This window comes from Desulfosporosinus lacus DSM 15449 (genome assembly GCF_900129935.1).
Classification (GTDB): Bacteria; Bacillota; Desulfitobacteriia; order Desulfitobacteriales; family Desulfitobacteriaceae; genus Desulfosporosinus; species Desulfosporosinus lacus.
On sequence record NZ_FQXJ01000023.1, the window covers coordinates 1 to 57,671 of the forward strand.

The 57,671-nt window shown below is 43.1% G+C and carries 54 protein-coding genes (1 of these 54 running past the window's edge); 6 read left to right on the forward strand and 48 right to left on the reverse strand.

Translation table 11 applies throughout. The annotated features are described in order from the left end of the window. The 12 genes from BUB11_RS22190 to selD all read right to left on the reverse strand — a co-directional run. On the reverse strand, nt 1-341 hold a 341-nt coding region (locus BUB11_RS22190; protein ID WP_073030238.1), incomplete at its 3' end, for a complex I 24 kDa subunit family protein. A 51-nt stretch (nt 342-392) separates the two neighbouring features. Further along, nucleotides 393-1,160, reverse strand: a complete 768-nt coding sequence (locus tag BUB11_RS22195) for a hydrogenase iron-sulfur subunit (RefSeq protein WP_073032354.1) — start codon at nt 1,158-1,160, stop codon at nt 393-395. A gap of 18 nt (nt 1,161-1,178) precedes the next feature. Continuing rightward, on the reverse strand, nt 1,179-1,400 hold the full coding sequence (locus BUB11_RS27230; protein ID WP_143187695.1) for a hypothetical protein: 222 nt from the start codon (nt 1,398-1,400) through the stop codon (nt 1,179-1,181). Nucleotides 1,401-1,402: 2 nt separating this feature from the next. Next, a complete protein-coding gene (locus BUB11_RS22200) occupies nt 1,403-4,528 on the reverse strand; it encodes an FAD-dependent oxidoreductase (RefSeq protein WP_073032356.1) in 3,126 nt (1,041 codons plus the stop codon). A 123-nt stretch (nt 4,529-4,651) separates the two neighbouring features. Continuing rightward, nucleotides 4,652-5,443 carry a formate dehydrogenase accessory sulfurtransferase FdhD gene (fdhD, locus tag BUB11_RS22205; protein ID WP_073032358.1) on the reverse strand — a complete coding sequence of 264 codons (792 nt, stop codon included), beginning with the start codon at nt 5,441-5,443 and terminating at the stop codon, nt 4,652-4,654. Nucleotides 5,444-5,503: 60 nt separating this feature from the next. Continuing rightward, a complete protein-coding gene (locus BUB11_RS22210) occupies nt 5,504-6,655 on the reverse strand; it encodes a (Fe-S)-binding protein (protein WP_073032360.1) in 1,152 nt (383 codons plus the stop codon). A gap of 32 nt (nt 6,656-6,687) precedes the next feature. After that, complete coding sequence (locus tag BUB11_RS22215; protein WP_073032361.1) at nt 6,688-7,218, reverse strand: 4Fe-4S dicluster domain-containing protein; 531 nt, start codon at nt 7,216-7,218, stop codon at nt 6,688-6,690. Nucleotides 7,219-7,224: 6 nt separating this feature from the next. Further along, complete coding sequence (locus tag BUB11_RS22220; protein ID WP_084110454.1) at nt 7,225-9,315, reverse strand: aldehyde ferredoxin oxidoreductase N-terminal domain-containing protein; 2,091 nt, start codon at nt 9,313-9,315, stop codon at nt 7,225-7,227. A 340-nt stretch (nt 9,316-9,655) separates the two neighbouring features. Continuing rightward, the gene (locus tag BUB11_RS28980) at nt 9,656-10,021 is read right to left on the reverse strand and encodes a DUF3102 domain-containing protein (RefSeq protein WP_073032362.1); all 366 of its coding nucleotides are present in this window, start codon (nt 10,019-10,021) and stop codon (nt 9,656-9,658) included. 211 nt (nt 10,022-10,232) lie between these two features. After that, nucleotides 10,233-10,484 (reverse strand): putative Se/S carrier protein, encoded by a 252-nt coding sequence (locus BUB11_RS22230; RefSeq protein WP_073032363.1) that lies wholly within the window; start codon nt 10,482-10,484, stop codon nt 10,233-10,235. 10 nt (nt 10,485-10,494) lie between these two features. Then, a complete protein-coding gene (gene yedF / locus BUB11_RS22235) occupies nt 10,495-11,088 on the reverse strand; it encodes a sulfurtransferase-like selenium metabolism protein YedF (protein ID WP_073032364.1) in 594 nt (197 codons plus the stop codon). Nucleotides 11,089-11,100: 12 nt separating this feature from the next. Beyond that, nucleotides 11,101-12,123, reverse strand: a complete 1,023-nt coding sequence (gene selD, locus BUB11_RS22240) for a selenide, water dikinase SelD (RefSeq protein WP_073032365.1) — start codon at nt 12,121-12,123, stop codon at nt 11,101-11,103. 75 nt (nt 12,124-12,198) lie between these two features. Between selD and BUB11_RS22245 the strand changes: the two genes are divergently transcribed. Next, the gene (locus BUB11_RS22245) at nt 12,199-13,305 is read left to right on the forward strand and encodes an aminotransferase class V-fold PLP-dependent enzyme (protein WP_073032366.1); all 1,107 of its coding nucleotides are present in this window, start codon (nt 12,199-12,201) and stop codon (nt 13,303-13,305) included. A gap of 228 nt (nt 13,306-13,533) precedes the next feature. On the opposite strand, the gene BUB11_RS22250 is transcribed toward BUB11_RS22245, so the two are convergent. From BUB11_RS22250 to BUB11_RS22280, 7 genes are all read right to left on the reverse strand, one after another. Continuing rightward, nucleotides 13,534-13,977 carry a hypothetical protein gene (locus BUB11_RS22250; RefSeq protein ID WP_242947667.1) on the reverse strand — a complete coding sequence of 148 codons (444 nt, stop codon included), beginning with the start codon at nt 13,975-13,977 and terminating at the stop codon, nt 13,534-13,536. 267 nt (nt 13,978-14,244) lie between these two features. After that, the gene (locus tag BUB11_RS22255; RefSeq protein WP_073032367.1) at nt 14,245-14,718 is read right to left on the reverse strand and encodes a C-GCAxxG-C-C family protein; all 474 of its coding nucleotides are present in this window, start codon (nt 14,716-14,718) and stop codon (nt 14,245-14,247) included. 90 nt (nt 14,719-14,808) lie between these two features. Beyond that, complete coding sequence (locus BUB11_RS22260) at nt 14,809-15,549, reverse strand: acyl-CoA dehydratase activase (protein WP_073032368.1); 741 nt, start codon at nt 15,547-15,549, stop codon at nt 14,809-14,811. Then, the gene (locus BUB11_RS22265) at nt 15,546-16,814 is read right to left on the reverse strand and encodes a double-cubane-cluster-containing anaerobic reductase (RefSeq protein WP_073032369.1); all 1,269 of its coding nucleotides are present in this window, start codon (nt 16,812-16,814) and stop codon (nt 15,546-15,548) included. Before BUB11_RS22265 ends, BUB11_RS22260 begins: the two co-directional genes overlap by 4 nt. A 575-nt stretch (nt 16,815-17,389) precedes the next feature. Continuing rightward, nucleotides 17,390-19,768: a xanthine dehydrogenase family protein molybdopterin-binding subunit gene (locus tag BUB11_RS22270; RefSeq protein WP_084110456.1), complete on the reverse strand. Its 2,379-nt coding sequence runs from the start codon at nt 19,766-19,768 to the stop codon at nt 17,390-17,392. Next, a complete protein-coding gene (locus BUB11_RS22275) occupies nt 19,768-20,253 on the reverse strand; it encodes a (2Fe-2S)-binding protein (RefSeq protein WP_073032371.1) in 486 nt (161 codons plus the stop codon). Before BUB11_RS22275 ends, BUB11_RS22270 begins: the two co-directional genes overlap by 1 nt. A 3-nt stretch (nt 20,254-20,256) precedes the next feature. Continuing rightward, entirely contained in the window at nt 20,257-21,138 is an 882-nt protein-coding gene (locus tag BUB11_RS22280) for an FAD binding domain-containing protein (protein WP_073032373.1), read from the reverse strand. Between the two features lie 544 nt (nt 21,139-21,682). Between BUB11_RS22280 and BUB11_RS22285 the strand changes: the two genes are divergently transcribed. After that, on the forward strand, nt 21,683-23,140 hold the full coding sequence (locus BUB11_RS22285; protein ID WP_084110458.1) for a sigma-54 interaction domain-containing protein: 1,458 nt from the start codon (nt 21,683-21,685) through the stop codon (nt 23,138-23,140). 218 nt (nt 23,141-23,358) lie between these two features. Here BUB11_RS22285 and BUB11_RS22290 read toward each other — a convergent pair whose 3' ends face one another. The 12 genes from BUB11_RS22290 to BUB11_RS22340 form a co-directional block, all read right to left on the reverse strand. Next, nucleotides 23,359-23,547 (reverse strand): aspartyl-phosphate phosphatase Spo0E family protein, encoded by a 189-nt coding sequence (locus tag BUB11_RS22290; protein WP_073032375.1) that lies wholly within the window; start codon nt 23,545-23,547, stop codon nt 23,359-23,361. Nucleotides 23,548-23,824: 277 nt separating this feature from the next. Beyond that, on the reverse strand, nt 23,825-25,231 hold the full coding sequence (gene radA / locus BUB11_RS22295) for a DNA repair protein RadA (RefSeq protein WP_073032377.1): 1,407 nt from the start codon (nt 25,229-25,231) through the stop codon (nt 23,825-23,827). A 148-nt stretch (nt 25,232-25,379) separates the two neighbouring features. Next, nucleotides 25,380-27,821: an ATP-dependent Clp protease ATP-binding subunit gene (locus tag BUB11_RS22300; protein ID WP_073032379.1), complete on the reverse strand. Its 2,442-nt coding sequence runs from the start codon at nt 27,819-27,821 to the stop codon at nt 25,380-25,382. A gap of 98 nt (nt 27,822-27,919) precedes the next feature. Then, nucleotides 27,920-28,960 carry a protein arginine kinase gene (locus tag BUB11_RS22305; protein ID WP_073032381.1) on the reverse strand — a complete coding sequence of 347 codons (1,041 nt, stop codon included), beginning with the start codon at nt 28,958-28,960 and terminating at the stop codon, nt 27,920-27,922. Then, complete coding sequence (locus BUB11_RS22310; protein WP_073032383.1) at nt 28,950-29,465, reverse strand: UvrB/UvrC motif-containing protein; 516 nt, start codon at nt 29,463-29,465, stop codon at nt 28,950-28,952. Before BUB11_RS22310 ends, BUB11_RS22305 begins: the two co-directional genes overlap by 11 nt. 13 nt (nt 29,466-29,478) lie before the next feature. Further along, nucleotides 29,479-29,949: a CtsR family transcriptional regulator gene (locus tag BUB11_RS22315; RefSeq protein ID WP_073032385.1), complete on the reverse strand. Its 471-nt coding sequence runs from the start codon at nt 29,947-29,949 to the stop codon at nt 29,479-29,481. A gap of 182 nt (nt 29,950-30,131) precedes the next feature. Then, entirely contained in the window at nt 30,132-30,431 is a 300-nt protein-coding gene (locus BUB11_RS22320) for a hypothetical protein (RefSeq protein ID WP_073032387.1), read from the reverse strand. 301 nt (nt 30,432-30,732) lie between these two features. Beyond that, on the reverse strand, nt 30,733-30,867 hold the full coding sequence (locus tag BUB11_RS27235) for a hypothetical protein (protein WP_242947670.1): 135 nt from the start codon (nt 30,865-30,867) through the stop codon (nt 30,733-30,735). Further along, nucleotides 30,851-31,021, reverse strand: coding sequence for an aminopeptidase P family N-terminal domain-containing protein (locus BUB11_RS27240; RefSeq protein ID WP_242947671.1), 171 nt, complete (start codon nt 31,019-31,021; stop codon nt 30,851-30,853). The genes BUB11_RS27235 and BUB11_RS27240 overlap by 17 nt, the downstream gene beginning before the upstream one ends. 186 nt (nt 31,022-31,207) lie before the next feature. Next, complete coding sequence (gene rbr, locus BUB11_RS22330) at nt 31,208-31,795, reverse strand: rubrerythrin (RefSeq protein WP_073032389.1); 588 nt, start codon at nt 31,793-31,795, stop codon at nt 31,208-31,210. 143 nt (nt 31,796-31,938) lie between these two features. Next, on the reverse strand, nt 31,939-32,202 hold the full coding sequence (locus BUB11_RS22335) for a MoaD-like domain-containing protein (protein WP_073032391.1): 264 nt from the start codon (nt 32,200-32,202) through the stop codon (nt 31,939-31,941). Between the two features lie 68 nt (nt 32,203-32,270). Further along, complete coding sequence (locus BUB11_RS22340; protein WP_073032393.1) at nt 32,271-32,582, reverse strand: nitrous oxide-stimulated promoter family protein; 312 nt, start codon at nt 32,580-32,582, stop codon at nt 32,271-32,273. Nucleotides 32,583-32,827: 245 nt separating this feature from the next. On the opposite strand from BUB11_RS22340, the gene BUB11_RS27665 reads away from it, so the two are divergent. Continuing rightward, nucleotides 32,828-32,968: a hypothetical protein gene (locus BUB11_RS27665; RefSeq protein ID WP_159436965.1), complete on the forward strand. Its 141-nt coding sequence runs from the start codon at nt 32,828-32,830 to the stop codon at nt 32,966-32,968. Nucleotides 32,969-33,012: 44 nt separating this feature from the next. On the opposite strand, the gene BUB11_RS22345 is transcribed toward BUB11_RS27665, so the two are convergent. The 14 genes from BUB11_RS22345 to BUB11_RS22410 all read right to left on the reverse strand — a co-directional run bounded on the left by BUB11_RS22345 (nt 33,013) and on the right by BUB11_RS22410 (nt 51,553). Further along, nucleotides 33,013-33,834, reverse strand: coding sequence for a sugar phosphate isomerase/epimerase family protein (locus tag BUB11_RS22345; RefSeq protein WP_242947673.1), 822 nt, complete (start codon nt 33,832-33,834; stop codon nt 33,013-33,015). Nucleotides 33,835-33,868: 34 nt separating this feature from the next. Beyond that, nucleotides 33,869-34,780: an RluA family pseudouridine synthase gene (locus BUB11_RS22350; protein ID WP_073032394.1), complete on the reverse strand. Its 912-nt coding sequence runs from the start codon at nt 34,778-34,780 to the stop codon at nt 33,869-33,871. Between the two features lie 245 nt (nt 34,781-35,025). Further along, on the reverse strand, nt 35,026-36,282 hold the full coding sequence (locus tag BUB11_RS22355) for an NAD(P)-dependent malic enzyme (protein WP_073032396.1): 1,257 nt from the start codon (nt 36,280-36,282) through the stop codon (nt 35,026-35,028). Nucleotides 36,283-36,389: 107 nt separating this feature from the next. Next, the gene (locus BUB11_RS22360) at nt 36,390-37,274 is read right to left on the reverse strand and encodes an HpcH/HpaI aldolase/citrate lyase family protein (RefSeq protein ID WP_073032398.1); all 885 of its coding nucleotides are present in this window, start codon (nt 37,272-37,274) and stop codon (nt 36,390-36,392) included. A gap of 77 nt (nt 37,275-37,351) precedes the next feature. Next, nucleotides 37,352-38,248: a succinate--CoA ligase subunit alpha gene (locus BUB11_RS22365; protein WP_073032400.1), complete on the reverse strand. Its 897-nt coding sequence runs from the start codon at nt 38,246-38,248 to the stop codon at nt 37,352-37,354. A 67-nt stretch (nt 38,249-38,315) separates the two neighbouring features. Further along, nucleotides 38,316-38,603 (reverse strand): hypothetical protein, encoded by a 288-nt coding sequence (locus BUB11_RS22370; RefSeq protein WP_073032401.1) that lies wholly within the window; start codon nt 38,601-38,603, stop codon nt 38,316-38,318. Nucleotides 38,604-38,612: 9 nt separating this feature from the next. Continuing rightward, nucleotides 38,613-39,890, reverse strand: coding sequence for an ATP-grasp domain-containing protein (locus tag BUB11_RS22375; protein WP_073032402.1), 1,278 nt, complete (start codon nt 39,888-39,890; stop codon nt 38,613-38,615). 399 nt (nt 39,891-40,289) lie between these two features. Next, nucleotides 40,290-40,637, reverse strand: a complete 348-nt coding sequence (locus BUB11_RS22380; RefSeq protein WP_073032433.1) for a cupin domain-containing protein — start codon at nt 40,635-40,637, stop codon at nt 40,290-40,292. Nucleotides 40,638-40,987: 350 nt separating this feature from the next. Then, nucleotides 40,988-42,364: an FAD-binding oxidoreductase gene (locus BUB11_RS22385; RefSeq protein WP_073032403.1), complete on the reverse strand. Its 1,377-nt coding sequence runs from the start codon at nt 42,362-42,364 to the stop codon at nt 40,988-40,990. 18 nt (nt 42,365-42,382) lie between these two features. After that, entirely contained in the window at nt 42,383-43,687 is a 1,305-nt protein-coding gene (locus tag BUB11_RS22390) for an FAD-binding oxidoreductase (RefSeq protein WP_073032404.1), read from the reverse strand. Nucleotides 43,688-43,824: 137 nt separating this feature from the next. Next, nucleotides 43,825-45,075 carry a (Fe-S)-binding protein gene (locus BUB11_RS22395; protein WP_073032405.1) on the reverse strand — a complete coding sequence of 417 codons (1,251 nt, stop codon included), beginning with the start codon at nt 45,073-45,075 and terminating at the stop codon, nt 43,825-43,827. A 488-nt stretch (nt 45,076-45,563) separates the two neighbouring features. Then, a complete protein-coding gene (locus BUB11_RS22400; protein WP_073032406.1) occupies nt 45,564-46,340 on the reverse strand; it encodes an IclR family transcriptional regulator in 777 nt (258 codons plus the stop codon). Nucleotides 46,341-46,640: 300 nt separating this feature from the next. Further along, nucleotides 46,641-50,255 carry an SbcC/MukB-like Walker B domain-containing protein gene (locus tag BUB11_RS22405; RefSeq protein WP_073032407.1) on the reverse strand — a complete coding sequence of 1,205 codons (3,615 nt, stop codon included), beginning with the start codon at nt 50,253-50,255 and terminating at the stop codon, nt 46,641-46,643. After that, nucleotides 50,252-51,553 carry a metallophosphoesterase family protein gene (locus BUB11_RS22410; RefSeq protein WP_073032408.1) on the reverse strand — a complete coding sequence of 434 codons (1,302 nt, stop codon included), beginning with the start codon at nt 51,551-51,553 and terminating at the stop codon, nt 50,252-50,254. The genes BUB11_RS22405 and BUB11_RS22410 overlap by 4 nt, the downstream gene beginning before the upstream one ends. A 263-nt stretch (nt 51,554-51,816) precedes the next feature. On the opposite strand from BUB11_RS22410, the gene BUB11_RS22415 reads away from it, so the two are divergent. Continuing rightward, complete coding sequence (locus BUB11_RS22415) at nt 51,817-52,236, forward strand: VOC family protein (protein WP_073032409.1); 420 nt, start codon at nt 51,817-51,819, stop codon at nt 52,234-52,236. Between the two features lie 231 nt (nt 52,237-52,467). Here BUB11_RS22415 and BUB11_RS22420 read toward each other — a convergent pair whose 3' ends face one another. Genes BUB11_RS22420 through BUB11_RS22430 form a run of 3 tightly spaced genes read right to left on the reverse strand, consistent with a single transcriptional unit; the run spans nt 52,468 to nt 56,418 of the window. After that, nucleotides 52,468-54,654 (reverse strand): two-component system sensor histidine kinase NtrB, encoded by a 2,187-nt coding sequence (locus BUB11_RS22420; protein ID WP_073032410.1) that lies wholly within the window; start codon nt 54,652-54,654, stop codon nt 52,468-52,470. A gap of 30 nt (nt 54,655-54,684) precedes the next feature. Next, nucleotides 54,685-56,058, reverse strand: coding sequence for a DUF7125 family protein (locus BUB11_RS22425; RefSeq protein WP_073032412.1), 1,374 nt, complete (start codon nt 56,056-56,058; stop codon nt 54,685-54,687). A 54-nt stretch (nt 56,059-56,112) separates the two neighbouring features. After that, nucleotides 56,113-56,418, reverse strand: coding sequence for a hypothetical protein (locus tag BUB11_RS22430; RefSeq protein WP_073032414.1), 306 nt, complete (start codon nt 56,416-56,418; stop codon nt 56,113-56,115). Nucleotides 56,419-56,625: 207 nt separating this feature from the next. Between BUB11_RS22430 and BUB11_RS22435 the strand changes: the two genes are divergently transcribed. Together BUB11_RS22435 and BUB11_RS22440 are read left to right on the forward strand one after the other, a co-directional pair. Continuing rightward, the gene (locus BUB11_RS22435) at nt 56,626-56,988 is read left to right on the forward strand and encodes a response regulator (RefSeq protein WP_073032416.1); all 363 of its coding nucleotides are present in this window, start codon (nt 56,626-56,628) and stop codon (nt 56,986-56,988) included. A 556-nt stretch (nt 56,989-57,544) separates the two neighbouring features. Then, on the forward strand, nt 57,545-57,671 hold the 5' end (the start) of the coding sequence (locus BUB11_RS22440; protein ID WP_073032418.1) for a uracil-DNA glycosylase. Its footprint extends 539 nt past the window's final position; 127 of the gene's 666 nt are visible here — the first part of the coding sequence; the start codon lies at nt 57,545-57,547; its stop codon lies off the right edge, out of view.

Genomic DNA, 57,671 nt, shown 5'->3' on the forward strand with positions numbered 1-57,671 from the left:
GTCTCCAAGCTGAACTTCTGATCCAAATCCGTTTCGCCAGGTTTAATTCCGGTCAGTTCTTCCACCGCATCGAGAACCTCTTGCGCACCCCGAATATGACAGGCGGTGCCCGTACAAATTTGAATTTCATGACGTCCTTTGGGAGTCAAACTGAAGGTTTTATAATAGGAAGCGATTCGCAGAACCCGACTAAAGGGTACCCCCAATGTTACACTGATCTTCGCTAATACTTCTCTGGGAAGCCAATGTTCCTCTTCCTGAATCTCCATCATGGCTCGAATCAGAGAACCGGCTTGGCCCTGATATTGATCTAAAATCTTATCAATTGCATCGTTATCCATAACTTCTTTGTCCTGACCTCCTTCCCCTAATCCACGGTCTGCTCTTTCACCTTAGGCCAGGGCAAAGCACTTCCGGCCTTCCTCATACCTAACTAATCCTTGCCTTGACGAACTATTCAGGTGTCTTGATACTTCAGATGGGGTCAGGTCTAAAACCTTAGCGATCTCTCCGGTTGTCTGGGGTCCTTCTCGCAAGAGGGAAATAATTTGGCTGATTGCCAATTTCTCTCCTACTGTTTCATCAAATAACCTGTTGAACTCTTCACTGATGAAAAATCTATGATACTCTTCATCCGATTTAAATCTTACTCTTAGTCGCTCCATTTCCACCAGCTTAATATAGGGGACTAGGTTTGTAACTGCTTCGAGTTTGGACTTTAAGGTTTTTTCGTCGATCCCTTCGCTTTTGCCAAGAGGTCCTAAATTCTCGATCTTCGTGCTAAATTCATTCATAATATTGGCGAATCGGATTCCTTCACCTGCAGATACCCATTCAAGCCTTAATCTTTCGGGGTTCACCCCTATGTGCTCCAATATCTTTTTACCATGCAACACCATTCTTATGGCATCGTAATTTCCTTCAGTATTGTAATGGCAGTCGTTAAGATGACAACCGCCGATAAACACCCCGTCTTGTCCATTTGAAAAAGCTCGAAGTATATGTTCCAGCTCAACTCTGCCGGAGCACATCACCCTTATAAGCCTTATATAAGTGGGGTATTGAAAACGAGATACTCCCGCAAGATCCGCCCCTCCGTAGGTGCACCAATTGCAAATCATGCCTAAGATCCTTGGTTTAAACGCAAGTTCTGCACTCATTCTATCTCACCTCTTTAGTTAGTAATTCAGGCTTTGTTCATCCAATCGTGAGACTCCCACTTCTACAAGTGGCATTGATACTTCGCACTCTGCTTCGGTGACAAAAGCCTTCAGTGGAGGGTTCCGCCGAGCCGCCCTTTCCTGACAGGAATACTTCGCGGCCAAGGAGGTAGGCCCCATCTTAGGAGCGGAAGTATTCGTCAGAGGATGTGCGCCTTCGGCGTAAATCTCTATGTTCAACTTTAGTTGAACGAGTTCACTAGCGGACTTTCAACAAGTCTGGGAATCGCCGCGTCAATCTGACTCATGAGCTCATCATTGGTATAGTGCTTCAGTGAAATAGCCCTTGTTGGACACTTTGCGTTACAGAGACCATCTCCCTTACAGAGAACAGGATTAACCACAGCCTTTCTGCCTTGGGGGGTATCATGAAACTCTATGGCACCATAGGTGCAGGCTGCAATACATGCTCCACACGAAATACAGTGACTCTCATTCACCTCGCAAACAGAGCCGGAGGCTACCACAGTATCATGGGAGAGAAGAGTCAAGACCCTGCCTGCAGCACCATAAGCCTGGCTGATGGTTTCCGATATATGCTTGGGATAGTGAGCTATCCCACACAGGTAAATGCCGTCTGTGCTAAAGTCAACCGGTCTTAGTTTGACGTGGGCTTCCTGGAAGAAGCCATCTAAACTCGTATTCACCTTGAATAACTTGGTTGCTTCCTGACTTCCCGCTGACGGAATAACGGCAGCAGCTAAAGCCAGGGCATCAGCATCCATTTCCAGTTTCTTCCCTAAAACGAGATCCGTCACCCTAACCCTTAAGACACTCCGGCCATCCTCATTGACTGTTGCTTCCACCTGAGGTTTATCCTGCGGCTCATAGCGGATGAACCTTACATCCTTACTGGCCGCTTCCCGGTAATAATCCTCTTTGAAGCCATACGTTCTGATATCCCTGAACAGAATGTAGATATCCATCTGGGGGTTTAGCTCTTTTAGTTTCAGGGCGTTTTTGATAGACTCGCTGCAACATATCCTACTACAGTAGTTTCGGTCTTCATTTCTGCAGCCTACACATTGAATCATCACCAAACTCTGGGAGTTCAGCAGCCTTTCATCCCCTTGGGCGATTTTACCCTCCAACTCCAGGTGGGTCATTACTCTTTCATCTTCACCATAAAGGTATTCAGCGGGTTGGTATATTTCAGCACCTGTAGCGAGAATGGTTGCTCCATGGCTTATCTCGGCGAGCCTTCCTTTCGATTTCACCTTTGTTACGAAGTTCCCCACAAAACCGCCCGTCTCTGCGATGGCAGCCTCGGTATAGACATGGATTAAGGGGTGCTGGTAAACCTTACGGATGACATCACTCAAATACTGTTGAACATTCAGCCCTTCCAAAGTGTAATGGATTCTGCGTGCCATTCCACCTAAATCTGTATCCTTTTCCACCAAGTAAACCTCATGGCCCTGGTTGGCCACACTCAGAGCACTGGTCAGTCCTGCTAAGCCGCCGCCGAGCACTAAGACAGCCTTGTTGACGGGCAGATCAAATTCCTGCAAGGGCTCCAAACGACAAGCTCGGGCTACCGACATCCTGACAATATCTTGTGCCTTCTGAGTGGCCTTCTCCTTTTCTTTCGAGTGGACCCAGGAGCAATGTTCCCTAATATTAGCCATGTCGTAATAATACTGATTAATTCCCGCTTCCCGAAGAGTGTCCCGAAAGAGCGGCTCATGTGTCCTGGGGGTACAGGCGGCAACAACTACACGATTGAGCCCTTTTTCCCGAATCGATTTTGACAGTTTTGCCGCAGCCTCAGTTGAACATATAAAGAGGCTGTCTTCAGCGTGGACAACATTCGGTAACGTCAGCGCATATTCAACGGTGGAAGGAACATCGACGATTCTTCCGATATTCGCTCCACAATGACAAACGTAGACACCCACTCTAGGCTCCTCTTTTGAAGTATCTCTTTCCGGCGGATAGACCCTGGCTTTGGCTAGACCCCCTCGCCGATAGTCAAGGAGTTCACCACATTGGGAACCAGCCCCACTGGCAGTCACTACCGACTCGGGGATATCTACGGGACCTTGGAAGGCTCCACTTATAAAAATTCCCGGGCGAGAGGTCTCCATAGGATTAACAGGATTGGTTTTACAGAATCCGTGAGAATTGAGCTCGATGCCGAACTTATTTGCCAAGCCCATCACATCAGCCGGAGGATTCAATCCCACGGATAATACCACCATATCGAATTCTTCCTCTTTGACTCCCTCCTCAAGAGTAGAATACCTAATCGTAACATTCTTGCTTTCCGGAATCTCTTTTCCTATGGATACGTAGCTTCTGACAAATCGAATCCCGGGAAGTTTCTCTGTTCTTTGGTAGAATCGTTCAAAATCCTTGCCATAGGAACGTATATCGTTATGGAATATGGTACACTCGGCCTCATCGTCATGGTCCTTTGTCAAAATCACCTGTTTCTGCGTATACGTGCAACATACGCCTGAACAATAGCTGTTACCGCCCGGGATGACCGTTCTGGAACCAACGCAGTGAATCCAAGCAATTTTATGGGGATGCTTCTTGTCGGAAGCGCGCAGGATCTCCCCTTCGTATGGCCCAGTGGCACATAACAGCCGTTCATAATCAAGACTAGTTACCACATTCTCAAACTTTCCATAGCCATAGTCATTCTTGAGCTTAGGATCAAAGGGCTCAAAGCCCGGAGACAGAACGATCGCCCCTACTTTTACTTCGACCTTCTCCGCCGTTTGATTAAAATCTATGGCGTGAGACTTACAGACTGATTGGCAAATTGTACATTTCTTTTCTTTAAGGAAAAGGCAACTTTCATCGATATAAGACACAAGGGGAGTTGCTTGAGCGAAATATATATGGATAGCTTTGTTCTTTGAAATCTCTTGATTAAATCGATCAGGGGACTTGACAGGGCAGTATTCTACACAAATAGTACAACCCGTGCATTTACTCTCTATAACATATCTGGGCTTCTTAATCAGGGTTACCTTGAAATCTCCCGCTTCCCCCTCTACACTGTCAACTTCAGTATAGGTCATGATCTCTATATTGGGATGCCTGTTACACTCAGAAAACTTAGGAGATTCAATGCACATGGAGCAGTCATTCGTGGGAAAGGTCTTGTCAAGCTGGGACATCTTTCCACCAATGGTCGGTGATTTCTCAACTAGGTAGACCTTAAAACCTGCCGTGGCAAGATCAAGAGCAGCTTGAATACCGCTGATCCCTCCACCGACCACCATTACATCTCCAAAATTACTGCCTGCTAGATTTTTAACAAGCTGTCCTTTAGATCCTTCCAGTTCTTCTTCCACATTCTCTCACCTCATCCGTTTTCAGTAATTGGGACATTCCGCCAACTCTAAAGCCTTGCTCCAAAAAAAGGTGCGTCCTCTTCCTTGCCCCTGTCCGTGTTCGGCCGGATAAGCTAGCCAAGCTTAATTTGATAAGCAGCTAAGTCGCTCAGGGTGGGAATACACCACCAGGCGGCTTCCACGCGCATGCCCAACCAGAGCAATACCTAGATCGCTGGCCAGCAAAATGGCGCTCTTTGTCGGCGCGTGTCGCGAAACAACAATTGGGGCCTGCATCTTTGCCGCCTTGAGCAGCATTTCCGAAGAAATGCGACCAGTGCTCAGCATTAACCGATCTCTGGGTGATATGCCCCTCAACAGACATTCGCCCTGAATCTTGTTCAAGGTGTTATGCCGTCCGATATCCTCAGCCACTACCAGCAAGTTCTTGGTATCAGACAGAGCTGAGGTGTGCACGCCGCCACTAAGCGGATACAGCTCCATCTGCTCTTCCAGCTGCTTCATCAGTGACAGCACCTCCATTGGTGTGGCTATAAGATCCGAATCAACCTTCTGCCCCTGAGTTTTGAAAACTGAACTGCCGCTGCATCCAAGTTTCCGCAACGTTGGCAATTCATAATCGGGGTTACTAAGCCACACATCGGCCAGCGATTCCTCAAGACTCACCCGCATACTCGCCACATCGCCGAGGCCTGAGATAATTCCCTCTGCGTAAAGGTATCCGATGACGAGATAATTCAGCTTGACTGCAGTGCACAGGATAGTGACCAAGGCCTTCTCATTTACATAGATTGTCAGCTCCATCTCTCTAGGCACGTAAACTTTGGTCCTGACCCATCCCTCGTCCGAAAAGCGATCACATACTATGTCCGCTGCCACACCTTGGATGTCTAATATGCCAATCTCTTCTTGCATGTTTCGCTCCTTCGTCTCCTCTTGGGGGCATTCCTACGCAGGAAGTGTGTCCCCCTTCCTTTATAGTACTTCTTGGAGAATCTCCGTGATGTCCTTTACCTGTATAACGTCATCATAATTCAGGACTAACCTGCAATCCTCGAAATTGGTGATGCAATAGGGACAGGAAGTAACCAGCACCTCAGCCCCAACTCCAACAGCCTGATCTAATCTAAGGTTGGCGAATCTGTCAGACTTTTGAGTTTCCATCCAAATCCGGCCCCCTCCCATACCGCAGCACATACTATCTTCCCGAGACTCATCCATTTCCTCCAATACCAAACCAGGTATCTTCTTTAACACTTCTCGCGGTTCATCATATATCCCATTATGTCGGCCCAGGTAACATGGGTCATGATATGTCACTTTTTTCTCATACTCCTTGTTAATCTGAAGCAGGCCCTCATTAATAAGCTCGAATAAATATTGGGAGATATGAACAATCTCAAAGTTCACATTGAACTCTGGATACTCATTCTTGAAGGTGTGGTAGCAATGAGGGGATGAAACAAGGATTTTCTTCACCCCATTATCGATCCAAGTTTTGATGTTTTCTCGCGCTAAGCGTTTGAACGCTTCCTCATTGCCCGTCTTACGAATGCTTTCTCCACAGCAATTCTCCTGGGTACCCAGTATTCCAAAATCTACCCCCGCCTTATTGAGGATATTCACTGTGGCTCGAGCTACCTTCTTTAATCTGGAGTCATAGCTGAGGTAGCAGCCGGGGAAATATAAGATTTCCATCCCTTCAGTGAATGGTTTGACTGAAAGACCCTCTGCCCAGTCTGCCCTCTTGGCTCGCGCTTCACCGAAGGGGTTTCCTTCTGAAAAAAGCCCTGCGCTGGCAGCACGGACAGGCTTGACAGCCTCAGGAAAAACGCCATATCCTGTGGCGAACCTGCGCAGAGCTATCATGTCGACTATCTGCATTACGTCCCTGGGACATCTCTGCTGACACTTTCCGCAGGTTGTACAACGCCAGATCTCTTCATTTTCTATCTCAGTCAAACCGAAGGTTGCCTCTCGGATCAGCTTGCGCATACTGAAGGTTCTAACCCTGTTCCAGGGACAAACAGTATCGCATTTTCCGCATTGATAGCAGTATTTGACGGCATCTGCACCGCTCTCTTTAATTTCATCGATTGCCTCTTTGAAAGGAGCTACTGTCTCCACTATTTCTAATCCCCTCCTTTCTCCTTAATGTTTTAACTCTTCTGGGACATTCGAGCGATGGTATCCACCAGCTTTTCTAAGCCATGTTTGTCCACTAATAATTGCAATCCAAGCTCCATCTCGCCCAGCTTCACTTCTTCTTCGACTTCCTCTTCCCTTTCTTCGAGAGTCAGAACCTTATTTAAGCACCATTCAACACAGAGCGGCTGTTCTTCACCTTCACACATATCGCATCTTAACGGGAGGCCGGAATCGGGCTCTATGAATCTGCCTCTGGCTGAGCAGGAAGCCTTGCAGAAGGAGCACTCATCGTATTCCTTTCCGTCAATCACATACTTTTCCCTGCCCATGCATTGGGCTGGCGTATTCTCACCCGCGAATACCGGAAGAAATATATTTTCCAGTCGGTGAGTAATCACATGAATACGAGCCCTTGCCGGATTATTGCTGCTGAATCTCGGTGTAGCGTGACCGGCGGAGCAAACTACCTCACAGGTCCGACATCCATTGCACAAATCGGCATTAATCTTGATCGTTCTGATTTTCTTCTTAATCTTGGCCATCTTTTATCATCCCTCTTTTCTCGAGACGTGATCATCGGGAATATAAAAGTCCGACTGACCGTCCTGCAGATAAATTGAGCTTTCTTCTCTCGAGACGTTATCATTGGGAACATAAATCAGATCCGGGTCGTCTTTTAATATCCCTCTCTTCTCAAGATCGTCTGCAACATAACCAAGATCTAGTTCCTCTAATCTTTTTCTTGTCGGAATCGCGTCCATATTCCATCCCTTGAAGTTATAATAATAGGATAAGAGTTCGTATTCATACTCTGGAAATCTATGCTTCCAATGGTCTTTCGGCGGCACCTCATCTTTTCTTCTCAGGCCTCTCCGATTTTGTAGTGCACGGTGTAAATTCCGGCTCCGATTGACTGCTTTCCTCAGTCCGTCTTCATCTAGATTCAGCCCGGTGGCTGCATTAATAAATTTCGTGTAATTGTGGATATGATAGGCCGGCTTCAGACAAAACGATCCCATGCCGCAACAAATCCCAAGGGCGTCATCAATGTTGTGCAACATCTCCATCCAATCCACAAGTTCAGCGGATATTTCTTTCGTTGGATAAAATGGATTGGCGAATTCTCCCCGCGGTTCCCAGTCCAGGAACCATTTCTTAAACCGATCATCCGGAAGATGGGGCCAATCCTTTACAAACTCTTCTCTATCCGCCATTTCTCTAAAAGGCTCTTGGGGCCAGTTCCCTTCCATTTGGGTAATGCTTACCTTCTCGTTGGTAGCATACATAAGGTAATAAAGGGGATCCATCATTCCCAGTTTGACGCACATCTGCTCATGTTTCTTAATATTATTATGATCATACTTCCCTTCTGGCAAGCCAAGCCTTCGGCACGCCCCATAACAGCCGTCAGCCAGTAGATCTCCGACTCTTCCTTCCCGTCGGGCCATTTTGTCAAGCAACCAGAAAAATGTCCCCGCTATATCGGTTGGGCATCCTTCCCAATCCTCATCGGTAAAAATGCCGTCTTTACGAAGCTCTACACCCATGGCCAAAACTTGTGGGGTTGAAAATGAATCAAATCCATACTGAAAAGCAGGCTCAAGGATTTCCCAATTAAAACCCTGTTCGTCTATTTCTGCTGCAAACATATAGGAAAGTTTCGAGAAGCATTTCGCCATGTATCTTGGCGTATCCTCGTGGGTAATTAAGGCTCCGCATTGCTGGGGACAGTTAAAGCAACTTATGAATCGCCTTAACGCTTTTGTTTGAACCTCCGTCCATTGCTTTTCAATTTCGTCGTTCCAAAAGGTTTTTCTCCGTCTGCGCGAATTTCCCCAAGCGAAACCTTGAGTATGCCATTTCTCATCAACAATTTTCATAGCCTGTGGCGACCCAACCCCGGTATGGATCGTCATGATATTTTTGTTCGGAAGAGGATTATGATTGCGGTGATCTATCCAATCCGCCAATATCTTCAACTGCTTCATGAATTCAGGCCCATTGGCAAGGTAAATATCCTTTGTTCCACGAACGGCAATCGCCTTAACGTTTTTGTCCCCCATAACGGCACCGGCGCCGCCCCGGCTGGCACTCGACTTGGATTGCTCAATGGAAGCCCCGAAACAACGATTTTCGCCAGCCAAGCCGATAGCGGACACCTGGGCATCCGGCTCATTCAACTCTTCTCTTATAAGGTCTTGAACTTCAAGGGCGCCTTTCCCCTTCAAATGAGCAGCATCACGTAACTCTACTTTGTCATTGTTTATATAGATATACACCAGCTTTGGGGACTTGTTGCGCATGATCACTTTGTCATAACCGGCATACTTCAATTCCGACGCCCAAAATCCCCCTGCCATTGGATAACACAGTAACCCCGTCTGAGGAGAAATAGTGGAAACCAGCATACGATTCGCACTGAAAGTAGGTGTACCGCATAAAAGGCCTGCGCTGAAGATCAGTAGATTTTCAGGATCAAATGCTTGAGTCTCAGGAGGAACCCTATCGTAATGGATCTTGACGTCCGTACCCAGGCCCCCCAGATGAAGCTCCATTAATTTCGGGTCAGTTTCTACTTTCTCAATGTTTCCTGTGGCTAGATCAATTTCTAAGTTATATCCTGCCTCTGCGTATCTCATGTTCCAACCCCTTTGGTAAATTTTTTCTATACAATAAAACAACTGATATCCTAGAAATTTGTACGCATCCTCCTTTTTGTTTTAATTTGATTTAGTTTAATTTAAGTAGTTTGAGTTTGTTTTAGTTTTGTTTGGTTATATACTAGCAAGTGCTATGCCATTCAATTAACTTTCACATCATTTGACTGTCGATCAGTTGAAACTAACTGTCTAATTGTCGAAAACAAATAGCCAACGGTTTTAGATCAATTAATTTGTTTGAAAATTTAAATAATTTAAATAATAATACCACTGCAAAATTGCAGTGGTATTTGTCGTTATCTACAAAAAGACTCCTTAATCAGAGCTTGTGCCAAGTCATAACTGCATCTAAATAATGCATATATGACTCAATTGTTCCTAAGCATTTACTCTTACTATCTGATAAAGTCAGTAAATGCTCTAATATCCCATATTCATCTATAGTCTTCACCTCTTTCTCCAAGCTTTTGGCCTGAGTGGTTAATTGGAGGATTTTGATGCTTTTCAATTTCAGCCTGCTGCCATTCAATCTGGTCATGCTCTCCACATAATGCTCGGCGATAAATTCATCCCGCTCCTCTTCCGTGATCCCAAGAAGGATGAGCAGCTGGGTGTAAGTCAAATTCGTCGGCGCTGACGAATTTGGCTGGCCGTCACTGTCGGGGGAGGCAAGCTCTTGCCCCATTCCCCGTATTTATAAGCAGATCCTTGACTTCCTTCTGTTACTTTATTACAGAATATGGGGCCGAGCTTATGAGTGTGACTGTACCCACCGGACAAGCAGGCTTATAAAATAAACGGAAGGCCATGATCACGAAAGAGGTTAAATAAAATAACGCCCCCAGTCAAGGGCGTTATTTTGGTGTTAGTTCAGAATGCCAATGACTGACTTCCGTTCATCCCAGGACCTCGCTGTACACAGTGTCCGGTGAATTTAGCGATGCTTGATAGACAGCCGCTACAACTATGTTATTCTCTTGCAATAGAGCCTTTGCCACAAGATGATCCGCTACCCGAAGGGCAATGCCGCATCCGGCTTTGATGCCGGAGGGCAATGGCATCACCCCTACGGAATAGCCAGCCTGCAAGAGGGTTTTTTCGGCAAAAATAGCCCCATGAGTGTTAGCGAAAGTAAGAATATAAGACACAAAAAGCCTCCTAAATATTGATAAGTCGCTTCGCCCCAGCCATAGCTGTAACGATGCCGTACATGTTGGCGATCTCACCGACCCCTAGCTTCTCCGTAATTTCATAATAATTGGTGCAGGTGCCACAGGTCAAAATAACCGTTCCCGCTGCTTCCAGAGCACGCAGGTCTTCCAAGCAGTTAGACTCACTGCCGGTAAGGTATGACCCCGAATTGAAAAACAAAACATGCGTGGGCGGCGGCGTAAGCTCCTTTAGTGCAAAGATGAAACCTTTGATCAGTATTTGGCCCAGCTCCTGGCTGCCCTCGCCCATGGTATTCCTGCCGATGGCGACGACGAGCCCCGAATCCCCGTCTGTCGCGCAGCTTTCCACAGCGCAGCCTTCTCCTGCAACGATGGTAACTTCGATATTACCGTTTTCTCTCTGCTCATATTCGCTTTGATAACCCAGACCCGTTGCCATCTTTTGAAGATTTTGGCGGGCAATGTCGTTATCTACTAAAACAGTTACCACGCCGCCAGCTTCCCCCAAGCCCTCCAGCGCTTTTTTTGCTCGTATGACCGGTATAGGGCAGACCTGTCCAAGACAATCAATGTTATTCATGAATACTCCTCCTTATCGTACTAAAATCGGTGAATTTTGTGGCAGGAGCACTTCTCCTACGATTCTAGCCTGTGGTTCCACTTCCTGAATGGCACTTAACAGCTCTTGCGCACAGGATTTCGGGGCACTGAGAAACAGTCCTCCTGAGGTTTGCGGATCGAACATCAATTCCTGCAAGGCAAACGGTGTATCGCCAAGCTCCACAAAGCCCTGCATATGATTGCGGTTGCGCTGTGCAGCCGCAGTTATCAGATAATCCCCGGCATACGTATAAGCCTGGGGGATATACGGCAACTCCGAACTATATAATACTAACGATGTGGCTTCCCCTGCCATTTCCCTGGCATGGGCTAACAGTCCGAATCCAGTGATATCGGTGCAAGCACTGATCGGAAAACTGTGCATTTTCTCCGCCGCATATTTGTTGAGCCGCTGCATGGAGGAAATCGCTGCCTGAACTGCTTGTTCATCTGCCATTTCTCCACGCAGCGCAGCCATGACAATGCCAATGCCAAGCGGTTTTGTGAGGATCAGTTGATCCCCCGGAGCTGGTGTATTATTACGCCAGATTCGTTTCGGGTCGAGACGTCCGGTGACCGCCAGCCCATATTTCGGCTCTTTGTCATAGATAGAATGGCCGCCGCAAAGTACCGCTCCCGCCTCTTGGATCTTTTCCGCGCCGCCTAATAATATTTCACCCAAGGCGTCTAGTTCCATTCTCTCAGGATAACAAACGAGATTCAGGGCAAAAAGCGGTGTACCACCCATGGAATATACATCGCTCAAGGCATTAGCAGCTGCGATTCGACCAAACGAACGGGCATCATCCACCATCGGTGAAAAAAAATCCACCGTAGAAACAATGGCTGTGTCCTGATCAATTTGATAAACGGCGGCATCATCCGACGCATCAAAGCCAACCAATAGCTTAGGGTCACAAAAAGCAGGCATACCAGCTAACACCTTGGATAACTCGCCTGGGCCAATCTTGGCCCCGCAACCTCCCGACGTACAGTTTGACAATAAACTCATCATGAGAATCACTTCCTTAACACAGATATTTGCATTATACTATTATAAAATAACCACTGCGTACAGATTGGAGAAAAAATGATTTATCTGGACAACGCCGCTACGACCCTGATAAAACCTGATAGCGTCAAGAAAGCCGTTTTACGAGCCATGGATACGTTTGGCAACGCTTCACGCGGAGCGCATACACCAGCACTTGACGCCCTCCGTATGTTGATGGAAGCACGGATAGCCTTGGCTTCACTCTTTGGGCTTATCGACGATCCTATGCGTGTTGTATTCACTCCAAATGCCACTGTCGCCTTAAACATCGCCATTGCCGGAATCAAGGGACATATCGTCACAACCGCCGCAGAGCACAATTCGGTACTGCGACCCATATACAGGCAGGATAATTATACCATTATTCCTTGTGACATCTTAGGATGCATTTCGACAGAAGCAATTTCTTCTGCCATCCGGCCAGATACTGAGGCCGTGGTACTTACACATGCTTCCAATGTCACAGGCAACGTATTCGATATACAGTCTATTGGTGAATTATGTGCAGCACGTAACGTGCACTTCATTGTAGACGCCTCACAAAGCGCTGGACTTTTGCCTATCGATATGAAAAACATATCCGCGCTTTGCTTTACAGGTCATAAATCCCTCTTCGGGCCGCAAGGCACCGGCGGGCTCTGTTTAGGACCCAATTACATGCCCGAATCCCTGTATGTTGGAGGAAGCGGCCATCATTCCTTCGACTACAAACATCCTCGGGAATTGCCCGATGCTTTGGAAGCCGGTACGCAAAATGCACACGGGATCGCAGGACTATTGGCTGGCGTACAATATATACAATCCACAGGACTATCGACAATCCATAACCAGGCGGATACACTGGCGCGCCTGTTTGCACATTCCCTGGCAGATACTCCCGGCGTCACGCTCTATGGCGATTTGGCTGCGCCTCTCCGTACACCCATCGTCTCTCTCAATATCGAGGGGTATGATTCCGCTCAAGTCGCCGGTCTACTTTTTGAGAAGTACGGCATTGCCGTGCGCGCGGGGGCCCATTGTGCACCATTGATGCACGATGGGCTCAACCTATCCGGCTCCGTCCGGTTTTCTTTCTCCCATTTCAACACGCGAGAAGAGACGGAATTCGCTGTCGATGCCGTTCGTACTTTGGCTAGTCGATAACGGAATAAGTATTCGAATTCTCATGAGCAAACTTACCTATATTGATTTCGCGAACTAATTAGATAATATCCAGAAAATAATTAGTATCTTACCATTTTTTACATCTTGTTTCAATTAGTTTTGAGCACATCGGTAGAACATATCCATTCTCCCTTTCAAATTTTTCGGCAAGTACAAAACCAAGAAGTTTTCTAGTACAGTCAGGCATTTGTCCAGCGTTTGGCGCCATTAAATTTTTCTAATTTTTTTCCGAATAAATTCAATGGCCTTATCTAAGCGTTCTATACATTTCCTTTTCCCTAATAAAGCCATAACCTCAAACAGGCCAGGGCTGACGGTACGACCAGTTAAGGCCAATCTCGTAGGATGAATAATAATGCCGCCTTTAATCTTGAGTTCATCCATTAACTGGCGATAGACGCTTTCAACATTTTCCACGTCAAAATGATCTAGAGCCGTTAGACACTCTCTACCTTTAGAGAGCAAAGTACATACGCCTTCTTGATTTATAAAGTATTTCTCCATACCCTTTTCGTCATAGCTCATAATTTCTTGAAAAAAATAACGACTTGCTTCGGCCAGTTCTCTCAGGGTTCTTACTCTTTCTTTAACCACACTAATGACATCACATATGTACTTTCTCTTTTCTTCTACTTCTAAATGGCTGACCAAACCCGCCTGAATGAAAAATGGTATAGCTTGTAGTTCAATGAGGTCCCCCCTTCAAGACAAGACTGCATGATCTCTTTGCGCGGACACAATATACTATATAATTATAGAATTATATATTTTTATTATTATTTAATTATACATCTGCGCCACTCTATATTTCAAGGCACTTTATAATTAGACAGGACCGAAAATAATCTCATATCCTACAAAAAAAAGCCAGAACGCAAAAAAGCGATCTGGCAAGGTATATCATACTTTCACTCTATTCTAAACAACTACGGGTTGGATTTTATCTTTAAGCGCTTCATCATTAAGCAATTTATCTGCAACCCAGGCCGCAACTTCCCCTGTAATTTTTACACAGTGCGCTTTTCTTTCAGGAGAGTTAAAGACTAAATCTTTAGTAATCACTCTGCAACAAGTACTCTTATATAGCTTCTTAATATGGTCATGAAGTTCAGCCGCGACAGGAAACATTCTACTGTCCATTGCATTGCCTGGATCCCTGCCGTAAACCATCCCTAAGGCCATTACACCACCACTGATTGCGCCACAAACACACCCAGACCTACCGATTCCGACTGGAAAACCGGCGGCCAGGCGGACAATTGAACGATCAAAGGGCCAACTAAGAAATTCGTTAAGGGTATGAATCACGGCTTCGGAACAATAAAACTCACCTTTTTGGAAACACCCTCCCGCCTTGCTTCTTACATCAGATATAATTTTTTCTCTTTCCATTTTCAAGGATCCTCCTAAGTTTGTTTTTTATCTTACAGGAACACACTGAGAATTACACCTGCCATCTTAAGCAAGTGCTATTCTCAGTTGTTATGCTAATAATGCCGCACCTAAAGCCGCAGTTAATTCGGGTTCAGACGGAATCACAACGTTCCCCTTTAACTCCCGTTCAAGAAATTGGACTAAGAGACTGTAATATGCGCCGCCCCCAGTGAATATCAAACATTCAGGATGTCCGACAGACTCCACAAAATTGGCAAGACGCTTTGCGGTACTTTTGAAGAGGCCTGCAATCACTTCTGGTTTTGGAATGCCCTTAGCCAGCATAGTAATGACTTCAGATTCTGCGAAAACTGTACACATAGAATTGATGGGCATTGGCTTTGCCTCTGTAGCTAACTCCATCTCCATGGAGGTTAGATCTAATCCCTTGAGGATAACATCTAAAAAACGTCCTGTTCCGGCAGCGCACTTGTCATTCATGATAAACTGAACAACTTTTCCTTCCGCGCTTTTCTTAATCACTTTAGCGTCTTGTCCCCCTAAATCTAAAATGTAGGCATACTCCGGAAAATACGCATGACATCCCCTTGCTTGGCAGGTAATTTCCGTAATTACCCGCCCCTCCGGAAAATTTACCCGTCCGTACCCTGTGACCACAAGATTTTTAGGTTTTTCTCCATGTTCTTCGACATAGGACTTTAATAGAGTAATACCCGCTTGGACAGAATCGAACCGGGAAGGTATGACATGGCTGTATACTCGTTCTCCGTTTTCAAGTACCACTAACTTCGTATTAACCGAGCCAAGATCTAACCCAGCCTGTTTCATGCACGAATCATCTCGATTAAAGCCTCTATCCGGGTCAAGAGTTGCCCTTGGTCTTCTTCAGAAAAATCACTTTCCAGCCGCAGGAAGGGAATCTTTTTCTTTTCCATTTCCTTAGCAACAAAATAACTTTCCACGCCATAGGGCTGACAGAACTGGAGGTTAAAATCGATCACGGCGTCCGCTTTTAAGGTTTCAGCCATGAGATTTATATCTTCCATGCGTCCTTGATTCGGGGTAAAACAAGCACAATTCACTTTTAGTGGACGCTTAGCAATATTGGCAAACATATCCGTTAGGTTGTCCGCAGGCTCAGTGATATCCTTATAATAGCGTTCTCCTGTACAGGTTTCTTCACCGACCACCACAGCTCCGGCTTGTTCGATTAAGGCATGAAGTTTCCAAGCAGGAAGCGGTTGCGGAGTTCCAGTCACCAGAATCCTTGGCGCATCGGAGGGTGCAACTCCGACCCCTTCTTTGACCCGTTCATCGAGTTCGTCACAAAGAGCATTGACTTGTGCAGCAAAGCGAACTGGATCATCAAAGAAGGAGAGTTGATTGATTAAGAGGACATCTAAGCCGTGAATAGGCGCTGGGTTATGTTTTCTTAAGTTAGCTAACCTTTGAAGTGCATGGCGTTTATTGTTGATCTTCTGAATTCCTTGAGCCAGATTTTCAGAGGTTATGCTTACCTTGGTCTCGCGTTCAATGAAAGATGCAAAATCACGCACTTCTTCTTCCCATAGGCGGGCATCTTTGGAGTCTTTCTTTTGTGGGAGGTCCATTACATAGGTAGGAATGTGTTCATTAAGGATCTCCCAAGCCTTTTTCTTACCGTCACAGGTCGTCTCCCCGATGACCCAATCAGAAACTTGAAAGTACGGACAGATTCGATCTAATTTAAAGCCCATGGTTGACTTAATCAATGGACAGAGGTTGCGAGGCAAAACTTTTTCCCCTGAAGAAACAGTATACTGGGCCCCAGCACATAGTCCAATGCTGGCACTCCCCGTCGCAACAACAATTTCCTCCGGAACATAGACGCAAAAGGTTGAGAACACCTTAGCGCCAGCTTCTTTCATAGCATATAGTTCATGCACTCGAATCCCATGCACGTCTCCGACTATCATATCAAAATACCCCATCGCTTTAGGGCGATTGGGGCGATCCAGAAATAAGCTCGTAAAAATCGCTGGCACAGGGGCCAAAAAATCATCGTGTTTCTCTAAATCCATACCCAAGGCTGTCCATAATTCTCTATTATCCATTCTTTTATCCTCCCTATTCTTTTAAGTTGTCCCCATTCATGATCTGGTTCGAAGTTAAAGATTCAATGGTTCAATACACATCGAATTCTCCCCTCCATATATAACATTTTATTTATTCTATATTATCACTAAATCAATATGTGTTAAAGGTCTAAAATTAGATATTGTCTGCTGATCGACTAACTTCCTCATGGGCGGCAGAATCTTTTGCTTCCGCTGACTCAAGGACTCTGCTCCAAAATTGCTCCTTGAAGCCCTAGCTCAGTCCATCAGCTTTCATATGAGTAACTGGCAAATAGAGCAACTTAATCTATGCTTTTGCCTTAAAAGAGTAATGGTGATGTAACTAAACTTGTTTTCCGGTTTATTTCATCCCCACTCTATTTGTTAATCCCCTTATTTAATAGAGGACTGTTCACCACTTCAAAGGTGTACAGTCCTCTTTCTTGGGATAACCCACCACCAGCTTGAAAAAATCTCAAGTTTCGTTACGGCCCCATTACTCCATAGTTTAAATTTATATTTCGTTTCTGACGAGGAGTAAAACTACTCAATTGTTACAACTTGCCCTCTTTTTAATCCTTTAAAGCCCTTAATACCATTTCCGGGGTAATGGGCAGGTTGTAAAATCTTACGCCGATGGCATCATAAATCGCGTTGGTAAGAGCCGGGAAAGTAGGCTGAACAGCTCCTTCACCTGTTTCCTTCACCCCAAACGGAGCTGAATGATCATAACTTTCTACTATGTTAGTATCCATTTCTGGCATTTCCATAGTAGTTGGCGTCTTGTAATCGTGGAAGTTTGGGTTTAAATGTTTACCATTGACATCTAACTTCTGATCTTCGTAAAGACAGGCTCCTATATTAAACATGATGGACCCTTCTACCTGTCCGTCTACACTCATGGGGTTAACTGGTGTACCACAGTCACCGGCTTCAGTTACCTTCTTCACATAGATTCGGCCAGTTTCCACATCCACTTCTACTTCGTGTACTTGGGAACTAAAACCGAAAGTAGGAGAGTGACCAATATTTGCGCCCTGAACCCGATTCCCGCTTATAATATCAATTCCCTTGCGCCTGGGTGGAGAAAAGTTACCCATACCAACCAAGGTCCCCTTGATACTGGTATAGGCCTCAACAGCCTTTTCCCACGAGATCCGTTTCTTGATCTCATACATTGAATATATCTCATGATTTTTAATCACTAATTGATCGGCCCGTACTCCAAGCATTCCGGCTGCGGTTTCTTTTAGTCTTTGATTAATTTCTACGCAGGCCATCTTGATAGCAGCCCCGGCCGCATAAGTTAGACGGCTGGCAAAACTTCCCAAATCAAAGGCCCCTATTTCTGTATCTCCCGACTGAACATGTACATCTTCATAATGGATACCAAGTTCTTCAGCTACCATCTGGGCCATGACGGTATTACACCCCTGACCGATCTCCGCGGCTGCACAAAGAAGGGTAACTCCTCCCTCTGTATCTACCCTGATCATCACTGTAGTGTGCGGCTTATAATTTTGATAAAGAGTGTAGGCTGTGCCGGTGATATAATACCCCCCCGCCATTCCAATACCTTTCCCAAAAGGTAACTTGCCCTGTTTTTCCAGGAAACCTGATTTTTTAACCGCTGTCTCAAGGCATTTCTTAAACTCGGAATGCGGTACGAACATATTATTAATGCAGGTATGTCCGGATTCGATAGCGTTTTTTAGTTTCAATTCGTATGGGCTAATTCCCATCATTTCAGCCATTTCATCCATCAAGCACTCCAAAGCCCACCGAGGTTGAACCCCGCCGAGACCGCGCATGGCCCCAGTGCTGGGTTTATTAGTATAAACACTTCTTCCCCGAAACCGGGCGTTAGGAACCTTATAGGGCAGATGTATCATTGAGGCAGTGTAAAACAACACAACGATCCCCCAGCCAGAGTATGCACCTTTGTCCAATGTATTGTCAAAATCTACAGCTTGAATATAACCATCCTTATCCAAACCCATTTTCACCTTCATATGGCATGGATGCCGGCCTTTGTTCGTATAAAATACTTCTTGGCGATCGTAAACTACTTTAACGGGCCTGCCTACCTTCCTTGATAACAAGCAGGCTACAAATTCTGAAGGCGCTGCTTCTCCTTTGCCGCCAAACCCACCGCCAATTGTAGGAAGTGTAACCCGAATTTTGTTCATGGGTATTTCTAATACTATCGACATTTGTCGATGTAAGTAATGGGGAATTTGACTGCTGGCCCACAAATGCAGTTGACCGTTTTGAGCGTCATAACTGGCAAGGGCTGAATGCGGCTCAAGAAAGCCGTGTTGCGGATAGTTAGTATGAAACTCTCTTTCTAAAACATACTCACACCCGGCAAAGGCCTTATCCACGTCGCCATAGACCTGCTCCCCAGCATGCATTATATTTCCCTTACTATCTTCATGGATAAGCACTTCCTGAGAGCGTTCCATAGATTCAAAAGGATCGAGCAAAACTGGCAGAGGCTCATATTCGACTTCAATCAATTCCAGGGCGGCTTCGGCAGTTTCTTCATCCAGGGCAGCAACGGCAGCCACGCCTTCACCATAGAACCGAACCTTTCCAACGGCTAAGACAGTCTCATTGGCTGCCTGTGGAACGATACCCCATTTGTTAGGAGCCTCATCTCCGGTAAGGACTGCTAGAACACCCGGCAACTCCAGAGCTTTGCTGCAATCAATATTTTTAATGATTGCATGAGCGTATGTGCTGCGTTTAATTTTCCCATAAACCATTCCGGGGAGTGTCATATCCCCTGTATAAATTGCTTCCCCCTTAACCTTGATAGGGCCATCTATCCTGGGTACACTTCTTCCCACCTGGGTATATCTATTCTCATCCTGGCAGGCGGGTACCCCTTCGAGATTCCAGCCTTCCGGGGTCAGATTCCATTTTGATTTTAAATCTTTCTTCTCCATTATTGCACCCCCTCTTTGGACCAAACCTTAGCCGCCGCTTCAACTGCTTCAATTATTCTCTTATAGCCGGTGCAACGACAAATATTTCCACTTAACTCGTGTTTTATATAATGCTTGGTTGGATTAGGATTTCTGTCCAACAGCGCCTTTGAGGACAAGATCATACCCGGTGTGCAAAAACCGCACTGTACGGCACCATGATCGACGTATGCCTGCTGAATCGGATGAAGCTGGCCGCCTTCCTTTACCAGACCTTCAATAGTGGTAATTTTCTTGCCCTGGCTGGCAATAGCAAGTTTAATACAAGACAACTCTGGTTTGCCGTCAATTAACACGGTGCAGGCTCCACAGTCGCCATCTCCACAGCCTTTCTTACTGCCTGTAAGGCCTACTTTATTTCTGATGACATCGATGAGCAAATCTCTGGCATCAATGGCTACTTCATAAATCCTACCATTGATATCTAATTCAATTAGTTTTTTCATCAACTATACCCCCTTCGCAGCGGCATAAGCCTCTTTAAGCAACCTGCGTGCCAGTACTTTGACAATTTCGCGGCGATATTCAGCAGATGCCCGAATATCATCAATCGGTTTAGCTTCACCTTGGGCCGCCTCAGCAGCCTTTTCGATCAGTTGATCAGTAAGCTTTTGCCCTAGTAAGAGAGCAGTAACTTCCTTTGATACCAAGGGCCTTGGATAAACAGACCCCATCACAAGCTTAACATTTTTAACTGTTTCACCGTCATCTTCCAGCTCTATATTTACAGCCATATTGACACAATCGATTTCCATGGCATCTCTGCGTCCCATGTAGGCATAGCGGCATGCTGATTTCAGTTTAGGTTCCGGCAGTACGAACTTTGTTAACATTTCACCTTCTGCAAGGTCCAGTACCCGGACGCCTAAAATAAATTCTTCCAAGGGCAGTTCTCTCTCCCCCGAAATACTGCTAAGCACCACTTTCGCGTCCATCGCCACTAGGGGTGTCGGGGTCTCTGCTGCCGGAGAAGCATTACAAGAATTGCCTCCTAAACTAGCCATATGCCTTACCTGAGATGAACCTACCTCACCAGCTGCGTATGCAAGAGCAGGGTATTTTGCCTGAATCGCCTCTGAAAATTGAATCTCAGCCAACTTAGTATTTGTTCCGATAACAGCGCCTTTTCCTTGCTCACAAAAAATTCCTTTAAACTCCTCTACCCCATTGATGTCGATCAGATAGTCGGGGCTAATTGCCTTCGCCTTCATCACCACCATTAAATCGGTGCCCCCGGCGAGTATTTTGGCCTTACTCCCCAAGCGGGCAACCAATTCTAGGGTTTCTGCCGGCGTTTTTGGTGCAAAATACTCAAAGTGATTCAAAAACATCTTAGAGCAACCTCCTCTTTTTGTTTAAACTTGGACATTGCAGCCGTATCTCACTAGGCAAAGCCGTTGTATTAGACAACATACTTGCTGGCTTTCCGGTAAATAATTTTATGTTCAAGTGTGAAATCCTCTGGTGTGAAAATATATTGTGGATTAGTTTGTCGAAAAAGGAAGCTTCCTCCTTTGGGTAAGTTCCCCATTTTGGCTCATCTCACTTTCATCGAGAATATTTATGAGCTTGACTATCTAATCAATGAATACCTCCTCCGTCATATTTTTCAAATTAAAATTCTAATTATTCAGTATATTCCACAAATATGCAATTATTGTGCCAGAAAAACATACTCGTCGCTACCCCTTGCTGCAATTAATGGAGAGATCCAGCGGCACACATAAATTATTGAGACAATATACTTTTGTTTAAATTGACGCATGGTTGTACAATTTGATTTACATCACAGGGATTGATCATGATATAATTAGAATATATTGACTATTTAATTAATTAGTCTATTCCGACAGTATCAAATAAGGGGTGAGATTAATGAGTCACGTAGAAGAAACAATTAACCAAGAACTACTAGAACATCTTCGGAAGCGAAATGACGAATTAGAGCACCAGAATCGGGACCTTTTAGGGATGCTTGAAAACTCTTATGATGGTCTGCTTATAGCCGATAATGAAAGTAGAATTTTATATATCAATCCCTCGATAGAACGAATTATGGGGCTTAAATATCCGGATTCAATTGGTCAAACAACAAGAGAGCAAATTGAAAAGGGGATAACTGACGCCAGTGCAACGTTGAAGGTTATTGAATCCGGTCAGAAAGAAACTGTAGTGATTAACACAATTAATGGTAAGATTGCTCTAAGTACTGGTGTTCCAAGTTACGATAGTAACGGGAAAATCCACAGGGTCTATTGTAATGTGCGGGATATCACGGATTTGAATCAACTAAAGCAAAAACACCAGCAAACTCAAGTGCTTGCCTCGAAATACTTAGCAGAACTGAATCAACTTAAAAAAAATAATAACTCGGAGATCATCGCCCATAGCAAAGAAATGCGCAAGGTTATTGATTTGGCGTATCGAGTAGCTAATGTTGACAGTTCGGTGTTGTTGCTAGGCGAGTCTGGGGTGGGGAAAGACTTAATTGCTAAAATAATTCATAAAGCAAGCCCGCGTAATGAAGCGGGATTGTTTTTAAAAATTAATTGTGGAGCTATTCCTGAGAATCTTTTGGAATCCGAATTATTCGGATACGAAACAGGAGCCTTTACCGGAGCCAGCAAAGAAGGTAAAGCGGGATATTTTGAGTTTGTCAATAAAGGCACACTATTTTTGGATGAAATAGGAGATTTACCAAAAAACATGCAGGTCAAACTCTTGAATGTTATTCAGGATCAAAAAGTAACCAGGGTGGGAGGGGTTAAGCCAAGAGAGATTGATGTGCGGATATTGGCTGCCACTAATAAAAACCTTGAGGAAATGGTCACGCACGGACTGTTCCGTGAAGATTTATATTATCGATTAAACGTTTTACCGATCACAATTCCCCCCTTGCGAGAGAGAAGAGAAGACATACTTTTAATTGCTCAACATTACGCGGATCATTTCAACAAAAAATATAATCTCAATGTCAAATTCAGTAAAGAAGCGATTGAAATCTTGTCAAAATATGATTGGCCGGGTAATGTGCGAGAGTTGACCAATTTAGTTGAGCGCTTGATCATTATTGCTCAAGAAACAGTGATAACTCCTGAACACATCCCCCCCAAATACCATTCGGCTTGCGAACCTCTAACACTAGAATATAATTATCAAGCAAAGACACTTAATGATGCTATGGAAGAATTCGAAAATAGATATATTGCTCAAATGATTACGCACTGTGGGAGCAGGGAAGAAGCAGCCGTACAGCTGGATATCAGTTTATCTAGTCTAACCAGAAGGATTAGAAGACTAAGAAGGTCAAAATTGGCGTTCATAAATGACTGATAAAAAAGTTCTTGGACAAAAAGAATTAGGGAGTAAGTAAAATAAAAGGTCATAAATCGACTTTATTTTCAGAAAATATAGAATATGCCAAAACCTTCGACCGCTCTTCAATATCTCAAACTTGTCCTTTTGCTTTTCTACATAGAAAAAGGGCTGTTTCAAAATACAAATGTAAATTTCTATTTTGAAACAGCCCTTACTTTTGCTTCGATAACCTTTTATAGCTCTCTATCAATTTTGTCTCTCTTTCCGTTTGACAAACTATTTACTTCATTTAATAGTTTGTCCAATTCACGGCTAATAGTAACTACTTCTTCAGAAGTAAGTTTATTAAATGTAGCCAGCTTATTAAGTTGATCGCGTTTCGTTTCAACGGCATTTAGTAAGTCCTGTAAATCGCCCCTCATTAGACCACCTTCCTCAACGTCCAAAAAGACAAGAGATTAGGGGTATTAGTTACTCTGCCTTTAATGAAATAAGATACTTAGGGATGACAATTGAAATTACTAGGAATGCCAATATTAAATTGAAAGCACTACAACTACTATTTGCATCACCTCTAAATTTAAAACTAATTTATATCCTTATGAAAATTCTATTATAATTTTGTCTAATTAACAAGGGCTTATAAACACTAAGCAAGTCTAAATTTGGTTAAATTTGTCATGCCTATTCATCCTTACTTTAGTCCCTAATAAAATCAGTTTCTATCTTTGACACTGTTCTCATATTTAAATCCACAATGACCTCATACAAAGTGTTAAGCTCGATAATTTCGAGGTTCTTAAACCTCGAAGAATCTCTTAGCGTATTTTTTGCTATATAGACTCGCTTAAAACCCATTCTGTCTATTTCCCGTATACGCGCCTCAATTGAAGGAACTTTTTTCAATTCTCCTGTTAATCCAACATCCGCTACAAATACAGTATCATTGGGAATGGCTTTATCTTTAATAGAAGAAACAATACACATGATAATAGCCAGGCTTGCAGATTGTTCTTTGAGCTGAAGACCACCTGTTGTTTTAATGACCACATTTTTATCGTATAGGTTGATCTTTCCTCTCTGTTCCAAGATAGAGATAAGGGTGTTTAATTGATCTCTTCTCAAGCACTCTGCAATTCTAGAGGGATAGGGAGTAAAAGACTTGGATACGAGACTTTCTACTTCCGCAATAATTGGGCGTGTTCCTTCTTTGATCACAGTTAAGGCGCTTCCTGAAACTGTTTGTCCCTCTCCCCTTTGAGTCATAAAGAACTCTGACGGGTTATCGATGGACAGCATTCCTTGTTCAGTCATTGAGAAGAAACCTATTTCACCTGTACTTCCGAATCGATTCTTCGAACACCAAGCTCCCCTTAATTCTTCCCCGTTTTCTCCGTTAAGAATTAACACAGCGTCGACCAAGTGCTCTAACGCACGAAGTCCCGCGATTTCATCATCTTTAGTCATTTGCCCTACCATTATCACGGCCCTTGGACGACTGTTATTTTTCGCTATTTTTAGAAGTTCATTGGCGCACTCCATTGTTTGGATAGGTGAACCTGGTCGGGAATTATGTTCTTCAAGGGTGAACGTCTGGATACTGTCAATAATGATCAAATCAGGATCAAGTTCCTCAATTGAGGTTAAAACATGGTTCATACTAGTATCCGAATATACCCATATGTTACTCTTGCTTCCTTTTAGAATTCTGTCAGAGCGATTTTTGATTTGACTGTCACTCTCTTCGGCCGAAGCATATAAAACCTTGTAGCCCTTATTTGCAACATCATCTGCTACTTGCAAAAGCAAAGTTGATTTTCCTGCACCTGGCCGTGCTGTTAATATAATGATTGAATCCTTGACGATGCCTCCACCCAAGACTCGGTTAAATTCACTAATGCTCGTCACTATTCTATCGCTATTGCCAGGTAAAACCTCCGATAACCTCTTCGGAGATGTTTTTCTCTTGCTTGTCGAAGACGTCGTTTTTAGTTGACTCTCTGATTCTTCAAACGTATTCCATTCCTCGCATTTTGGGCACTTTCCTAACCATCTTAGACTTTCAGCCCCACAATTAGAACACCGATAAATTACCTTAATCTTCATCTAACGCCCCATTTCCCAAGGCACTATCTGATGCCTGAATAATAATGTGCTTCTAACACTAACCATCCCCATGCCTAATATAGCAGGGGCAATTCATAAATTGCCCCTGCATCCCTTGACAAATATCTGCGTGTATTAAACACATAGATTAGATCTTGGTAAACTTCATCTTTCCATCTTCTGCTTCGACACGAATTCGGTCTCCATTTTTAAATTCCCCTTGAAGTATTTTCTCAGAGAGTGCATCTTCAATTAACCTTTGAATAGCTCTCCGAAGAGGACGTGCTCCAAAAATCGGATCGTTTCCCTCCTTAGCAACTAGCTCGACAGCACTTTTTTCAACCTCAAGCGCTAAACCATTTTCACTTAAACGCTTGTTCACCTGACGAATTAGAATTTCAGAGATTTTGACTAGATGTTCTTCTTGGAGGGAATGGAAGACCACTATCTCGTCAATTCGATTTAGAAACTCCGGGCGGAAGGAGCGTTTCAGCTCTTCCATTACATATCCGCGCATATTTCGATAATCTGTCTTTTCATCTTTTTTAGGTGCAAAGCCCATAGCTTCTTTTTTAAGGAAGGAAGATCCTACATTGGATGTCATGATTATTACAGTATTTCGGAAGTCGACTGTCCTTCCTTTAGTATCAGTTAAACGTCCGTCTTCAAGAACTTGGAGTAAAATATTGAAAGCTTCAGGATGGGCCTTTTCAATCTCATCCAACAAAACAACACTATAGGGTTTTCGCCTTACCGCTTCTGTAAGTTGACCCCCTTCATCATGCCCCACATATCCCGGAGGTGCTCCTACAAGTCGGGAAACTGCATGTTTCTCCATATACTCTGACATATCGATACGAATCAGCGCCTTTTCATCCCCAAACATTCCCTCTGCTAGAGCTCGCCCCAGTTCGGTTTTCCCGACTCCTGTTGGTCCGAGGAAAATAAAGGAACCGATTGGACGCTTTGGATCCTTCAACCCTGCCCGTGCTCGGCGAACTGCTCGAGCAACCGCAGTGACTGCATCCTCTTGTCCAATGAGTCGTTGATGAAGGAGATCCTCCAGATGAAGCAGACGTTCACTTTCCTCTTCTGCAAGTTTTTTGACAGGTATTCCTGTCCAACTTGCAACAATTTGAGCAATGTCGTCTTCAGTAACCATAGCATTTTCTTTATAACGTTGGTTTTGCCAAGCTCCACGTTGTTCAGCCAACTCCGCTCGTAATTTTTGTTCTTGATCACGGAATTGCGCAGCTTTCTCAAATTCCTGACTGGAAACGGCCGCTTCTTTCTCTTTTTTCAATCGTTCCGTTTCTTCCTCCAGTAATTTCAAATCAGGCGGCGCCGTAAAGCTTGCTAACCGAACTCGCGAAGCTGCTTCATCCATCAAGTCTATAGCCTTATCTGGCAAGAAGCGGTCCGCAATATAACGATCAGACAGGCGGGCGGCAGCCTCAATAGATTCATCGGTTATTTTCACCCGATGATGAGCCTCATACCGATCCCTCAAACCATGGAGTATCACGATGGCTTCCTCTACAGTCGGCTCACCGACTGTGATAGGTTGGAAACGACGTTCTAAAGCGGAATCTTTCTCGATGTATTTTCGGTATTCTTCTAATGTTGTCGCTCCAATGCATTGCAGTTCACCCCTGGCTAAAGCGGGTTTCAAAATATTTGCTGCATCAATTGCACCTTCTGCTGCTCCCGCTCCTATCAAGGTATGCAGCTCATCTATAAAGAGAATGATGTTTCCGTCCGCTCGGATCTCCTCCATAACTTTCTTTAAGCGCTCTTCGAATTCACCACGGTATTTGCTTCCTGCCACCATTGCCGAAAGGTCTAAAGTAATGACTCGTTTGTTTACTAGAATTTCCGGCACTCTATTACTAACAATACCTTGTGCTAATCCCTCTGCTATCGCTGTTTTACCAACACCGGGTTCTCCTATCAACGCAGGATTATTTTTCGTACGCCGGCTTAAAACCTGAATTACCCGTTCTATTTCCTTTTCTCTTCCAATTACAGGGTCAAGACGTCCTTCGCGCGCTTGCAAAGTAAGGTCGCGACCAAACTCATTCAAAGCAGGTGTGTTCACAGGACCGGCATTTTTAGAAGGTTGAATAGCATTTGGGGCAGGTATCGAAGATTCATCCAATTCTCCACCCAATAATTTAACGACTTGTTTCCATACTCTTTCAGGACCTACATTAAGGTTTGCCAAGATGCGAGCTGCAATTCCCTCTCCCTCCATAATAAGACCTAAAAGCAAGTGTTCTGTTCCAATATAATTAACCTCTTGCCGATGAGCTTCCTCATTCGCCAATTCCAAGACCCTTTTTACTCGAGGGGTGAATCCAACTTCCCCTTTGATAGGCTGACCCACCCCAGTGATTTGTTCAATCTGATTCTGTATTTTTGCAAGGTCCAAATTCATTCCTGTCAAGGCTTGCGCAGCAATGCCTTCCCCTTCTTGAATAAGCCCCAGCAAAATGTGCTCAGTCCCTACCACTTGATGGCCCATTCGTTTGGCTGCATCATGGGCTATAGCTAATACTTTCTCGGCACGTTCAGTATAACGACCCTTCATAAATCTTTCATCCTTTCCTGTTCGCAGTTATTTATAGTTAGCGTTCGGTGAAGAGCTAAGAATTTCTGCTTGCATCTTGTCTCGTTTTTTCGTAGGCTTCACGCGATTCGTTCTCGTATCAAGCGAGCCCGTTCCTCATCACGTTGACTGGGGTCAAGTTCTCGATCGAGGATATATTGCAAACATCCCGGACGGGTATCGACGATTAACGTCGCAAAGCAATCCTTAGTCTTGGGCAGTAATCCCATATCTGTTCCTAACCGATCATGGGACAAAAGATGTATCGCATCTTCCGATGAGAGTAACCGTGCATTTTGTAAGGTTCCCCTGGCCCGCCAGACTTTGTCTTCTAAGTGTATAGGAGTTTGCTGACGAAGAAGTTCACGTGCCTGAAGCTCATGCTCAACAATCTGTCGGGTTACTGCATCTAAATGAGTTAAAATATCCTCTTCACTCTTCCCAAGTGTAATCTGGTTAGAAACTTGAAAGATGTGTCCGAAGGCTTGAGAGCCTTCGCCATATAACCCCCGTACGGCTAACCCCAAGCGAGTTACCGCCCCTAAGACCTGCTGAACTTGCTTCGTGATAACCAAGCCCGGCAAATGGACCATAACTGAAGCTCTGAGTCCAGTCCCTACATTTGTAGGACAAGCCGTAAGATATCCTTGACTTTCCCTGTAGGCAAAATCAAGTTTTGCTTCCAAAAGATCATCTAACTCTGTTGCTAAACGGTGTGATTCTAAAAGCTGATTGCCCGGTAAAAGCACTTGAACTCTTAGGTGATCTTCTTCATTAACCATCACTGCATAACGGTGATCAGGGGCTAACGCCACACCCCGCGCTCCAGTTGCCCCTCCTAAACTCGGACTGATCAAATGCTTTTCTATGAGAACTTGTTGCTCAATACTATTCAGTTCTGTTAGAGGTATATAACTGAGTTCCTTATTCTCCCCTTCTGTATCGGTTAAAACTTGGGCAACAGTTTTCTCAACCTGAGCGGCACCTTCCTGGCTTAGACCATGGGGAAAAGGGAAATCCTCAAGGTTACGTGCCAATCTAACCCGACTGCTAATAACGACCGGAGAATCGGTTTCACTCATCCAGGCGCTGTGCTGTAAAAGAAGCTCTTTACGAATCACTTTTTTCCCCTCCAGCCGATTGCTCAATTTTACGAATCTGATCCCTTACTACAGCAGCCTCCTCAAACGCTTCTTGCTGAATCAAGGCTTGAAGAGTTTCCTTCAGCTTTCTTTGTTCCATGCGTTTTATGAGAGTTGCTCCTCGTCTTGCAGGGATTTTACCCACATTTTGACCTCCGCCATGAACACGTCGCAGTAAGGGCTCAAGTTGAGTTTCAAAGGTCTCATAACAGGTACTGCATCCCAGCTTTCCGACTTGCGTAATTTGGGAAAAGCTAAGTCCACATTTAGGGCATGCTGTCTCCGTTGGTTGGTCCTTTGCAGTGGAATTAAAGCCAAAAAGTGCTTGTAAAAACTCCGGCACAATGGCGGGGTGGAAGACAAAACTTACTTCTTGGGTTTTTTTAGCACAAGACTCGCAAAGATACACCTCACGAGTATTCCCGTTTTCTGTTATAAACAATTGCATAATTGCCTCTTGCTGTTTACAATGCTGACAAAGCATTTTCAAAACCTCCTTAGACCAAATCATCCCGACTTAGGGTTGTTAAAATATCTTTCATTAAACACGCGCGGAGCGTATCCCAATCTCTGAATTCTCCCCCTAAATTGTTTCCAGAAAGCAGGCTCTTAATCAGGGCTGCTTCTCTAGTCGTCAACAGTTCCTCATCCAAAAGTCTCTCTACCAAAGCGTTGGATCGAGCACGAGAAAGCTGTTCTCCAATCAATTGCCTTATAACATGTTGATACTGCCCCTCAATTCCCAGACCTAAGCGGATAATCCTCAGGTATCCCCCACCCCCTCGGCGACTTTCAACGAGGTATCCGCGTTCAACCGTAAAACGAGTGTCGAGAACGTAGTTAATCTGGGATGGTACACATGAGAACTCACCCGCAAGTTCGCTTCGTTGCAGCACAATGTATCCTTCTGTTGTCTTTTCCAAGATCTGTTTCAAGTATTCTTCAATGCGATCCGCTAGGTTTCCCATTGTTTTGTCTCCTTGTCAACGTAATATTTCTGCAGCACATATCATTGACCTTTCCTGACCTTCTATTTATATGATACCCAAATTCTAATGATTTTGCAAAGATTTTTTCAAAAAAAAATGGGAAGGCTTTCATTTCTTATAAACAAGCCCCCCCACTTAAATAATTATGAAATTATTAACTGCTAATCAGAAAATAAGACAAAGTAGAACCATGATGATAGGGTTAAAACACCAACACTGCCCAACAGCCATATTACAGGCTGTCCTTCAAGTCGCCTGGAATCAGTTCCCTTTTTCTGCGAAAAAGAGTCCTCTGCTTGCTTTGCAGGTTGGGAGACCGACGGTTTTTCTAGAGATTCACCCAGCTTTCGCATTCCCCCTTTAGACGAGGTTACGCGAGGGGATACGTCATTCCATTGTAATGAGCCCTGTAGCATAAGTTCAAGTTCCTTGGAACTTAGCAAAACATATTTCTCTTTCATGGTTGCCTCCACTTACTCGGATCATTCTTCTAAGATAATTTGACCTTAAAGATTTAATATTCGGAAACTATTATGCTAAAAAACTATAACTCGCAAATCATAGTCAAGCTGATAGTTTGGATAAGTGCACCGAAGGCACATGCCCCATAGAATGGGATTTTCTATATAATTCGCGACCCATGAAAAAAATCCCTGCCGCTTAGGCAGGGACATTTGTCCTGAAATGTCTACAAAATGAATCAATTTTTACCATCAACTTCATTTTATTAACAGCTTATGGCTAAATGAACACTTTCATTTCTTAAAGTACCATCAATTCCCTCGGTGTTACCGATAAATATCGGGCACCCAATTCAGCCTCGATAACAACCGTATCCTCAATTCCAACAACTCCTACACTCGGAAAAACAAACTTGGGTTCAATGGCTACTACCATTCCAGTTTTTATAGACATGAACATTTTGAGCCGTTCCACTAAAATAGAGGGTATCTGCCCGTTGGACTAAAAGTGCTCCTTCGATCCCTCTTTTCTGGAGATTTACCTGTAAATTAGAAACTCGTTCTTGCAATTCTTCTATAGGTATTCTCATTATTCTCCTCCATTTTTATGTAATATTCAGAATGTTGTATCTATAATTATGTTTATATTTTATAGAATTGCAAGTATTAATTTTTGAATTATTGTTTTAGCGTTATTTGGTTTCTATGATGTCTACTTGAGAAGACAATTCTGCCTATTGTAAAGCCGAGTAGGTATCCCTACTCGGCTGTGATGCTTAATACTTCTCTGGCAGTTCTTCAAAATATCCCTGAGGGTGTGCACAAGCCGGACATGTATCCGGTGCATCTGGGCCTTCGTGAATATAGCCACAGTTTGTACATTTCCATACAGTCGCAGTATCTTTACTAAAAATTGTGCCCTTTTCAATCCCATCAGCATAATGGTCAAAACGAGTCATATGGTGCTTTTCTACTTCAGCAATTGTCTGAAATACTCTGGCTATATCGGAGAATCCTTCCCTTTCTGCAACAGTTGCGAACTTAGAATAGATTTCAGACCATTCTTCTTTTTCTCCAGCTGCAGCAGCCCTTAAATTTGTCAGGGTGTCTTTATAAACTAACGGATAATCAGCATCAACATGTATAATGTCAGTTTCTTCCCCCGTATGTGCAACGAGAAGTTTGTAGAACACTTTAGCGTGTTCCTTTTCGTTAGCGGCCGTTTCCTCAAAAACAGCTTGGATATGTTGATATCCTTCATTCTTAGCAACCCCAGCAAAAAAAGCATAACGATTACGTGCCTGAGACTCACCTGCAAAGGCATTGCTTAGGTTTTTGAATGTTTCGGTTCCTGAGAACTTCATAATTCACACTCCTTTTTAGGTAGTTTCTCAAATAGGCTGCAATTTATGCCAAATCGGATAACATCTTCCAACAACCCTAGATGGTTAAGTGACGATGTGCTTTGGCAAGGAGCTGGCTAAGATCAGATGGGGTAAGGGTTCCTTTATCCTCCTGCTGAAAGGAATCGTAAGCGAAAGGCCCTTATAATTTCCGGCCAATCCTCTTCGTCAACCCGAAAGATTACTTGTGTGGCTGGGATTTGAATTGACCCCAGGGTACAAGACCATGTATCACTTAGGTTAACTTCCCAGTTTGGGGCGAAATATGTTCCCTTTCCATCCCACTTTCCTCCGATGGAGAGAAAATACTCTTCCAAATCACAGTGTGGCATTCCTCTCATTTCCAGAGAATATTCTTTGATTCCCATGGTACTTGCTCCTTCTTCTAATGGTTCTCAATTCTCAATTTAGAAATAATCAATTACTATTTTAATGATTACTTTCTTAATCCGTCCCACAAATGCCTTATTGCTGCAATTGGATGATTATAAATCATCTTAGGTCCTGAATACCGCATAGTCTCTTGAATCTTTTTACGCATTTCTGGTTTATAACAATGCACTGTACATTTTGCACAAGTTGGTTTGCTTTCTCCAAATTTGCAATGGTTGAGACGGTTCGTGGCATACTCTAACAATTCTTGGCATTCAGAACATAATTCACTGTCTGCAGAGTGGTGATGACCTTTACAATATAGCTTAATCATCATCTGCGCGGTCGCTTTTTCACGCTCTAATCTATTAGATATTTCGACTCAACTCCATTTCAACTCAGCCCATTTTCGAGGCACATGCATGTTATTCATTAATCAGGGGATTCTACCTGTGAAACTTTTAAAGGAGGGTAAAATCAGTAATGGCAAAGAAAACTAATAATAAGTCACGCAAACCTGATAACACCGAGAAAATTCCCCTTCCTCATGACTCTGATAAAATCGGGAAAGACGTATCAAAAGACCGGGTGTGAACCCGGTTTTTTCTAGTACTGGTCCCCATGCCGCTAGGCATCTTCAAAGAAGGAACTGAGTTATTTGCAGGTTGTCAGATTAGTGAACTCGTTCAGCTAAAGCTGAACCTCGAGACTTCAATGGGGGATTCTACCCCCACCGAAGTAGAATATGGAACACCCACTTGAAGAAGTGGGAGTCTCGGGATTTATAACCAGTAGTGTGATAGCTGTCATTTAGCTTCCTCTGTTATTATGTCACGAATCCTTACCGCACTCTGATAAGCCTTCTCAAGAAAGTTCTGCGGTGAATCTTCACGTTCTTCCTTCGTTGCATAAGCTTCTAAGGTCAAACACCCACGATAACTGGTTGGAAAATGATTGGCTACTTTAGTCCAGTCAATAATACCTTGACCGGGGAGCCAATGACGGTCTTTTAGCCCGTCATTATCTGACAGATGAGTCGACACCAGTCGCCCTCCATATCTATCCAATAAATAAAAATCTAGTTTATCTGTTAAATTATAATGAGAGCTGTCATAGCAAAAGCCTAAATATTCGGAATCAATTCTTTCTAGGATATAAGGAACATTATCACTCCTTAGAGTGTTCTCGATAGCAATTTTTACTCCGAGCCCCTCGGCAACTTTCACTAGTTCTAACATGCTTTCTAAGCCAGATCTATTAGGAGCCGGATGATTTCCTTGTTCTGTCAAGTGCATAACCATGGTTGGGATTTGATGGTCAGCGCAAGCATTAAGCCAGGTAAGATGACTCTCAATAATATTAGTTCTCACGGACTTCTGCTCTGACCATAACGCACCCGATTCATTAAAAGGGACATGAATATTCTCTACTAATATTCCCATATCCCTAACTAACTGGGGCATACTCTCCTTCTTCATCGGCCATGGTTTATCTTCATCTTCCCACCAAATAGAAGTCGATGCAAATCCAGCTTCTTTGATCAAACGAATCCTTTCTTGAAAAGGGAGTACATAACCGAACCATGAAAAGATACCTAGAGGATAATGATCTATCTCTTGATTCTTCAATATAACTCCTCCACCCCTGACTTTGTATATGCTATCATTTAAATAAATTTAAAAACTCCTTTGGAATATCCGTTTCATAACGAACTACTTCGCCCGTGATTGGATGTTTGAAGGCCAATACTCGAGCATGAAGTCCAATCCGACCAATAGGGTGCTTAGTCGCACCGTACTTCTTATCTCCGATCACACTGTGTCCAATATCTTTCATATGGACACGAATTTGGTTCTTCCGGCCTGTTTCTAATTTTACTTCCAACAAAGAATAATGCTTATTTTTCTTAAGAACTCTATAGTGGGTTATCGCTTTCTGACCATCATTAGGGGTCCGGCTAGAGTACATAATAAACGCCTTACTCTCCGTCAGCCAAGAAGTAATCGTTCCTTCCTCTTTTGTTACCATCCCCTCTACAACAACGACATAGGTACGCTCTAAGACAGCTTCCTTCCATGCTTTTTGCAGTAGTTGTTGCACTTTTTCGCTTTTTGCAAACATCATCACGCCGGAGGTTTCTCGGTCAAGCCGATGCAATACAAACACCTTGTTTTTAGAGTCCCGTTTTTTCACATGATCACTTAGAATACTGTAGGCAGTTTGCTCCTTTTCTGTAGCAGTCGCAATCGAGAGCAACCCCGCTTGTTTTTCAATAATCATGATATAAGGATCTTCAAATACAATAGTTAGACCTTGAGGTTGCTCTTCTATTAAGACCTTTTCCCAATTTACAACGACCTGTTGCCCTTCTGCAAGAGGATGATTAAATTGTGTGATAATCTCAGTGTCAACGGAAATCTGACGATGGGCTAATAGAGATTTAATATCTTTCCGACTTTTAGTAGGAAGTTTAACCATTAAAAACTTCATTAGTTCAGCTGGCTCAGTTACCTCCAGATAAGTATGATTATCCTTTTCCATTTTATGTTTAATTTTACCACTTGGTATTTGCATACTTGTTACCCCTTTACCTATTATAATTCTTATATTCTAACCAACGATGCCAGGCTCAAACTATATAATAATAACCCCAATATTACCAGTTAACATTGGGGGGGTCAAACTTCTTTTGCCTTATAACGATCATAACAAATATGAGTTACACCGCCTAATTAATATACCCAACCTTTCAGAGGAACTTATAAAAATGCACAAGAAAAAAGGGGCCATTTCAAAGGCCCCTTTTTTCTTGTGCAATACTATTTATATTGGTTAGCTAATCTCTTCTTGAGGTTTTCTGCTACCACGGCAGGATCAATAGGATTTCTAGCAATTCCACTATCGATTGCAGCTTTAGCTGTAGCAGCAGCAACAGCAGGGGCTACTTCCGGATTCAAAGTGCTTGGCATAATAAAGCTAGCATTGAGTTCTTCTGCAGAGACACAATCAGCGATTGCTTTTGCAGCGGCAATCTTCATAGCGTCATTAATGTCAGTAGCTCTAACATCGATAGCGCCTCGGAACATGCCAGGGAAAGCTAGAACGTTATTAATTTGATTAATAACATCTGAGCGGCCAGTAGAAATGACTGCAGCACCAGCTTCTAATGCTTTTTCAATCGGCCAAATTTCGGGAATTGGGTTTGCCTGACAGAAGCAAATAGCGTCTTTAGCCATTGATTTAATCATCTCTTCGGTAAGAACGTTGGCTGCTGATACACCAATAAATACATCTGCACCTACGAGTGCTCCAGCAAGATCACCGCTAAATTTATCAGGGTTAGTTGCGGCGGCAATCTGTTCTTTCCAAGGGTTCATTCCAACTGTGCGGCCTTGATAAATGGCACCTTTGGTATCACACATAATTACATTTTTAAGTCCAACACTCATCAAAAGTTTAATAATTGCAATTCCTGCGGCTCCTGCACCATTTGCAACAACTTTAACGTCTTCAATATTCTTTCCGACAACTTTAAGCGCGTTATAGAGTCCTGCTAAGGTGACAACAGCAGTTCCATGTTGATCATCATGAAATATAGGTCCTTTAAAAATCCCTCGAGCTTTGAGGCCTTCCTCGATTTGGAAGCATTGGGGAGCTTTAATGTCTTCTAAGTTAACTCCGCCGAAGGTAGGAGCCGTTAGCTCAACAATCTCAATGATTTTATCTACATCGCTGGTATTTACAGCAAGCGGGAAAGCATCCACATCTCCGAAGGTTTTAAAGAGAAGAGCTTTTCCTTCCATAACAGGCATGGAAGCTGCAGGACCAAGATTTCCCAGTCCGAGAATAGCAGACCCGTCGGTAACAATGCTCACAAAGTTAGCATGGTTTGTATAAATGTCAAGATTTTCAATATCTTTAGCTATCTCCAAGACTGGTTCAGCAACTCCAGGAGAATAAGCAAGTGTCAAATCATCCCTGTCTTGAGCTGGGCATGTTACTCTTACTTCGAGTTTACCTGGTTTCACAGCATGAAAAGCCAGAGCCTCTTCACGAAGATTTTTAATACGTGACATATGCATCTTCCTTTCATAATCTTTTTATTTAACGCAACAGCAGATACTCCTAAATAAATTGTTTGGTCACCTCGTTGAAGAGGTAACCAAACAATAATTAAACTATCTTACTTAGCGTTTTTTGCATCGATTTCAGCTTGAGCAGCAATAATATCCAGAGCATTGAGGTACACAGGGGTATCTACCATTTTTCCGTTGAAAGAAACGGATGCTTTGCCTTTAGCAATACCTTCTTCTTCGAAGACTTTCACAACACCAGCAGCCCACTCAACATCAGCAGGATCAGGAGAGTACATACGATTAGAGGGTTCGATTTGTCCTGGGTGAATGATCATACGGCCTTCATAGCCCATTTGACGTCCTTCAGCAACGTTTCTTTCAAAGGCTTCAATATTCTTGAAGTCAACGAAAGGAGCATCGATTGCCACAATTCTTGCCGCACGGCAAGCAACAGCCACATGAGCGCGGCCATATTGTTGTTCAACGCCTTCATTGGTTAGTTTAACACGCATATCACGGCAATAGTCAACTGCTCCGAAAATTGCATTCACATTCCGTTTGCTGGCTAAGCAGCACTCTGCAGCATTGATAATTCCTTTAGCTGTTTCAAGCAACATAGAGATCTTAACTGTCCCTACTTCTAAGCCGCGACGACGCTCGAGTTCCTCAAGTTTCCAATCAAGGCGCTGTACATCTGCGGCGCACCCTGTTTTAGCCAGAGTTACTCCACTGAGACCTTCATAAACAATAGCTTCCAGATCATCGTTAGTTAATTCTGTTTCCCAGTTATTAATACGAACATATACTTCTGCTCCACCAGTACCTGCATATTTGAGGTTTTCACGAACGATTTGACGAGCAGCTTCTTTTTCAGCCGGCGGAACGGAATCCTCTAGGTCAAGTGTAACAATGTCAGCTGGAAATTCAGGAGCCTTTGCAACCATTTTAGGATTGTTTCCAGGAATATACATAACAGATCTCATAATTGTCATTAGTATTACCCCCTATAATTTTATTTTTTTATTTCCAGGGTTAAAACCCTTGGGATACCAACACTATGCTTTAGACCTTAATCCTTAATCTTCTGTTTTAAGATGATTGGGATATCCGTTGGAGTTTCAGCAACAAATCCCCCAGCCTTCGTAATAGCTTCCATTTTACTTTTAGCTGATCCACGTCCACGCTCTACAATATTAGATGCATGGGAGAATCGCATACCTGCCGGTGCCCATGCACCTGCTACATAAACTACGAAAGGCTTTGTGAATTCACCAGCTGCGATAACCTCAGCACACTCTTCTTCTTGAGTACCACCGATTTCTGCATAGACTGCAACACCCTTTGTCTCTGGATCAGCCTCAAATAACGGCAGTAAATCCGCCATAGACGTTCCCAGGACTGGTTCTGTCCCGGTATGAATTACGGTACTGACTCCAAATCCGCCTTCTCTCAGCAACCAAGGAATTGTTCCTGACTGGCCGCCACTTCGAGAGAAAACTCCAATATTCCCTTTTTGGAAGAATTTGTTGGCCCATTCTTTATTACCGCCAAGCCAACCTACCACAGCCTCACCTGGTGTTATAATTCCGATAGACCCTGGTCCTAGGAGCCTTGATCCTTTAGACTTGGCATACGCTATCATTTGCATGATATCGTGAATCGGAGTTCCCTCAACACATGGAATAATGTTCTTAACGCCAGCATCGACTGCTTCATAAACAGCTGTTTTTAAGATTTTGCCTGGTACAAAGATAACACTGAAGTCAATTTCACCTTGCTCGCGGACAATCTCTTTTACGGTGTTAAAAACCGGTATGCCGTGGACCTGTTCTCCAGCTTTTCCCGGACTAGTTCCACCAATTACTTTGGTACCATATTCTTTCATGTACTTTGTCCGTACAGATCCCTCTCGACCTGTAATCCCTTGGACAATTACCTTAGTACTCTTATTGATCAAAATGCCCATCTTTATCCCTCATTTAACATTTTGCTTCGTTTTGTATACAATAACAACCTACAATAGTCTATTGCACCTATTGACGTTTCTTAAGGTACTCATCCAAACCCTTAACAGGAACCTCAATGGTTATGGCATTGTTACCTTTGGTCTTACAAGCGAGTTCACATGCTAAACACTCAGTTCCAAGACGCAGAACTTCTTCTGCATCGCGATGTGCAACCGAAGCTCTACCTTGGTCATCAATCCCAAGCAAACCTCTCGCGTACTTTTTGCACGCCTCGGCACATGCCTTAGTCTCGCATGTATCACACTTGCTGGTATCGATTCTAACTGTCAGGCTTTTTTCTGCGAATTCCAGCACAGGTTTCCCCTACTTTCCTTGAGATTCTTTTTCAGCTCTATATTCTTTGCTAAGAGCTAAGAGTCTTTGTCCAATGAATTTGGTATCTGTTACGTATTCTTTGCCATAGATTTCGATTCTCTTTCCCGGGCCATCAGGAGTCATCAGGTCGGCAAGACCCTCTCTAAGGATTTCCAGAGATTCATCTTCCCTGTTGCCACAGAGTAACAACACACAAGGCAATCCGGGTTTCTGCGTCGGGAGAACTTCCCTGAGTACCTTGACGATAGCGTGGGAATGATGCCACTGCTCTTGGTTTGCCATCATAAACCCGCCAAGCAGATAACCGTCGATATTTGGCTGAGAAAGGACACATTTTGCGACTCGATAAATTTTTGAGCCGACTGGGTTACCACTGGTGTCAGCATAATTTGCCGGCTTCAGGCCTACTTGGTTCAAGGCATCTAAGCCCATCATTGCTGAACCGCCACCAATGGGATGGTAGCCGATATAACCAGGGCTCACTTCGTCATAGCCCATATTCATAAGGAAGCCTGTACCACGAGCATCAGTTTCTTCAATACTCCAGCCAATCAGGTCTAACTCAGTAGGCGCACCAGGCAAATCCCGCGCGATTGAAATCCCAAATTCCGGATGACGTCCCACGGAACTGTTGTCAATTTCCATTTTGCAATCTGCACAGACTAAGTTACCGCTACCCGTCATAATAAAGGGATTAATCTCCAGTGTTTGGCAATCTAATTTCTTATAAGCTTGGGAAAGCTTAGATAAAAAACTAGCAAACTTACTTATATCCTGAGCCGGAATTCCAGCTCGAGCACATACATCTACTGCGTCATATACCTGCAACCCGTTGATTGGATCAATGTTGACTTTAAATAGGAGTTCTTCAGGAACGCTTTCAATGTCCATTCCACCCTCAGTACTGAACATGAGCATGGGGGAACGAGCTTCTCTTGCGCCATTAACAACGAACGAACAATAGTACTCTTTTTTAATATCCAATTTTTCCTCAACAAGAACCTGGTAGATAGGTACTCCCATGACGTTTTTAGCAAAAATTTCGGCAGCAGCTGCAGCCGCCTCATCAGGAGTATTAACTAATTTTACAATTCCTGCTTTACCGCGTCCCCCGGCCTGTACCTGTCCTTTTACTGCAACAGCTTTGCCTATCTCTTCGGCAATCTTTTTGGCTTCTTCCGGAGTCGAGGCTACACGTCCTTGTGGTACCGGCAGTCCTGATTTTCTAAGCCATTCTTTTCCCTGGAATTCTAGAAATTTTGCCATACGTTATCACTTCCATAATGAAATTTTCTGCAACTATTAAGGTCGCTTTAAGAGATTAGTTTTTCTAACTAGACACATACCTCTTGACAATTTTTAATACCCACTCATTGAAAAGAAAATGTCCCTCCTTCCCACTTAGTATTCACACAAGATTCGAGGGGCGTATAAGACATTGCTTCCCAAGCACATCGTAGTAAGTAATAGTTATTTGACAAGGGGAAAAGGATTAAAGGTTATCGTTTCATTCTTTAAAACCTAGTTTCATTTTCCCTTAGCACCATTATCCATCTTATTTGCTCATTAGTCAACAGAATTATTTGCTTATTTTTCAAAGAATATGTCATTAAAATAATAACTTTTTTGTTCATAGCTTAAATCCAAATTCTTTTGCCTCGTTTATTATAACTTCACTGTCTCTACCGGAACTGGTCCAGCAATCCCAATAAATATAAAACGGTCTTTACCCGTATTTCTCATTCCATGAGTCTGTCCAGCTTTTGCAAGAATCGCCATGCCTTTTTTAATTTTTACTTCTTGCCCTTCTCCCGCAAAATAGAGACCCGATTCACCTTCCAGACAAATCCACACATCATCAGCATTAGGATGTTGATGGAGAAATACTTCTTGACCTGGTTCTAAACACCACATAGCACCTAAAGTTTTATCGGACTGATAAACCATAACTTTTTGGGGATCCTTTGCATCAAATTTAGCCAAATCTTCAAGCATAAAAACTCGGTTTTCCACATTTTTGCCTCCATCCATTTTTAATCATCCGCCACAGCTTAATTTCTGATATCCAGAATATTTAGACATCAGCAGTGTGATATTACTTCGGTTTACAAGCCTTAACCCCTTTTATCTTCATGCACTTATGCAGTAATAATAGCTTAGCCATTATTGCTCAGATTCTGGTGTCTATGTTGAATACCATGATAAAAAGGACTCATAAAACCCAAAATTTAGTATATCCCTTTTTCACCATTAAATTCGCTTGATATGTATATGTAAGCACTGTTTTTTTAAAGCTTCAAAGAAAACTGCTCTAGTGTATAAACACTAGAGCAGTGTCCACACGCCACTAGGAAGTGAGAAATTTATAGGTCGATGATCTTCCCTGGGTTAAAGCGATTGCTCGGATCGAAGCTTCTCTTAATCTTTCTAAAAGCTTCCATAGCAGCGGGTGTAAACTCCTTATCAAGATACTTCTTCTTGACAAGCCCGATTCCGTGCTCACCACTTATTGTACCCTCAAGATCAAGAGCCATCATACAGAGCGCCTGTTCAGCAGCATGAACGGTTTCAGTTTCCTCTTTATTCCGTTGATCGAAAAGAATCAGCGGATGAAGATTTCCGTCACCGGCATGAGCCACAACTCCGATTGTCACACCAAAATCTTTGGCAACTTTAAGGACTCCCCCAATCGCTTTTGGGAAATTACTCCTCGGAACCGTAATATCATTAACACCATAGGATGGTCTAACTCGAGCAACAGATCCGAAAGCACTGCGCCTTGAAGTCCAAATTTGATCCACTTCAACTGCCGTTTGAGCAACTTTAAATTCTTTAGCAATTTTTGAGGCGATTTCACCAATCGTCTTGACTTGTCCGTCCATATCTTCCGGATATCCGTCAACCTCAATAATTAGAACCGCTCCAGCGTCACGAGGAAGCCCGGCATGGGTAAAATCTTCAGTCGTATTGATAAGCAAATTATCCATCAATTCCAGGGTTGTCGGAATAATACCGGCAGCAACGATATCAGCAACAGTTTGAGAAGCATCTTCAACTTTGTCATAAAGAGCAAGCATTGTTTTCTTGGCTCTAGGTATCGGTAGGATACGGACGAAAACTTTGGTGACCAACCCTAGGATTCCTTCCGAGCCAACAATGATTCGAGTCAAATCATAACCCGGCTCACTTTGGAAATTACGCCCCCCCGTTTGGATGACTTTGCCATTCGGGAGAACGACTTCCAGACCCAGCATATAATCGCGGGTAACCCCATATTTAAAACATTTCGGTCCACCTGAGCATTCACCTAGATTTCCTCCTATTGTTGAGGCCTTAAAGGAGGACGGATCGGGAGGAAAATAGAAATTTTTCTTTGCGAGTTCAACTTGAAGGTCAAAATTGATCACTCCAGGCTCAACAACTGCTACAAAGTTTTCAGTGTCTATTTCATGAATTTTAGTCATTTTAGTAAAGCTAATCACCACAGATTTTTCAGAAGGAATGGTTCCACCACTCTCATTCGTACCAGCGCCTCGGGGAACAAGTTTAATATCTTGCTCGTTCATCAATTTGACGATTTCAACGACTTGTTCCGTTGTTGTCGGAGAAACCACTCCTAACGCTTCACCAGATAATAACGTGCCGTCATAACCATAGGTCAACAGACCAACTTTGTCTGTAACCACGTTTTTCTCCCCAACAATTTCCTTCAGCCGCTTAACAACCGCTTGGCTTAACATATTCAGACCTCCTTCTTCTTAAGCCTCTAGACTTACCCCAGGGTTGAGAATCCCTTTGGGGTCAAATTGTTGACGCAGTTCACTGAGCAAACTTGTGGTTTGCTTCCACATTTCCGCATCATTGTAAACTTCTGCTTTGAGCTTATGACCCAAGAGGCCCTTCACGTTCCCGCCTAGGGACATGGCCAGTTTATTCACTTTCCTGGCTAAAGCAAGTTTATCCGTTCCCTCGGGCAGAGCCAAACAAACATATCCGAGAAGTCCTTCGACAATTATGCCAGGATAAGCCCCTAGATCCCCCGTTTGCGCTTCGAGCTGAGACAGGGCTTGAGGCATTTTCATCGGGCCAACCACAAATTCCACGATTTCCGACGGTTTTGCATTGAGTTCGGCGCGAACTTTAAGCCAACCATTGATCACTTGATCATACTCAGCGCCCTCCTCAATGATCTTTACATCAGAGCCTCCACCCAAGGTAAGAACTGAAGCAACTTCATTAGCGATGTTTTTACCCGACTCTTTAAATCCTTGCAAATCTATGATCACAAGTTGCCCTTCCGTTCCCGGTTTTGCAATTTTCGCAAGGGATGCATTGATAAGATTCATCCGGGTCGGATGCACATTCCGCTTAATCAGGGTATTGAAGGTTGCATTCGCCTTATGCATGGATGCGAAGGTTCCAATCACTGCTTTTTTAGCTTCCGGTACAGGTAAGAGCTTCACCAGCAGTTTGGTGAAAATCCCAAATGTCCCTTGGCTTCCGACAGCAAAGTGGATGAAATCTAAACCGGAAACGTTTTTTATACATTTATTTCCGATCTCCAGGATTTCCCCTGTCGGGAGAACCATTTCAAATCCCAAAAGGAACGTCCGGGTAGGACCATATTCAAAGGATTTAGAATCGGAATCTCCAATCGCAAAGCAGCCGCCAACCGAACTGGTTTCGATTACATAGGGCTCCGGAGGAAAGTTTAATCCGGCTTCCGCAACTTTAAGAATAAAGTCTTTATGAAGAAGTCCTGGTTCGACCACCGCCACAAGGTTTAGATGATCCATTTCTAAAATCCGGTTCATCCGGGACATAACCATCGCAATCCCGCCCGTAATCCCCTGGGTATCGACGACTGCCCCGCCTACCCCTAATTTCACATTCTTCTCATTCGCCAGTTTGACGATACTCGAAACTTCTGAAGTACTCGCCGGTAAGACGACGACTGCAGGCTTACCTTGACCTTTTAGATATTTAGCCATTTCGGAAGGGGAATCGATGACATAGGCATCACCGACAATCCCCTTTAACTTACTGATATTGACATCACTCATGACTACCCGCCCTTCCACTCATTTACTAGAACTTGCGGTCAGCATGTTCCGCAAAGGGAAATATTCGATTTTCGGCCAGACCATGATGAATCGTAATGGTCAGCCATATACAAAGTTAATGTAATTCTTGCATCCAATTAGTCTTCGTAAGCGTTGGCCATTACATCGGCAACATGCATAACCTTTTGTTTTTGTCCCGCTTTATTTATGCCGCCTTGAAGTCTCAACATGCAAGCTGGGCAACTTGTAGCCACCAAATCTGCATTGGTATCCTTGATGTTTTGAGTCTTCTGATCCGTGATATCTGTTGATACCTCATGATAGAAGGCCTGGATTAAGCCTGCTGCCCCGCAACAACGGTTGGCTTCAAACATTTCCTTATAATCAACCCGAGGAATCATTTGCAACAATTCCCGAGGCTGCTTGGTTGCCTTAAGCCCCCGAACCATATGACAAGGATCATGATAGGTGACTGTCAGTGGACTTGAATTATGAAGTTTGCTCTGATCGACACCAATCTTGGCCATATATTCTGAAAACTCAACTACTTTGTCACAAAATAACTTGACTTTGGGCAAATACGACGGCTCATCGGCAAAGAGCTTCAGATAATCATGTCTCAGCATCGAACCACAGGACGCACAGGCCGTAAGCACAACTTCTGCATCGCTATACTTATCTAAAAAGGTATCAATGGTTTTGCGAGCGTTGGTTTTCGCTGTTTCGTAGTCACCATAACAATATTGCGGCAGACCGCAGCACACTTGATCTTTAGGAATAATAACTTCACAGTCATTTTTGGTTAGCACTTTCACAACTGAGTGAGCGGTTTGGTCTAAGGAGTGATTGAGAAAACAACCCACATAAAATCCGACTTTATGCTTCGGATTTTGCACCTTAATCTTTTCCGGGACCTGCTCCAAAAATGGTTTCTTGGCCGTAGGGAAGTTTTTAATATCAATACCACGGAAATAGTCCAGTCCGTCAATTTTATTGAGGACACTTTTGCCCATTCCTCCGAAAAGCCGAAATCCCATGCCCAGCCTTTTCGGACTTGCTAAAGTTTTTAAAGCAAAAGACTTAGCAAATGGCTTGATTCCCTTTCTTAGTTTTAAATCTCGCCGCGCGGCCATGACGAGTTCATTACCATGTACACCGTTTGGACAGGTGACTGCACATTCTCCACATAACAAACAGCTCATGATAGCATCTTCATACTCTTCATTAGGTTCCAATTTCCCATCGGCGACAGCTTTGATGAGCTGGATTCTTCCGCGTGTAGACATTTCTTCTGACCCAGTCAATTTATAGGTCTTACAGGCTGTATGGCAACCACCACACTTGTTACACGTATTTAGCATTTCATATACGTCTGCTAATACTCCCACTGATCTTCCCCCTTCATTACAGTGTTCTTACCCGATGGCTAAACGCCAACAATCTCCTGCTTTCGCTTCTCTCTATCCTTGGCTACTGCGACACTTGCCCATCCCATCCTTGGCCGGAGATCGCTTCTCACCATCACGGCACCTTGCAGTATATGGCGGTGTTCTAACCTCGAGGTTAGAGTCTTGGCTACAGCGATACTAAATCATCTATAACCGTCAGTCATTAAGCGGCGACTAAACCCCTGAATAAGTTCAACAAAACTTCCCCGATGTAAGTTCCTAATGACTTAAACCTTGAATTAGCTCCCCTTTCTTCGCAAAATACTGTCTAATTGTTTTGAATATTGAAACATGGTTTCAGAAACTTTATAATTCTATTATTACGCTATCTGAGTAAATCGTCAATAGGAAACTTTCCAAAAATTTTAGTTATTTGCGGATTTTGACGAAATTATGAATTGTGAAATATTTATTTAACACGGACTTGTCTATGACTTTTGAAAAAAGCTAAATCCCAGCTTAGCCGAAATTAGCTCTCCCGACGTTTTTAATTCCTCGCCAATCCACTTGATCCCTTTTTCAGTAATCCTGCTAGCAGGTCCTGAAACACTGATCGCCCCTATTGCTTGCCCAGAGTAATCGAATATCGGTGTTCCTAAACATATGATTCCAACTTCATTTTCTTCCGTCTCTATAGATATCTTACTTAATTTGATTTCTCTCAAACCAGCTAACAAATCTTCAGGGTCTGTTATTGTGTTAGGAGTATATTTAGTCATGCCTTTAACTTCAAGGATATGTCTGACTTCCTCTTCTGGCAAGGTCGAGAGCAAAGCTTTTCCTACAGCAGTACAGTGCATTGGAGCCCTGCGTCCTACCTTAGAATGCATACTGACAACTTGAGAGCTCTCTGCTCTATCGATATAAACAATCTCTCCATCATCAGGAAGAACTAGGTGGACAACTTCATCTAAAACTTTTACTAAGTCACTTAACACAGGAGCAGCAACTTTACGAATTTCTAAGTCATTAAAGAAGCGAATTCCTAATTCGATAATTTTAATCCCTAATTGATAACGCTCACTGTCCTTTTTTCTGTCGACATAGCCCCTGTGACATAAAGTTTGTAAGATCCTATGAACTGTGCTTTTATGCAAACTGATACGATTTCCAATTTCTGTGACACCCAATGGTTCTTCAGCATGAGCTAACACTTCTAGAACATCCAGAGATCGCTCAAGAGTTTGTACATATTTCTCGGCCACGAATAGTCCTCCATTCATTACCATAAATTATTGATATTCCAGTTTTAGTATATAAAACTATGTTTTATATTTGATAGTATGACCTTTTTATTCACTATAGTCAATACCCTAAATTTTCAAATTAATAAAATATTTATTTTTCTAAGACAACTTGTCACTTCTTTATTAAATTACTCTATGCACAATTATCTAAACAGCTAACCACTCAGCACTCTTCCGTGGCAAGTTTCCTATTCGATTGCTAACCGCCTCTAATCGCCTGCTTAAAAAAGGGGCGATTAGAGGCGATTAAGCAATTTGCTACGCCATCTCTAACTTGACCTTGCTTCCAACCCCGCCAGCCTCAGCGGGAGTAAGAACCAGCCTGCGTGAAAGGCGATTCTTTAATTCCGGGACGTGACTGATAATTCCAATAGTCAGATTTTGCAGGTGAAGTTTTTCGAGCGTGTTCATTACTGTCTCTAGCAAATTAGCATCAAGAGTTCCAAAACCTTCATCTAAAAAGAAAAACTCCAGCGGTGCTTCTCCGCGAAGCTGGATCTGGGTAGATAAAGCCAAGGCCAGCGCCAAAGCTGTAAGGAAAGTTTCTCCGCCTGACAGACTGCTTACGGGTCGACGTACTCCGCCGTTGGCATCGTCACGCATGATAAATCCACCTTCGGCATCAACCTCCAAGGCATAACGTTGGTTTGTTAACTGTTTTAAACGTTCGGACGCATCTAGAGATACGTTTGCTAATTGTTCTTGGGCAATGAACTCAACAAAAGCATTCCCTTTGAAAACAGTCTGCAAGGTTTTGAGTAAATCCTGGCGGTGGCTAAAGGCTTTTCGTTCACATTCCAGGCGTATCCATTCTTCATGCGCCACTTTCAACTTCTCTAACCTTTGTTGATTAGCTCCCCGTTGCTCAATCGCTTCTGTATAATCCTTTTTAAGCTCCTTTAACCGAATCGGCCAAGCGAGCCATTCCTCAGGACGAAGAATCCGTCCTTTAAGCGCCTCTTCCACATCTCCCCTTTTCTGCTTATTAACCAGCACCCTTTGACGGAAGATCGAGATGTCTTTTTCCATATTCAGTCGCTCTTCGACCTCAGATAACGCGCTTTGTGCCTCTGCCACGGTCAAGAATTGTGCCGTTTGAAGACCCAAGTCTAGCTTTCGCTGAGCTGTTTCAAACCCCTCTTGAGATAATTCCAGGGTTTTTTGGCTAACTGCCTGAGTCTGTTCTGCTTGTTTCCATATCTCTTTGGCCTGCTCATAGGCCTTCTTAAATCCTTCTTCCCTCCCTGTTACAAGCAACAATTCCTGTTTAACCTGCTCAATCCACTCATAGGATGGCTTTCCTTCGATTAAAGCATCACATTTCATCTGTAACTCTGACAGATCACGAGCGGCTTCAGTACCCATGGTCCTTAAATTCTGAAGTTCAAGCTCACAGTCCGTCTTTTCTCGCGTAAACCTTTCCTGGGCCTCGTCGGCTTTCTGCAACTCTTCCTCAAGACCGGACAAGGTCTGATTTAAAGTACCCATCATCTCATCCCAGTTTGCGTATTGCTTTTGTAATGACAAAATTTCCGTTATAGCAATTTTGCCGCGCAAATTGTCCAAGGTTGCTTTTCGTTGCACTTGGTCTTCCAACAGTTGGTTTAGACGATTGCGAACCTCTTTTCCTACTCCTTCTGACAAAGCAATTTGAGCACTCATTTGATGTTGTTTTTTTTCTACTTCGGCTAGCTTATGCTGGGCGTCCTCCAACTGACGGTTTAACTGTTCTTGATCCGCTTTCCATTGGTTCAAAATTCGGCGATCATTCGCCAACTTAGATTCTTGTTCAATTAGTTGCGTCTTTAAATCATGAACTTCCTTATTGCGTTCTGCTTCAGCCAACTCTCCTCGATAAGCAACAAGAGCACCTTGCTTAGTTGCTAAAAGATCAGCTTGTTTTTGCTCCAGCTCTTCTTTAGACAACAACTGAGCTTTGGCCACGGCAAGAGCGATCGTACCTTCCGCACTTTTCTCTTCCAAGCTTTGAAGCTCTCTTGATGCCTGCTCCAGTTCAACTCTCGCTCTGTCCAACATCTCATCATCTAAACCGTGAGCAGGCTTGGGATGGTGAGGGGAACCACAGACCGGACATGTTTCTCCCTCCACCAGGTTTTCACCCAGTAACCCGGCAAGATTTTCCCGCTCTAGTTCCTTCACTTCGGTGATTTTTCTTTCGGCGAATGCTGTTGCCTCCAGAAGGGCCAGCGAAATCTCACCCTGTTCCTTCTGCCTGATTCCTACTTCAACTTCCGCTTTTTGGCGATCCCCTGTGATGATTTGCAATCGCCGTTGTTCTTCGATTCCTTCCAGCTCAACCCGCTCAATATTAGCAATCTTATGCCGGTCACGTTCTATTCTTTGAGCCTGTTCAGTTAAGATTTCTTCACGAACTGGCGGGTTTTGGTTCATACTCATCAAAGTCGCCTTTAACTGCTCTGACATTTTCTGAGCAGTCTGGACCTCCCCCAGGGAAGTCTGCAACTCCGATCGCCGTTCTTCTATTTCAGACAAGTTTTTGACCAAGTCTATTTGCAAGTCGTCCACTTGCTTGGAGACCATCTCATATCCTTCTAATGCTTGGGCCGATGCACTAACCTGCCTCCTCAGGGCAGGGTCTACCGTGATTTGAGCGATATTGCTTTTTACATCCTGTTGTTGCTTCTGCACATCTGTTTTTTTATCCATTGCAACTTTAATCGTTTGTTCTAAGTCCTTCCGAGTTCGGTCAAGCGCGCTGTATTGGAGACGTGTTTCGTTTAAGCGTCCTTGGCGTGCCTGGATATCGACTTCTAAACCTTTCGCTTGCTCAAGCTGTTCCAACCTGCGCAAACAGCGGGGTTCCGTTTCTTGCCTTTTTTGATTTGCCTCAAACCACTTACCTTCAGCAGTTTCCTTTTCGTTTCTCGCCGCTGTAAGCCCCTTATCTGAACCTTCAGCCCGCTCTTTGGCTTGCTTGAATCGCTGCTCACTCGTAGCTATCTCTTCCAAAAGTGAACGGATCGATTCTGCACGTTCAGCCAGACTTAAACGCACCTCTAATTTATCCATCTTGGGTTGTTGAATTGAAAGCTCGGCCTCTTCATGTTGCAGTTGTTCTAACTGTTCTTGAAGACTCCAAATTTCCTTTGCTTCATCAAACATAATTTCTAGGTTTTTCAAATCTCTCGTAATTATATCAGCCTTTACGTTTGAAGCCTTTAAATCCGCTTCTGCTTCTTTAACCCGCTCATCCGAAGCATCCCCTAAACCTTGTTGTCGTTGTTCTACACCGTTTAAGTTGAATTTAGCACTGTCCAGTTGTTCAGAAAGACGAGCTGTAAGTTCCCGACCGTAGGCTTCAAGGGAAAATAGCCTCTCCAACATCAGTCTTCGATCTTTGGGTTTTATAGTGAGAAACTCAGCAAATTTCCCTTGAGGAAGAACTACAGCCCGTGTAAAATCTTCTACATTTAGGCCTAACACATCTTCAATTTTCTTGGTCATCTCATCTGCCTTGGAAGCTAAAACAGTTTCAACCTCTCCGACTATTTCAATTAATCGGCAGGTCGAAGCCTTGACCGTCCGCTCCCCTGAGCGTCGATAAGCTCGTTCCGCACGGTAGGTTGTCCTTTGATCCCCTGCAGCTAATGAGAAACTATATTCCACTGTAAGCTGGGCTTCCGCATGGTTAAGAATTCCCTGAGTATTGTTGGTTGCACGTTCCACTGTTCCATACAGGGCCAAGGTGATAGCATCCAGAATCGTGGATTTTCCGCTGCCAGTGGAACCGAAAATTCCAAACACACCCGTTTCACACAGTTTCGAAAAATCTATTTCCTGTACTTCCCTAAAGCTGTTCAGACCAGCTACTCTTAAGCGTATCGGCTTCACGCTGACTCAACCTCCTCTGCCCCTGTTATTTGTGATTGAGGGGTGAACACATCTGTAGATTGCGATGGAGATGTTGTGTTGTCTGAGTCAATTAGGGATAAAAACAAAGCAACTAATTCCTGCTCAGGCTCTGCTCCACCTGTTCGGTCTTGGTAAAACTTACTGAAGAGTTCATCAATGGGCAATTTAGAGCGAGCCTCCGCGACGATCTGCTCTGTTTCCGGGAAAACGGGTCGAATATTAATTAGGCGTTCCCTCTGCCTACGCAGATTATGGATATCCTGCGCTTGAAGCGCGCCTGTCACAAAAATTTCCAGGTCAATCCAGGCATTACGATCCTTACCTTCATCAATCCACTGTTGCACCTGAGCTAAGCCTTCTTTAGCCTTCCATTTCACAAGAGGGTAACCAGCGCTTAGGAAAATTTCTCGGGTCGTTACCGCTTGACTGGGAAAGGCTTCAACAAGAATCACAGATTTGGCATACCCTGTCTCAGAAAAACTATAAGCCAGCGGCGAACCTGAGTAACGAGTCGGTACAGCCGCTCCTTTGACAGCCTGTGCACGATGCAAATGGCCGAGGGCAACGTATTGCGCACCGGAGGGCATCGCATTCACCTCAACAGTCGGCGCACTTCCCAGTTGAATCGGACGCTCTGACTCGGATTCCATTCCTCCGCGAACAAAGAGATGACTCATGCCCAGGTTAACCGCATCTGGGCGAAAGTGCTGACTAAATGAAGAAAATAATTGCTGTACTCGCTTGGAGTATTCTTCACGCAGGATTTCTTCATCTAAGCTTTCGCTTAAAACCTCATTAAGCCGAGATTCAGAAGGATATGGCAGCATAGCAATGATGGCCGGATCTGAGCAACTAGGAATATGTAACTCCACCCACCCTTGACCCGCTGCAACCCTGGTAACCCGTCCTAAATTAGGCTGGTCCAAGAGACCAGGTGTCAATAGCTCTTTGGGAAGGCCATATAATGTAATTCCATTACGCACGGCAAGAGGGCTTGCCGCACATAATCGCTCCGGGTTATCATGATTTCCGGCTATCGCTACAATAGCCCGACTTCCCCCTGCAGACAATCGATTCAAGGCATCATAAAAAAGTTCTTCTGCAATGGCAGGAGGATTAACCGTATCAAAAACGTCACCGGCAATTAAGATAAGATCTACCGCTTCGTCTTCAGCTATCATACAAAGTTCATCAATAAACGTCATCTGTTCCTCAATCCGGCTTCGCCCCTCGAGGGTACGCCCCAAATGCCAATCCGATGTATGTAAAATCCGCATGGGTCACTTGCCCCTTTCACTCACTATCTCTATATATTCTCATTATAGAGCATGTCTTAGACAAATGGATGTGGTCGTTTTTGGATATTAATTTATTTATCGCTCTTTCATATAAACAAGTCCAGGCTGTGAACTCTTTCGGCTAAAGTTCAATCAACAACAACTGAAATAATTTTTAATCAATTTACAGTTGAAGGCAGAATGTCTAATTATACAGATATTGAACATAATACCCTCCATAATAAAGGAAAGAAGGCTTTACTATGAGTGATTGGTTAATCCCATACCTTGTTTTCAATGGAAACTGTGAAGAAGCTGTCAACTTCTACCAAGCATCTTTGGGCGGAGAAAGTCAAGTCCTGCATTTCAGCGATGCCCCGCCAAATCCAGCATTTCCAGTACCTGATCATGTGAAAAATCTCGTTCTGCATGCTGAATTAAGAAAAGATGGTCATGTCATACGTTTTTCAGACACTTTTCCTAATACCCCTTACAATGCCGGCAATAACATTTCTTTTTCACTCGAATTTGATACTAAAGAAGCCACAAAAGCAATGTTTGAAGCATTATCTACAGATGGGCAAGTTGAAATGGAACTGCAGGAAACTTTCTTTAGCCCATTATACGGCAAGTTTACCGATAAATTCGGGGTGATGTGGCAAGTATCCTGTAAGGCAAAATAGTGAACTCGTTCAGCTAAAGCTGAACATCGGAGCTTCGGTAGGGGATTCTACCCCCACCGAAGTAGAAATCGGAACACCCACTTAAAGAAGTGGGTGTCTCGGAATTGATTAAAAACAGTTCATAAAAGAGAAATGGGCTAGTTATAATTGAATTCCCGAAATAGGCGCCCCTGGGAAATAGGATCTTAACTTCCTGTTTCTTAGAGGGGCCGACTTTCGAACCCTTATAAATCAATTAGTATGCTTTATCTCCAGATTTTTTATTGTGCTGATTATTTGATTTATTTCAATTGGTTTCTTTAAAATTTTTATATTCTTTATGAGTAAACTCTGAGCAGTTTTATCCGAAAAATCTCCCAAAACTATAAAGTTTGTCTCAGGCCGGCTTCTATGTATTTCCACGACTTCTACAAGTTTATTATTATCAATTAATCCCTCAAAAAGAATTATCTTCGGCGAAACGTTACTAAGATTACCTTTTTCCAAATCACTTATCTTAAAAACCTTTACGCGATAATCAAGGACTTTCAAGGCCTTCTCCAATGGATAACTTAAAACTTTATCATTCATGATTAATGCTACATCAACTTCTTTACCCTCAATGCTTGGAGTCGGCAGGGTTATTGTAAAGACTGCTCCACTTTGAGGCCTATTGCTTGCTTCAACTTCACCATCGTGATTATTAATAATTGCCTTAACTATGGCAAGGCCTAAACCTGTTCCTCTTTCTTTAGTCGTGAAAAACGGCGTAAACAATTGATCTATTACACCAGGACCAAACCCAGGTCCATTATCCTCAATACAAACCCTAACCTTATTATTCACTTGACCTAAGGAGATTTTGACTATTCCATTTTCTATGTCGTTTTCAACTAATGACTGAACCGCATTACGAACTAAATTCAAAATAACTTGAGTAAGTTGACCAGCATCAGCGTTTATGTGTGCTACCATTTCATAGTTGAATAAAACTTGAATATCTGTACCAATTGCTTCTCCCTCTAAAAGGGGGAGCAATTCTTCCATAAATGTAACTAAGTCGAGGGGTTCAGGTAATATTGAGGCCGGCTTTCCCAGAAGAAGGAATTCATTAAGGAGACGCGTTACCCGATCTATCTCCCGCAATACTAAGTCCACATAACCCTGAGTTTGTTCCTGATTCCGTTTTCTAGTCATTAACTGTAAAAGCCCTTTAGCTGCGCTCAGGGGATTTCGTAACTCATGTGCCAAAGTTCCCACCATCATAGACGTAGTCGCAAAACGTTCCGCTTTGCGTACAGCAGATTGCCAGCGGTAATAATCGGATCGATCCTCAAGCATAATTAACCAACCCGCTATGACCTTATTCTCAAAAATCGGCGATACCTGCCAATCCACCCAACAAGGATTCTCATCTTCCTGATCCTTCTTGAGAGATTCCATCTGCCCGCTAACCGGGAAAGTGATCTCAGCATTAATGATTGAAACCCAAGGCCCCTCGATGTTCAGCATTGATACCCCGACTAAATTAACAAACGATTTACTAAAGAGTTTCTCAGCGGCTTTATTTAGATATGTAATATTTTTCCTCTGATCAACCAAGAAGATCCCACTGTTTACTCCACCAAGCACTCTGGCTAACTGATTGTTAAGAAGTTTAAAAAGGTTATCTATCTCAAGAATAATGGCACATTCCTGTGCCATTAATGAAATCAGCTCAGTTGATTGATCTTTGACCAATGGGCTTAAAACCCCTAGATTACATTTGAACTGCCCATAAGAAATATCGACCTGTTGAGCGACCCCTTCAGCACTTGTTAGATAAGCATTAACCAAAAATTCATCGCCCTTAATGAAAATTTCAGTTTGGCTATTCTCAAATTGGACCCAACTGCCTTCAGCCTCTAAAAGGATGATTAAGGCACTAAGAATTAGTTCAAAGCTTCTTTTTAAGGCATCTGTCTCTCCATGAAATAAGGATAATACTATATGATTCATTTGGCGGAGAATAGAAAGTTCCAGAGCACGTTGTCCACAATTGAACTCATGCTTAAATGATATCAAAAAATTAGTTATCAATTTAGCCGCAATAGCTCCACGGTCTTTTAATGTGGGATGTACCGTTTCCTTTGCACACAGACACTCTTGTGCTATCATTCTGAGTCCAGGCACTAATTGAAAGTTTATAACGGTATTATCAGTATCTAATTCCGTCATTTCTCGTCCATCGACATACTCTTTAGATTTAAAATCTAGAATAGGCAAGGAATTTTCCAACTGGTTTTCACATATAGAACATATTCTCGATGATTGAAATATCAAATTTCCATTAGCCGATACAATAGTCAAATTGAGTTGTAAACCCAGAGCAGTACATTCTAAAAAACTAAGCCAACGTGCAGATTTTAGAAATTCATGATCTTCGGTACTTATTGACATCCTCTGAGCACCCCTTTTTGATCCCAGTCACTAACGTATTAATACACCATTTTTATTGACTATCAACTCTTTTAATTCTGTGGAATGACAACTGCCTCTCATTTTCACCACTCTTAAATACCTTTTCAAAGTGCCTCCGTCTTCTTTGAAGGATAAGAGTAATAAATTATCGGCTACAAAACTAATTCCATGCTTTGTCATGGCTGATGGATTTAAGGAACCGTGCATTTCGTGGGTAAGCAAAACAGTAATTCCATTGGCCTTAAAGTAATCTGTAAGTGCCCAGATATAATCTGTATATTTAACCTTATCACTCATTCCAATTTCGAATGAAGAGATTGAATCAATGATCAACCTTTGTGCCCCGATCTCACGTACAAGTTCCTGAATCCGATAAACATGTTCATCAACATCCAGCTCAACCGGAGAAACGTAGACAATATGTAAAATTCCCTGATCTATATAAGGTCTAATGTCGTTACCAATTTGCATAAAATTATTAATTATTTGCAAAGGATTTTCTTCAAAGCTAACAAAAACTGTTTTAATCCCAGACCTTATTGCTACTAAGGCGAAGCTAAGAGCAACCATGGTTTTGCCCGAACCTGAAGGCCCTGTTATTAAGGTAGTGGAGGCTAAGGGAATGCCTCCTTCCATTAGTTCATCTAATTTTGACACCCCTGTTGGAACCTTGATAGAATATTGAATGTAATCTTGTTTTATCACCATAGGATTTAAACGGGGAAATACGCTGATTCCGTCGTTAGAAATCTTAAAAACTGCCTCACCATTAAAATGATTGGTCCCTCTCATCTTTAAAATCCGCAAATATCTTTTTTGTTGCCTTTTCTCCTCTGTCCCATAGAGATAGATGATTCCATCAGCTATTGCACTTTCAGGCCTAATTTCGATATCTTGTTCCGAGTACTCCCCTAAGAGAATCGTCGTACACCCCCAAGTTGTTAAACGAACGGACAGATCAAGAATAAATTCCCGAAATTCTATCGAATCAGGAATAATATCAGAAAATGCTTTGATGGTATCGATAAAAACCATTTCCGGTTGATATTCCTTAAGAAAACTTTCAATTAACTTCATAGTCTGGGTTGATCCTTGTTTGCGAAGTACACCACCCAAATCTTTATAAATTACGTTCTTTGAAACTTTGTCAGTATTAAAAAAACTAAACTGTTGTTGATACTTCATAATTTTAATTTGTGGTTCTGCGAGAGTTGATAGATACAATAATTTATTTTGATTCTCTACATTTTTAAACATCATTTGATGGGCCAAAATTGTTTTCCCTGTTCCCGGCCGTCCAACTAGCAATATGGTCGAGCTTTTTGGTAAGCCCCCATCTAAAATTTTATCAAGTGCTACGATACCTGTCGAAACTCTATCCAATACTAACACTCCTATTTAAACTACTATTAAACTACTATTACCTACTTTTTATCTTCACACATCGATAGCCTCAAGCTCTTCCGTTAACTGTTTCGCCAGTTGTTTTCCAACTAAATGACCTAATGTGTTTACTATATTAATCAAAAACTCATGGACCACAAGGATGGCTCGATCCTGTTCTATTTCAAACAGCTCATTTAATGAAACTCCATCCTCTGAGATTTTGATCATAGCAGCTTCCTCATACTTTAATTGAGTCTTCCATAAAGCACGTTCTAAAACAATGACGAAAACATGGATCCCAACAACTTGTCCTACCGATATAAATAACTCATCAATGGTTTTTTGGTGAAAGTTCAATGATCTTCCTCCTTTCAAATTAATACATTTTAATACATTTCGACATGTTTTTGCCAAAATCCTTTTATGATTATCATTTGCACAAAAACAAGTATTGAAGTTAACGACATGCCACAACAAATTTTGCTACTTTAAAGGTGTATAGTTAATAATCATAGTTAGTAATAAAATTAAGATTTCCAAAAAGTTAGAAAGAGGTTGAGAGAATTGGCCATAATTTACACAATTGATGATAATCCTTTAATATCAATGGTAATAAAACTTGCCTTGACAGACGAAGGACATACAGTTGTCACGTTTAATGATAGTATGAATGCGTATGAAAGCTTAGAAAAGGGATTAAAACCCGATGTGATATTGGTAGATCTTAAAATGCCTGGAATGAACGGAAAAGAACTTGTTGAGAAGATGAGAGCAAATCCTGAATTAGATTTTATTCCAGTCACATTTATTACGGGTTCAATCCCCTCAGCGGAAATATTGCCGTCTAAAGATTCTTACCAGGGATTGATACTTAAACCTTTCGAATTACAAGAACTAATTGACACGGTAGACGGATTGATTGCATAATTCTTTAAATTTAAGTGAAATCTGTTTAAGGATGATTCGCAGTTGCAGAGTTTTTTATTTAACCCGTCAAAATAACGCTCTTTAGATCAAGGATCTTCAGAGCGTTATTATAGATTACTTAAGTTCCTCTTAATTATCTGTTCTAGTCATCTTCTGCATCTGATATATCTTCTTCCACTTAGCTTTTTCTGCTAAGGTTTTTCCTGATTAACTTTCAATATACATCAAAATATAACAGCTGTCTATGTGGCATATGCTAACTGTTACTATCGGCTTGAATCTAGGTTTATGACATAATTATGGCTTTTTTATATCTTAAAAGGGTAACCGCTGGGAATCCCGCTCAGTGAAGTGAAGTAGAGTAACCCTGCACAAGCTATATAGAAAACTAGGCCGGCGCCAAGCCATAGTGATGACCCGCCTAGTTAGTATAACAAAAGTGGTAGCGCTATCGTCGCTGCCACTTTTGTGTTATAAAGGAAGAGAAAAGTGAAGCCGTTTGATGATGGTCAACACAAAATATTTAGAGAAAACACAAAGGAAGGAGTATTTCACCATGGCAGTTCAAGCTGATTGGAAAAGACTACTTGTTGATGAAATGAAAAAGGACTATTATATTCAATTATTAGATTGGGTGAAAAACCAATACCGAAAGAAACAGATCTTTCCCAAAAAGGAAGATG

What these genes read in the sequence shown, in the direction of transcription:
- BUB11_RS22195 (WP_073032354.1), bottom strand. Translation starts at nt 1,160, where the DNA reads ATGAGTGCAGAACTTGCGTTTAAACCAAGGATCTTAGGCATGATTTGC.
- fdhD (WP_073032358.1), bottom strand. Translation starts at nt 5,443, where the DNA reads ATGCAAGAAGAGATTGGCATATTAGACATCCAAGGTGTGGCAGCGGAC.
- BUB11_RS22215 (WP_073032361.1), bottom strand. Translation starts at nt 7,218, where the DNA reads ATGGCCAAGATTAAGAAGAAAATCAGAACGATCAAGATTAATGCCGAT.
- BUB11_RS22220 (WP_084110454.1), bottom strand. Translation starts at nt 9,315, where the DNA reads ATGAGATACGCAGAGGCAGGATATAACTTAGAAATTGATCTAGCCACA.
- BUB11_RS28980 (WP_073032362.1), bottom strand. Translation starts at nt 10,021, where the DNA reads ATGGGGCAAGAGCTTGCCTCCCCCGACAGTGACGGCCAGCCAAATTCG.
- yedF (WP_073032364.1), bottom strand. Translation starts at nt 11,088, where the DNA reads ATGAATAACATTGATTGTCTTGGACAGGTCTGCCCTATACCGGTCATA.
- selD (WP_073032365.1), bottom strand. Translation starts at nt 12,123, where the DNA reads ATGATGAGTTTATTGTCAAACTGTACGTCGGGAGGTTGCGGGGCCAAG.
- BUB11_RS22245 (WP_073032366.1), top strand. Translation starts at nt 12,199, where the DNA reads ATGATTTATCTGGACAACGCCGCTACGACCCTGATAAAACCTGATAGC.
- BUB11_RS22255 (WP_073032367.1), bottom strand. Translation starts at nt 14,718, where the DNA reads ATGGAAAGAGAAAAAATTATATCTGATGTAAGAAGCAAGGCGGGAGGG.
- BUB11_RS22260 (WP_073032368.1), bottom strand. Translation starts at nt 15,549, where the DNA reads ATGAAACAGGCTGGGTTAGATCTTGGCTCGGTTAATACGAAGTTAGTG.
- BUB11_RS22265 (WP_073032369.1), bottom strand. Translation starts at nt 16,814, where the DNA reads ATGGATAATAGAGAATTATGGACAGCCTTGGGTATGGATTTAGAGAAA.
- BUB11_RS22270 (WP_084110456.1), bottom strand. Translation starts at nt 19,768, where the DNA reads ATGGAGAAGAAAGATTTAAAATCAAAATGGAATCTGACCCCGGAAGGC.
- BUB11_RS22275 (WP_073032371.1), bottom strand. Translation starts at nt 20,253, where the DNA reads ATGAAAAAACTAATTGAATTAGATATCAATGGTAGGATTTATGAAGTA.
- BUB11_RS22280 (WP_073032373.1), bottom strand. Translation starts at nt 21,138, where the DNA reads ATGTTTTTGAATCACTTTGAGTATTTTGCACCAAAAACGCCGGCAGAA.
- BUB11_RS22285 (WP_084110458.1), top strand. Translation starts at nt 21,683, where the DNA reads ATGAGTCACGTAGAAGAAACAATTAACCAAGAACTACTAGAACATCTT.
- BUB11_RS22290 (WP_073032375.1), bottom strand. Translation starts at nt 23,547, where the DNA reads ATGAGGGGCGATTTACAGGACTTACTAAATGCCGTTGAAACGAAACGC.
- radA (WP_073032377.1), bottom strand. Translation starts at nt 25,231, where the DNA reads ATGAAGATTAAGGTAATTTATCGGTGTTCTAATTGTGGGGCTGAAAGT.
- BUB11_RS22300 (WP_073032379.1), bottom strand. Translation starts at nt 27,821, where the DNA reads ATGAAGGGTCGTTATACTGAACGTGCCGAGAAAGTATTAGCTATAGCC.
- BUB11_RS22310 (WP_073032383.1), bottom strand. Translation starts at nt 29,465, where the DNA reads ATGCTTTGTCAGCATTGTAAACAGCAAGAGGCAATTATGCAATTGTTT.
- BUB11_RS22315 (WP_073032385.1), bottom strand. Translation starts at nt 29,949, where the DNA reads ATGGGAAACCTAGCGGATCGCATTGAAGAATACTTGAAACAGATCTTG.
- BUB11_RS22320 (WP_073032387.1), bottom strand. Translation starts at nt 30,431, where the DNA reads ATGAAAGAGAAATATGTTTTGCTAAGTTCCAAGGAACTTGAACTTATG.
- BUB11_RS27235 (WP_242947670.1), bottom strand. Translation starts at nt 30,867, where the DNA reads ATGGTAGTAGCCATTGAACCCAAGTTTGTTTTTCCGAGTGTAGGAGTT.
- BUB11_RS27240 (WP_242947671.1), bottom strand. Translation starts at nt 31,021, where the DNA reads ATGAGAATACCTATAGAAGAATTGCAAGAACGAGTTTCTAATTTACAG.
- rbr (WP_073032389.1), bottom strand. Translation starts at nt 31,795, where the DNA reads ATGAAGTTCTCAGGAACCGAAACATTCAAAAACCTAAGCAATGCCTTT.
- BUB11_RS22335 (WP_073032391.1), bottom strand. Translation starts at nt 32,202, where the DNA reads ATGGGAATCAAAGAATATTCTCTGGAAATGAGAGGAATGCCACACTGT.
- BUB11_RS27665 (WP_159436965.1), top strand. Translation starts at nt 32,828, where the DNA reads ATGCCGCTAGGCATCTTCAAAGAAGGAACTGAGTTATTTGCAGGTTGT.
- BUB11_RS22350 (WP_073032394.1), bottom strand. Translation starts at nt 34,780, where the DNA reads ATGCAAATACCAAGTGGTAAAATTAAACATAAAATGGAAAAGGATAAT.
- BUB11_RS22355 (WP_073032396.1), bottom strand. Translation starts at nt 36,282, where the DNA reads ATGTCACGTATTAAAAATCTTCGTGAAGAGGCTCTGGCTTTTCATGCT.
- BUB11_RS22360 (WP_073032398.1), bottom strand. Translation starts at nt 37,274, where the DNA reads ATGACAATTATGAGATCTGTTATGTATATTCCTGGAAACAATCCTAAA.
- BUB11_RS22365 (WP_073032400.1), bottom strand. Translation starts at nt 38,248, where the DNA reads ATGGGCATTTTGATCAATAAGAGTACTAAGGTAATTGTCCAAGGGATT.
- BUB11_RS22375 (WP_073032402.1), bottom strand. Translation starts at nt 39,890, where the DNA reads ATGGCAAAATTTCTAGAATTCCAGGGAAAAGAATGGCTTAGAAAATCA.
- BUB11_RS22385 (WP_073032403.1), bottom strand. Translation starts at nt 42,364, where the DNA reads ATGTTAAGCCAAGCGGTTGTTAAGCGGCTGAAGGAAATTGTTGGGGAG.
- BUB11_RS22390 (WP_073032404.1), bottom strand. Translation starts at nt 43,687, where the DNA reads ATGAGTGATGTCAATATCAGTAAGTTAAAGGGGATTGTCGGTGATGCC.
- BUB11_RS22410 (WP_073032408.1), bottom strand. Translation starts at nt 51,553, where the DNA reads ATGCGGATTTTACATACATCGGATTGGCATTTGGGGCGTACCCTCGAG.
- BUB11_RS22415 (WP_073032409.1), top strand. Translation starts at nt 51,817, where the DNA reads ATGAGTGATTGGTTAATCCCATACCTTGTTTTCAATGGAAACTGTGAA.
- BUB11_RS22420 (WP_073032410.1), bottom strand. Translation starts at nt 54,654, where the DNA reads ATGTCAATAAGTACCGAAGATCATGAATTTCTAAAATCTGCACGTTGG.